Genomic DNA, 57671 nt, shown 5'->3' on the forward strand with positions numbered 1-57671 from the left:
AGTCGAACAACAGTCGAACAGCTCTGCACGCAGGTACGGCACAATACCGAAGCCCTAGCGAAGGATTTAGCGACAGAATCCGAAGCGCTGTACAGTAGCGATGAAGCCTTTTTTAAGTATTTTGTCAGTACTTCATGGCTTCGGCGCAACTGTTGCGTATAAAGCACTTCATCCTTGCCTGATCTGCATTTTGCAGGTGCCCTGTCCATACCTTGTTCGGAACTGCTTCGCAACCGCTTCGGAACCGCTCTACCTTCTGTCCTATGTTTGTCTACTGTTTCTCTACAGAATACATAGAGAAACAGTAGACAATCTGTAGAGAATAGGTAGACATTTGCCGAACAAGGGGCGAACAAGGGGCGAACAAAGTCACTACCTCTCTCCTGTCGAACACCTCGTTGCCGCCTGCAAAAGCATTACCTATCTGCGGCTCTTTCTCTGGGCTTTGTTGGCGCTTGGCCTGTTCTTCGGTTGTTCCTTGGTTATTTCTTGCTTGTGAACCATCTGCTACGCCACCAGTAGGCGACAGATAAGCAGCGCTAGCCCCTACTGGGTACCTGCCAGAACCTGGGCAAATACCACTTTTCCCCGATGAACTTCCGATCGTTCTCCGATCGCGCCCCGATGGTGACCGGGGATTCATCGGGGATCCATCGGGGATCGACCGTGTTTTGAAAGAATCAAGGCCGGACAAAGGCAGGCCTTGGGCAGAACGAAGACTTCCCCTGTCTTCGTCAACGCCCTGAAATCCTGCAACGACACAAAAGAACTGCCAAAGATCAACAAGGTATAAGGGTGATAATGCGAGGTTTGTGTATGTTATACAGAAAACATAGCTAATCTCCTGTTCCGAAAATGACGTCTTTAATAGATGCTAGCGAGACAACACAAATAATTAATATTTAAATCCCTAAATCAATATTTTCAAAAACAATCAAAATGAATCATAACAAGACACGTTGTGTTTTATTCATCCGACATGACGCCGACTGACCATCAAGGACGAGTATTTAATACAGAATTGAAAATAGCTCTGGGTATTCCTCGGGAAGTAAATAATATGCATGAGCATACATTGCTTTTAGGCGCGGACTACTCACGATTAAAAATGTTAACTATTGTTTCTGCTTGGAACAGCAGCAACTATTGGAACTCATGGAAATCTTTGAGGGTAGGCATGATAGAAAAGCTACCATCATAGCAAGCCAGCTGCCTGTCGCAAACTGGTATGATATCATCGGTTAGCACACGATCGCTGATGTAATCCTCGATAGGATCGTGCATGTATCACACCGTATTGAACTTAAAGGAGAAAGTCTAAGAAAAAAAGTAATATTGTCAGGTTATTGGCAATGACGACCCTTGAACCAAAATTAGGGTGTCAGTATCCCCGGAATGGGGTCAACATCCCCAGCATATGCACTTTATCACTCACAAGCACTATTCAAACTATAAGCCTTCTGCCATGAGTTGAAAACCAAAAAACTCCATGAAGCGAGCTTCATGGAGTCCTACATTTTAAGTTACGACTAGTAATAAATTATGGGACAATTATTTACTTTGCCAGTTCCTTTTCTAGCATTTTCTTTAACGCCGGATCAGAAGGTCTCGGTGCATCCACACTCACTATCTTTCCCTCTTTGTCAAAAACCATAAAACGAGGGATACGGTCAAACTTATAGTTATTCATAATCGAATGATCCCCCCATAACTGGACGCCAGTCAGCTTTTTTTCATTGACATAAGTTTCCCATTTTTGCCTCTTGGCATCGACGGATACACTCATAAACACCACATCTTTTCTCTCAAAATCTTTCTCTAACTTTTGGAGGGCGGGAACTTCCGCAATACATGGCCCACACCAGGTAGCCCAAACATCTAAAACCACCACTTTCCCTTTAAAATCACTCAACGAAACTGCGTTACCATTAATATCGGGATAAATAAAATTAATAGCTGGACTCCCTTTTTCTAGTGACATTAAAGGGGCACCTATATTTTGAGCCGTATTCTTCTGTTCCACAGTCTGAAAGTAGCTATTATATTTTGCAAAAAAGGCATTGTAACTATCGGCGTTTTTTTGTTTCTCCAATTCTTTTAACAAATACTGGCTTTTTAATTCAGTATCGGAAATTTGTTCTAGTACATAATTAACAAAATTTACCTGGTTATTCTTAAGGATATGACTTCTCTTCACTGAAGAATAAGAATTAAGATATCTCCAGGCATAAGGCAATTTCAATATAGAAGAGTCTAACAACTTTTCTTGTAGAATCTCTTTATGAAAGGGCGTAACATTTCCAACCTCTGGGTGCTTGAATCTACCACTGCTTAAGAATTGGAGTGACAGATACTTTATATCATTATGAGCTAAATAGGTCATTTCCTGATTGAATTTAGCGTTTTTGGTCGTTATCTGACGCAAATAGGCTCTATATTCAGGTACCCGTCTTTCTAATTCAGGATAAAAGTCGGTGAATATCGTACGATAACCCTTGTTTTTAGTAGCCATGATATCCATTTCTTTCACCAAGTTAAACCATTGATTGATCAGCATATTTTCCCGATTATTCTTACCCACCAACTTTATATCATATTCTTCAGCATCAATAGCTACCGAAAGAGTTTGATTAGGAAGCAGATAAATTCTAAAATAAGCTTTTAGGTCACCTATATAATAAAAACCATACTCGTCCGGAATAAGGGCAAATGCAAAAGAACCGTTTTCACCCAGCTTTGTTGTCGCGTATTCGACCAGCTCGCCATTAACTACGGTATATAAGTTTATTTTTTCTGCTGTATCGTGTTTATAGGAACCTTTAACTGTTGCATAAGGTGACTTTCCATATGCGAACAATGATAAAAAGATTGACGCAACTAGTGATAGTATATATTTCATATGTAAATAATTTGATTTTTAATGGTTATATGGAATATCCAAAGTCTTCTCATTGGTGTCTGTACAGGTCTGCTACATGGATATTTCATATGTATTTCTTTTTAAATTAATTGGACAATATATCCTGTATCAAAATGCTTAACGCAGGATCAGAAGGATATGGCGTATCGGCATTGATAATTTTGCCTTCTTTATCGATAAGTATAAACCTTGGAATGCTCTTTATTTTATAGAATTGACTGATCTCGTAACCGTTCTTCGCAAAAAGCTGAACCCCTTCTAAGTTTTCATGTTTGATCAGCTGACGCCATTTATCTTTATTCTTCGGTTCATCAACTGAGATGCCTACCATCACGAGATCTTGTCCATTGAATTCTTCTTTTAATCTTTTAAGATGGGGAAATTGTGCCCGACACGGTCCACACCAAGTAGCCCAGACATCTATTAAGACAACTTTTCCCTTTAAATCCGACATAGAAACGATATTCCCTGTATGATCCTCATAAGAAAAGTTATATGCAATCCTTCCTGGTTTTAAACCGTCCAATTCTTCGGCTATTCTGGCGTTGAAGTTCTGCTGACTTTCTGTTATGATGAATTTTCCATACTGATTCATTAAACTTTTGTATTCCTCGTAATCTTTTAGTCGGTTAACATATGCCAATACGCGATCGCCTTTTAAGGTATTATTGAAAATGTAAGAAAGATCTTGACTTAAACCTTTTTCTCCCGATTCACGCTGAACTCCATCCTTCAGCCGATCTAAATCTAATTGATCAAGAAAGGCTCTCTCGCCAAATGGATTCAAGTATACATCATCAGTGGATTTATACAACGTTTTTACACTTGACGCAAAATAATAGGGACTCATATTCTTAGTTCCCGAATCAGCGTAATTTCCTGTTTTTTGATAGGAAAGATATTGCTGATAGGTGTGAAGGCTTTTTATAAATGTATTTGCAATAAGATTTAAGTTTACAGTAACGATACTCTTCAATCTGCTATCAAATCTCTTATTACCGGATCTATTCTCTTTTAGCCAAGACTTGGTGTTGTTTGATATTTCCTCTAAAGGACGGCAAAAAAGCCAATAGTTATTTTCAAATACCGCTTCATTTAGGGTCTTAGTTCCGATGGGTTTTAGAAGATGATACCATTTGGTCAAAATGACATTTTCTTTAGAATTGGTTTTCCCTGTAAGCTCATATCCAGAGTCTGTGATGGATAGGGTCAATTCGTCGCCCTCTTTAAACCAAAAACTCCACTGATCAATTGGCGAACTTTTTTCAGTAGCTAACACATATAAACCTTCGTATTCGGGGTGAAACGAAAAACTAAAACTGCCCAAGGAATCGGGAGTAGAGACTCCTATTTCCACTGTCTTCCCCTTTTCAATTTTATACAATTTTAGGTTTGGGGTCTTTTCATACTTTAGTACTCCCTTAATAAGCGATTCTCGTTGTGCCATTGCAGAAAAAGAAATACCGCAGATAAGGAGTAAGATACAAAGCTTTTTCATTATTTTATGTGTTAATTCAATTGACTCTTGTAACAAGAAGAGCCAATTGAATAATTAGTTAGATAAACCTAGTAGGTATTATTGTAGGTAGTAGAGGTTACAGATGGTGAAATATAGATCACATCACCCACTGCTCCTTTTCCTTCAAGAACTACTTTGGGTTCCGAAGATAAATTCCCTAGAGTTTTCGTAAACATACGTACCTTGTAATTTCCCCCAACTTTCGTACCTACCATTATAAAATTGAAGTTATAAGGTGCTTCTCGCGTATACTTTCTATGTCTCATGAAAGTCACCTCTTCTCCTGCTGGAATGCGATATTGTAATTGCTCGAAGCCGTTTGAAAGATTTCTTGACCAAATCTCATTACCCGTACAGAAATAGATCATATTCTCATCGCCATCTAACAAAGCATATTGCGTAGCATTGAAAATTTTATCTGTGGTCTTTAGTGTATCATTTTCCAATCGTATCGTGCTTGCTCTTCCCCCTACCGCGGTCTCGGTAATTTTAGACACGATCTTAAGATTAGGATTTGTCTTATCCTGCAAAACAGCAAAGCCCGAAAAAGGTGAATAAAATGTCTTTAAACCCATAAACAACAATTTCTTATTGTTATTATTTGCGGGCATACTTGTACCAGCAGCATCTTGAATGGTGGTCAGATAACTTCCACTGCCGTCAGCTGACACAAATGAACTGCTTATCTCATCATAAAGTATAGGATTTCCTCCAACCCAAGAAGTCAAAAAGTAATTGGATAATCTATAGGGGGTATTTAAATTGTCCCTTATTTTCTTAACTCCGAATTCTCCATTGCTATAAACACTATGTAAACCGCCATCATTCAGAAAATAATAAGCAGACATCCCTAGACCAACAAAGCCGGGAAGCTTTTTAGTAGGAGCACTATGAAACAATTGGTTAAAGTTCCTTACTTCTTTAAGGGTATTAATATCTACTACCGTAGCATCTTTATCCGAAACAACAAATAATCCTCGAATGAGAACTCGCTTTCCATCAAGTGGAACGCTATAGTTATTATAAAAATTCATGATTAGTGGATTTCCATCTAGACTTCTGCCATTAACAGTGTTAAATACATTTTCCATTTTTGATTCCGGAACTATAGTACTTGGCGTAAAAAACAAATCCACATCGGTTTTACCTGCATCTCCTTTCGCAACATACCACCCTCGGGTAAATTGAGTGATTACACTTAATTCAGATGTCACATATTTAGTGTATCCAGTATTTTTGTTGGCTACCCTAAACAACAATTTCCATGAATTTGCGGGCTTCCGGACTAGGTAATCTAGGTTTTTAGACTTCGATAAAGTATCTAATCCAGCAATGTTTGAATTATAAATTCCCCACATAAATTCAAATTCAGCATTGGGGTCTGTAGAAGTGACTTGTGGATCTAGTATTATACGATCTATTTCAGAAACTTTTGTATAACTACTTTCGATTCCTTCTACGGTAATCACCTCATGAGGTAGAAAATCAGTATTGGTTTTATCTTTCAGACAGGAGGAAAACAGTAAAACCAAAACACTCAACATATATATTCTTATCATTTTTTTCGATTTAAAAATTAAGGAAATACGATTAACTCCCGATTCTCATCCCTCAATGGTTCGCCAGGATGTTCAATATTATAATTAACCACAGCTATACTGATAACTGACTTCCAGTAACTTAAAAGACCATTATCTGTACGTATAGATTTTATGAACTCGTCATCCCATTTTTGACCAGTCACATCTATTATAAACTGATGTTTTTTAATACTGTAGTTTCCTAAATGATATTGAGTAATCGATGCGTCCCACTGAGTTGGTTGACTTAGTCTATCTGTCCATTCCACTTTTCGCCATAAATTATTAGTTTCCCCTAGTCCAAAATTATCATTAGCAACTAATTTAAGTTTCAAGGATACAGTGCTCTCCTTTAATGAAGGTTCTCTCAATAAGACTATTGGGACAGAGGCACGAACCTTTCCTGCATTAATCACATATTCTGTAACTACAGTTGGATCCGAAAAAGCTTTATAATGTTTTCCAGGAATAGCGTTCATTACACCTGGAATGTCCTCCTGTACCAATTGAAATGATCGATCATGTGCACTAACTCCTCCACTTGCATACAAATCAAAAAACACAGTATCTTGCTGTATCTCCTTACCTTCATAATAGAATGTATAGCGTTTCAATGAATCTGACAACCTGTAATTATTATCGTAAATTCTCGAAACATCCGGTCCGAATTGTAACCTTGCAATATCCTGAAAATACATGTATGGATTTTTCTTACATGAATAGATCATCGTAGATATACATGCAATTAAAAAATATGAATAAGCTTTCATCTTCTAATAAATTAATTAAGATTAACAGTTTCAGTTTTGGGCAATGGTACGAGGTAATTTACGGTTACACCTGCTGGAAGAAATAGAAAGTTAGAATTGCTTGCATTTAAACGTTTGTACGCATAAAAGCTTTGCCCCTCGGCATAAAACTCTTTTCTATACTCCTTCATAATCTGCATTTGACGTTGAATCGGGTCATCCGCTAATGCCGTCACCGGAACATTTCTTGCAAAATAAAATTGGCTCCACAAAGCATTAGCTTCTATATTCGGCGCAGTTTCTGCTGCAATTAAAAACAATTCACTAAGCCGAAGCATAGGGATTTGTTTTGTATCTATATCCGTATTACCGAGTTTCTCAAGAACTTTATACTTTTTCATTACATAACGTCTGGCTTGATTAGCCAAAGTTATTTGTTCCCAAAGATAAGCCTCTCTAATATCCATTCCTGTATTTCCATAGAGCTCGTTCTGTATGGTAGTAGACGAGGCTCCTTTATAGAAATTACCGGAGGCGAAATCAGCTGAATATTTTGAAAAAAGTTTGAAATCATATAGTCCAAAAATATGCTCACCTGTTAATAAATAATTTTGAGTAGTCATATCGGTAGAAGTACCTAATTTAAATAGAGCCACGCCATCTTTATTTTTTGCTTCAATAACAATTTTCGCGTTTTCATAAGCTTTTTCTTTATTACCGAACCATAAATAGGTTCGCGCAGATAGAGCTTTTACGGCATAATAATTCATTCTTATTGTACGCTTAGACAAATATGAATCTTTTGCCCCTTGTACATTTTTTTCCAAAATGGGATCTCCTATGTGTAATAATTTTTCGGCTTCTTCTAAATCTTTCAATAAAAGATTTTTGTACTCATCGAAAGAAGTTAAGCTATTCAACTTGTTGGATAATGTAGTAACATAGGCCAATTTATTTCCATTTGTTGGATCACTAGGTATCGGGCCGAACAGCCGCAATATATCCAAGTGACAATATGCGCGAATAGCTAGACTTTCCCCTTTAATTACCTCATACAAACCTGAAGTTTTGAAAACGTCTTTTCTTTTATCAATTTCGCCCAGAATAGCGTTTACACTCGAAATTACTTTATACAATTGTCCGTAACTGCTCGCTAATGCATTTTCAACACCTTCATCGCTATAGTTAAATTGACCTAATCGCTGATCTGTCGTATTGGCTGCGACATCCCAACTTGATACTAGCCGTTCAATCCTATCATAGCTTAATGCCTTCCCATAAGCATTATTATCCTTCATCTGAATATATACACCAGCGAGAGCATCTTTAAAGCCTACTTCTGTAGCAAATAATTTATCTTGGGGTGTTTCAGTTCTTGGCGTAACATCCAAAAACTTATTGCATGAAGTAAATAGCATCACTCCGATCAATAAACACCCTATCCATTTCATATTTTTCATGTCTATTTTTTAAAAAGTTGCATTTATACTCATTGAGATTTGTCTAGAAAAAGGATAAGAAGTTCCTCGTTCTCTCTGTATACTTGATAGCTGAAATGCATCAGCCATATTCGCGGATATATTAAATGCATTGAGATTCAATGATTGCAAAAGCTTTTTTGCGGATACCTCGTATCGTAAGCTAATATTTTGACAAGTCAATACATTTTCGTCCTGCACAAATCGAGAACTTTTGTTAGTAGCTGTAGTATTTAAAAGGCCTTTAAAAGCAGCATGATCTCCAGGCTTTTGCCACCTATCATCATAAACCCGTTGATCGACATTAAGTCTATAATCACTTGATTCTACCTTGTTCACTAAGGTTGAATTATATTGCTGCCCGCCATAACGGTATCCGAAAGAAGCATTTAAGGTAAGTCCCTTATACCTCAACATGGAGCTAAAATTACCGAAGTATCGTGGTTCAGTAGTGCCCATTGCCTTCACATCGTTTCCGCTCCATGTATAAGTGGGCCTACCCGAGGCATCCATAAATAGTTCTTTTCCATTACTAGGATCAATTCCAAGGGAAGGAACAACCCAGATGACATTGCTTGAATAGCCCTCAACATACATCATGCCTGGACTACCAGCTCCATCCTGAATCACCTTCTGAGCATCTTTTAGCGCTTGCGAAGTTTCAATAACTTTGTTCCTATTTTGAACCACTGCTCCTGTAACACTCCATGTAAAACCCTCATTACCTTGGTTCAATATAAAAGCAGTTACTTTTAATTCGAAACCTTTATTCCGCATTTTACCTATATTGGCAATGTAATTAGGAAATCCGTTCGAAGCAGGCAAATTAACCGAAGAAACTAGGTCTCGTGTAGTCTCGATATAATAATCACCTGTCACCCGAAGGCGTCTTTGCAGAAATTCCGCATCGATACCTATATTATTTTTTAGCGCTTGTTGCCATCTTAATTCTTCGTTCCCCAAACCCAATAAATAGGCACCATTCCAATTATAATAACGATCGTCCGTATAGTAACGATAGGTAGCTAGAGCCTGATAGGCACTGAAATTTTGTGAACCTGTAATTCCTGTAGATCCTCTTAGCTTTAAGCGATCGATGAAACTATTATCCACTAAAAAGGACTCTTCATGAACATTCCATCCAAAACCCATGGACCAGAATGGTGCAAAACGCTTCTTTGATCCAAATTGTGATGACCCATCAAAACGAAAAGACCCATCTATAAAGTAGCGGTTATTATAAATATAATTTAGATTTCCAGTAAGCCCTATGGAACGCGTTAAACTTTCTGAACCACTGGGCTTTCCTCCTGCAGGAAATTGTAAAGCCATCGATATAAAATCAAAATTGGGATTATTAAAACCTTCGGCCAAAAAACTATAGCTTGAACTGTTAGATTCTCGAATACTATAATCAAGACCCGCAAAAACAGTATGCTTATCAAAGTTTACAGTATAGGAGGCATTTAATGAGCCGGCATAGCGCAAACCATTACTGATACCATACGTATAATCTCCCTTCCTGAAAACATCATTCTCTACATAATTGGCGAATGCGGTATGATCTGCGGGTCTAAACTGGTCAGTCTGACCTACTGTCTTCGTTATCCCCACTTGACTCCTTAATAGTAAACCTTTAAGTATACTCCATTCCACACTGGTATTGTTTGTAATATCCGAAGTCCCAGATTTATCAAAAGTATTCAACGTAGCATTATATAAAGGATTACCCCGCAGAAAGTTAAAGCTTCCACGATATTCAGTAAAAATTTTCACAACATTACCATCATCATCGAATGGCTTCCGATAAGGATTCATTACAGCATAATCAGCAAAGGAACCATAAGGTGAATTACTAGCATTAGCTTGCGATATCTGTAGATTATTATTGAATTTAACGTCTTTATATAAATAGGATAGAGAGATACTCCCATTAAAAATCTTCCGAGCGGACTCCTTCATTACCCCTTGAATATCATTAACCTGAACAGAAGCAGAATATCTTAACGCTTGGTCTCCGCCCTCCAATCGCAAATTATGCCGTTGGCCTACACCATTTCGCAATGGTATAGCAAGCCAATCGGTATTAACTCCACTGTTAACCTCATTAACCCAATAATTATAATAGTCTTTCAATTGTACATCAGTCTGCACATTAACAGCATCAAAATAACCTGCCTTCCATTCCAAATCCAATTTTTCCCGTGCATTCAGCAGATTGTAATCGGAAAGATCAGGTGCTTCAAAATTGACATCTCCTCGATAGGACACGCGAAGCTTTCCAGCCTTTGGCAACTTAGTCGTAATAACTACTACTCCATTGGAACCTCTTGAACCATATATAGCGGTTGCAGATGCATCTTTCAAAATAGTAATACTTGCTACCTCATTTTCATTGATGTCTAACAGCTTTTGCAACGTAGTTTCAAAGCCATCTAGAATAATCAAAGGTGTATTGAGAGCAGCTCTTGCTTGATCTTTTAAATCTCCTGGCCCAATATCTCCAACATTGGGAATACTGGAATTTCCGCGAATCTGTATTTCAGGCAAACGATTTGGATTAGAACCAAACGCATTGCTTTCAATAATGTTAAAAGACGGATCGATATTTCGAATAGACGTTACGAGATTGCGGGTTCCAAAACGCTGCAACTCTTCGGCAGTAATCGTCGTAGAAGCTCCTGTAAAACTTTCTTTCGCTTTGTTAAATATACCTGTCGTAATGACAACTTCTTCTAGATCGTCGCTCGATGGACTCATCTTTATAGTACCCACATGAGCCTTAACAGGAATTTCCTGCGCTTTATACCCCAAATAAGAAATGATTAACTTTGATTTCTCATCGACTTTCTCAAAGTAGAAGTCTCCTTCCGCGTTTGTTATTGCCGTCCGGCTACTTCCCATTAACCGGACCGTCACACCTGACATTGGCTTCCCCCGCTCATCGACCACTTTACCCCTTACATCGATCGCAGCCAAAAAATCTTTTGACGATAACGCAATCATCTCTTTGCGTTCAATATCCTTTATCGTAATCGTTTTTCCATCGATAGAATAGGTCAATGGTTGATTGAAGAAGCAACGCTTTAGAGCCGCATCTAAACTAACTCCGCTGACTTGAATATTAACAGGTTTAGCTTTTTCAATGAGCTCAAGATCATAAATAATATCATAATGGCTTTGCTTGCGGATTTCCCGAAGTACGTATTCCAAAGATGCATTCCGCTGTTTGAGTGTAATATACTGTCCAAAAGTAGCCGCACTCACCTGCATGAGACATACAAGTAGAAAAATACTGACTGATTGCATAATTAATAGGAATTTATAGAGGTGCCGCTTGGACATTGCTCCCTTATTGGTACATATTTTATACATTTTGTCGTTATTATATAACAAACCTATTGATCGACAAGAAATCGTTCAAATTGTATATTTTCAAGATTTTTATATAGGTTTGTTATGTTTGGTTTTTGTTACAGGCCAATTGGTTTTATAGATATAGGCTTGTATCGGTTAGTAAATCTAATTTTATTAATCTTTGCTAAACTGAAGCCGGAGGTGTTCGTAGCACTTCTGGCTTTATTTTAGACATATGTAAGGTATTTATTTACTCACGACAACCCTCCTTTCTGTACTTCCTTTTAGAGGCTTTTCAATTTTAAAATGAACCTTCCCAGTAGATTCTATCAGTTTTAATACGGCAGCAATATCATTGTCCCTAGATACCCAGCCGCCAAACTTTAGATCTTTTGGAGCAGACGGTTCGTACACTATTTCGACATTGTACCAGCGTGCAACACGTCGCAAAGCCGATTGCAGATCTTCTCTAAAAATAAAATCGCCATTCTTCCAATCGACAGCGTTCTCTGGATCGACCTTAACAGTTTTTATATTGCCCCCCCTTGTAATGGATTGTTGCCCTGGTTGAAGAATGGTGGAATTATTAACCCTTTCACTCTGCACACGAATAGATCCTTCGAGCAAGGTTGTCTTTATACTTTCTTCATCGCGGTATGCATTGATATTAAAATGTGTACCTAACACACGCACCTCTTGATTGTGGCTCGTCACTACAAATACTTGCTCTGTGTTCTTGGCCACTTCAAAATAGGCCTCACCATCTAGCTCTACGCGTCGTTCGTTGTGAATAAAACGAGATGGATATTTTAAGGTGGTACCCGCATTGAGCCATACCTTTGTACCATCAGGTAATGTGATTTGATATTGACCACCATTGGGTGTTGATAAGATTAACATAGCCATGGGTTTCTCCTTATCGCTCAAAAAGTCTTTTGGATAAACAGGACTACCATCACTATAGTTAATCTGATCAGTGCCGACCACAATACCTTCTTTTTGATTACTCAAATTAATTGTACGACCATCATCCAAAGTCAAGATAGCTCGATTGCCCCCAGGTTGAATGCTATTTTTAACCAACAAATAATCAGTGCTTTCAACGGGTTGATGGATGAAATAAAAATATAATCCGACACTAACCGATAACAAAACCACAGCAGCTGCGGCGATCCTGCGCCATATGGACCGACCTGACTTATTCGACCTATGGAAAGACGAGGATTGTTCAGGCCCTGAAGTCTCTCTTTGCACAGCAAGCCACATAAACGACTGGGCTGCCTCGAGCTGCTGCGTTGTCAACCGTATTTTATCTGCTTCATTCCACTTCAGATAAGCATTCTCCAACCATGCTATTTCATCTTCGGTGCAATTGCCCGCAATATATTTCTCTAAAAGTATTCTAAATTTTTCTTCCTGCATTTTTAGGTTTATATATGCTGTATATAGAGTAATACAACTCAAGAAAGGTAATTGGGGATGCGGATCTAAAAAAATACTTATGTAGATCAATTATTAAAAAGAAAACAGATAATTAATAAAAATCTGACTTTAGGTTTTAAGATTCTTAAGGCCTTTTTCATTTGATCGGCTACGGTAGATTCGGCGATCTGCATCTTCTCAGCGATTTCCTTATTAGACAAATGCTCTTTATGTCTCAGCTCAAACACTTCACGCATACGCGGTGGTAATGCTGCTATTTCTGCCTCAATAAGTGCTGCAAATTGTTTTTCACGAATGAGGTGATCTGTGGAAGCAGTATATTGAAGATTTATCTGGCTAAAGAGATCAGCATAATTGGTGACAACTTTCTTATGCTTTATCAAATTCAAAACACCATTCCGAACCGCGGTATATAGGTATCCACTAAGATTATTCTGCGGATCCAAACTAGCCCTTTTGATCCATAAATTGATAAACATTTCTTGCACCACATCCCTGGCTTCTTCCTCGTTGCGCAACTTATTGTAAGCATGGCTATATATCAAGGCACTATAGCGATTAAAAATTTCTGTAAACGCTGCATGATCATCGGCCTGCATGAGCTCCGTTAACTGTTGATCATTATAGTGTGTATGCAGTTTCATGAAATTGGTTAAATAAAATCACTTTTCTTTTCGAAATACGAATGTATTGAATAATTTTAAAACCTCCTAATCAAGCACGACCGAAGTAAATCTACAATAGATCATAAATTTACAAAAAATAGGAATAAGCACAACTCTGTATAGCGTCACAAATTAAATCTCCGTTTAGGTAGAAACCAAGTCTACATTATTATGATGAATAGATTTTTTTATACGCGCTTTTAACCTTTGCTGTTTCATGCCGCAAGGATAGTACGGATGAATATGCTTTCAGAAACAGTCAAACAGGTATTGTGGGTAAATGGAAATTAGTTGAAAGAAGAACCGACAATGGCGGAGGAAACATTCATGTTGCAGATAAAACAAGTGAAAACCGAATAATTTCTTTTGATTCAAAAGGCAAAACTACTGATACTCGCTTTTCATGCGGAGGCGAATATACTTTTACACCAAAAAAGGAAGGGAATGACGCAAGCCGTAACCTGATCATTTCGTCTGCATGCACAGCTGCAACCGAACCCGGCAAGTATTCTGCTACAATAGTAGACAACAACTATCTAACTATCGGTGACGGGAGTTGTATTGAACTCTGTGTAGATGTCTATAGGAGGCTAAAGGATTAGGTTTGAAATTTATTTTGCGTGTAAAGGTGAATTTTGGTAGGTTTGGAAATGGATTCTGTAGTTAGAATTATCACAAATCAATTAAAAGAAAAAACAAACATACTCTTTTTAATCGATAGCATAGGTGCTCTGCTAACCACGGTTTTATTGTTTTTGGTATCAAAAAATTTCAACGAATATATTGGGATACCGAAAACGGCTTTGGCGTACCTTGCGTTAATAGCCTTTTGTTTTTGCATTTATTCAACAGCTTGTTTTTTTCTCTTAAAACAAAATTGGACACCTTTTTTAAGAGGTATTGGCATTGCCAATTTGTTTTACTGTATTCTAACGACTGGTGTATTAATACATAACTCCCCCTTGATAACAACTATTGGATTAGCTTATTTCTCGGTAGAAATAGTGCTTATTTGCTTCTTAGTTTACATTGAACTGAAAGTCGCATCAGAAATTTCCCGCCGTCGCCCCGATCTTTTCTAAGAGCCATAAACCTATACTGTAATCTTGGCAAGTTACTCGCAGCAACAAATTAAATCAAAAATTCTGATCGTTGAAAACACAGGAAAGCGTACAGAAGCAAAGCCTACCAACTATACTAAAAAAACACAAAATAAAGTGGCTATATTTATAAAAGCAAATAATTGATCATGACAGAAAATAATTCGCAGAACCTAAAACACGAGCAGATACAATACATCGAATTTCTATCAAAAGATATTGTCCAAGCAAAACATTTCTATACCCAATGTTTTGGTTGGAAGTTCACAGATTACGGTAAGGAATACACAGCGTTCGAAGGTGACTATGTAGATGGTGGTTTTGCTCAGGGAGAACCGATAAATGGGACCGTACTAGTCGTACTCTATTCGGACGATCTTGAAGCGACTAGAAGTAAAGTCATAAATGCCGGCGGAACTATCGTAAAGGATATTTTCAGTTTTCCAGGGGGTAGACGTTTTCAATTTACGGATATGGATGGTTATGAACTAGCCGTCTGGTCCTTGTAAATAAGAGCTTAAATCACACCTATGTTCAATCTATTTAAAAAGAATAATCCTTTTCCGCGAGAAACTACGCCTGGGAATATATATATTTCGGATAATCGGCTTTTTTATGAAGATCATACCTATGAAGAAAGTGTTGATCTGTCCATATTAAAATATGCGTATGTTGAAATTTTGGCTGAAGCCCCTTACCTATTTCTATTCGACTATAGGCAACACTATATTCCTGCCCTGCAACAGGGGTTTTCTAAAGCCTATCTCCAATTGTCTAAACGATTTGGCTTTGACGATGCATTATTCTTTAAAACTATAAATAGCAAAAAGGAACAGAAAAACCGCATTTGGATCGGCAATAAGACTGCGAACTATCAAATATTACCAGAGCAGCATACGGATTATGAAGATGGATTTGAGATACAATCTACTCCGCTCCTATTTGTTTCTTGGGATACCACTTATGAGGAGTTTTTGAAGCTTAATATCGGCCAGCTGTACCAATCTGAATTTGACACGACTTATTTTAAAATCAATTACCCTGTTCGGATAGGTTCTTTACTAATAGATCTACTGGAGTTTTACTACGATGCCGATGAACGCCAGAATATCGCTATCCAATCGTATTTCACCACTTTATATACGGGTTCAAACAGTGATGAGAGCTACTACCAATTGCGTGAACTCTGGATGGAGGAAATCCCTACAGTTATTGACAATGCAGGCTATGAACGCGATGATCAAAAATACCTGACGTTTGATCTGGACGGAATAGGCTTGTCGATCTGTTATACCTATGATGTGAACGGTCAATATGACGATGGTGGCACATCACTGACGATTAACAATTATAGGGATTATTCGGAGAGTGTCTTAACGGATAACTTAGCATTAAGTATTGAAACGACACAAATTCTATCCTTTGATACCCTGTTAAATTTTCAGCCGGATTACAAAAGTAATGCTAATGTCATCGCGATACCTCTAATAGTAGTTGAAAAAACCGAAACACGCAATGCTGTATGGCTCGCGGATGATAATACATTTGGCTTTACAGGAGATCAGTATGCCATCCAATTTAACCGTAAAGATGTGCACCAACTTATTATACAAAATGTGCTCCCAGCCAAAGGCGGCGGTTATGTAGAGTTGTCTGTTAAACTAAAGTCTAATGGTTATATAACGATTTATTATGGCGAACAGCATGCTTTGGATACCTACGTACAACAATTGCAAGAATTCTTAGGTATTGAAGTGGAGGTACCCGAACCTTATTACAATTGTTAGACAATCCGTACCATGTTAAAGTTACAAAGTCAGATTGAAAAGAAGGATAACTGGATGATATTCCATAAATTTTGTATCTTTAGATTATAAAATCTTTTTATGGAAGCCAGTAAACCAATTGTCAGAATATCAAATCTTCAAAAGTCATACGGATCAAAACAGATACTCAAGGGAATAAACCTTGATATCTACCCAGGGCAGGTAATAGGTTATATCGGTCCCAATGGGGCTGGGAAATCTACTACAGTAAAAATTTTGGCAGTTCTGATCAATGATTTTGATGGTGAGGTTATAATCAATGATATCGATATTAGGGAAAACCCGCTTGCTGTAAAAAGTCAAATAGGCTACGTACCGGAAAATGCAGAACTGTATGACGTATTAACCCCTATGGAATATCTTGATTTCGTAGGTAAGCTATACGGCATGGAAGATGTACTAATTGAGCAACGGGCGCAGCAATTGCTGAAAGCATTCGGGCTAGAAGGACAGGCTGACAACCGAATGGATACATTCTCTAAAGGTATGCGTCAAAAGATACTATTGATATCAGGTATCATCCATAATCCGCAGATCATTATACTGGACGAACCTCTATCCGGATTGGATGCGAACGCGGTAATTATTGTCAAGGAGCTCATATCGCTATTGGCTAAAGAAGGCAAAACCATATTTTACTGTTCGCATATGATGGATGTCGTTGAGAAAGTGTCGGATCGTATCCTGCTAATCTCAGCGGGCAATATTATCGCTGATGGTACTTTTGAGCAATTGAAGACAGATCAATCGGATTCATTGGAGCAAATATTCTCCAAACTGACTGGTAAAGAGAATGGAAATCTAGAGGCATCAAATATTATCTCAGCAATTCGTTAATACTAGGATGCAAAAACTAACATTAAAATTTATTTTGCTTTTCAGCAAACTATGGGCAGGTATGGGTATCAATGTCGCTCAACTAAAGCTAATAATTGAGACAAAACTGACCATAGATGACCGCAGTCCTATAGCTTCTTTCGGAAATAATAAGAATAAAAAGAACTCCAAGTATACCACTTGGTTTCAGTTTTTTATCTTTATGGTGATGGGCTTTATGTTCTTGTCATTTGTCTATACTATCCCTGACAAATTCTTAGCAACATCGTTGTTTTTGACATTGATATTATCGATGTTGTCACTATCGCTGATTACGGACTTTTCTACAATTCTACTGGACAATAGAGACCAGTATATTGTTCTACCAAGACCCGTGAATGACAAAACAGTAGCATTTTCAAGAGTGTTGTATATGTTGATTAAGATATCGACACAATTATTAGCCATTTCATTACCCGGTCTTGTTTATATCTTTATCAATTGGAATATGTTACCTGCTGTCGTTTTCTTGATTCAACTGGTAGTAAGTAGTTTGATTGCGGTGTTTTTTGTTAATATATTTTATTCTTTGTGCCTACGGTTTCTGTCCATTCAAAAGTTCAAAGATCTCATCAGTTACATTCAGATATTCTTTTCGATATTTATCTTCATCGGCTATCAAATTGGCCCTAAAGTGATGAGCAGTATCTCTGAGGGAGAAAATAGTGTGCACAGTATCAAACTGCTTTGGTTTTCTCCAGGCACGTGGGTCGCTTCATTTCAAGGTTTATTGCTACAGGATTTTAGCGTATTGACGATATGCTTTGCAGCTTTAAGTATACTCCTTATTCTAGTAGCTATTTCAGGTTCGTCGAAATTATTCTCTAAAGATTTCAACAGCAAACTAGCGCTATTGGCTGGTGGCGATACTCCAATAGCAACACGTAGCAAAGACAGTACAGAAAAAATTCCTTTGTATAAGAAAATCGAAAAAACATGTACAGACACGCCTTTAGAAAAAGCAGGCTTTTCGATTGTATGGTTGATAACCGATCGCTCAAGAGAATTTAAGATGCAACTGTACCCCACAATGGCTTACCTACCAGTATATTTTATATTTCTATTTTTACAAGGGAAAAAGGATTCATTGGCCGAAAAAATAGATAACATTAATGAATCGGCCTATTACATAATGATGTTCTACTTCTCGCTCTTAACGGTATTAACAGTATTCCAATTGGTGACCAAAAGTGAAAAATATAAAGCTGCATGGATATATTATGCAGCCCCCATCCAACAAACTGGTGAATTGATGTCTGGTGTATTAAAGGCTTCATTTTTGAAGTTTTTTATACCTTTCAATCTTCTTTTTTTGATTATATGTGTGCCCCTCTTTGGTGTACATGTAGTCAATGACATTCTATTAGCTACGGCCATCGGAGGGGTAGAATGTGTTCTAATCATGTTATTTTTGATCAAATCTTTTCCTTTCTCTCAGGCAAGCCAGAATGGCAAAAGCAGAGTATTAGTTAATATGTTTATTCTAGGACTTTTAGGATCTGTGGGCTATCTACATGTCTTGATTAATAAACATGAACTTGTGATTTGGGGTGCTGCCATTGTCGTTTGGATTGTGTTTTTAATCATGATCAAAGTTCTAAAGAAGGAAAACTGGAAAAGCCTGGCCTTTGATGTAGGATAAACACCATCCAACAGCTAGACAGCACAAACAACCCCGTGGCTAATAGGTAGAAAGGGATAACATGCCTTATCTGCCTTTACTTTATTACATTCTCAGCTTGTGCAATATGCCTGATATTGTGATAAACAACAACCCGGAACGTATCCCCTAACCTTAGTTTTATCCATTTTGATATAGAAATAGCTGTCTTTACTCTTGTCAAATCCGTGTGCTGCGCTTGATGCAGTAACCTCAACAGCTGTTGCTGTTGATCAATAAACCTATCCAAAACAGTTATTTCCAACGAACTATTCAGAGGATTCATATTCTGGAAGGTCTTCATCTTATTTAGCTTCTGACGTGGCAACATCGCATTTGAAAAATAGTTACCCAACAGCCCTGGCCTGAACACACCTGATTTCACATATTTTGACTTCGCTATCTGCCTACCTATTTCCGGAATATAAAAATCGCCGTAACGATTTAAATGTTCAATACACTCTAAGACACTCCAACTTTGCGCTGCTTTTTTACATTGTAAAGCCTCCATTGGTACGTCCTTGAACGCCTGAACACGAACTATATTATCCCGGGTTATATCCGTCAGTTCCTTGATCAATTCTTCTGCATTCATCATACTTGTTTTTCATCAAAGATCTATATTAAGAAGTCTTAAAACATTGACCGAAATCAAGACTTTTTTAATCTCGACAGCGTCTCTGGTGCCATTCTTAAATAGGAAGCTATATATTTATTAGGAACCTCTTGAAATAATTGTGGGCTCCTTTGTAGAACCCTATTATATCTTTGTATTGGAGAAGAAATCAAGATGTCTTTTTCTCGTTCCAGCTGTTGTACAATGAGTTGCTGCTGAACAATACTCCAAAGCTCTTTCAAGTGGCTATTTGAATTCATGAGATTAACATAGTTGTGCTTTGAGATGACCTTTAGTTCTGTTCTTTTGAGGGCCTGAATGTAAAAATCCGTAGGTTTTCCCGTGATAAAACTATCTAATGCCGTGATAAAGTTGTTTTTATATCCAAAACGGACGATATGCTCTTCACTTTCATCTAGAATAAATACCTTCATACTGCCTGCAACTATATAATAAAGATTGGTATCTATAGTGCCTGCCGTATTTAAATATTCATTCCGTCTTACTGTAATCGATCTGTCCCAAAGATTTTCTCTTTCTACCTGTTGGTAAATCTCATTGATAATATCCATTTTTAATAAAAAGTAAGCTAATCAACCTTATTGTAAAATTAATAAATAGGTATTATAGGATCTTGATATTTTGCAAAACGACCCGGATAACTGGTTCTGTATTCATCGCATTACAAAGAAGCACGCATAAAGCGAAGCCAGTTGCCATGCGCTATTTTAGCTTGGTCATCTGCATCATATCCTCTCTTTTCAAGAATAGGAAATATCTTCTGGATATCCGCTATTGTTTCTAAATCATAAGGGCATTGTTCTCGTCCAAATGCGCCATCTAGATCACTGCCTACTGCTACATAATCTGTACTGCCTGCAATCTGACATATATGGTCTATGTTATTGGCCATGATTTCCATGTTACAGCCTGTACCTATTGGCGTCGACAGCCCTCGTACCCAGTTAGGCACCATCATCCAGGCATCTAGTGCTACGCCGATTACAGACTTCCGATCGATCAATGCTCGGATCATATCATCACTGAACTGCCTATTATGATCCACGAATACTCTACAATTATTATGACTGGCCCACACCGGCCCCTTATAGCGATTCAGTGCATCCCAAAATGCGTCATCATTAAGATGCGTAGTATCTAGAACCATACCAAGACGATCCATTTCCTGCAGTAAAGCAATTCCCTCGCTATTCAACTTTCCGCTTGCATCTGTACCGTTTGCGTACCTCCCCGGGCCATAATGAGCAGGACCGATAGCTCTAAGACCGTAAGCATAGGCTTTCTCTACATAGCTTATATCGACCAAAGAGTCAGCTCCCTCTAGACTAAGGATATACCCTATAGGTTTATCTGTGTTGGGCGTTCCATCCGTCCACAGATTTATGTGTTGAACCAGCTGCTCTTCGGAACAGATCATCCGCATAAGACCTTCGTCTTCCATAGCCCTATACCAAGCCAATTGTCCTTGGGTCTGTGCCCAAGCCTGTGCTGCGGAATACCAACCAGGAAGTGTACTACCTGGCTGGACAAACCTTGCGATCTGGGTAGCAACAACGAGACCGATATTGCCGCGATGCAATTCTTCAAATGTTACTGTGGCTTTACTGCGGTCGGGCTTATCCTGCAGATGTGCTTCTCGCGCATTAAGCTCCGTAATAGATAGACGCAAGTCGCGATTCCATTCCATAGCATTCATACTCAGGTCTAGATGTCCGTCTATTAAAAAATGTTGTTTCTTGTTCATTATACAGTTAAATATTAAGCTTTCTATTCCGACCGACCACCTGCCATGTTGTCTTGTTACGGTGTTTTTGTATAACCGACACACTGCTGTAGAGGTTGACAGTGGGACAAATGTGTGTCGGTACAGCGTACAATTCAGTACCTATCGGATATTGACTGCTATCGTCTACGGATAATACGAGATGTTCTTCACTCTGAAATAACACCTCAAGACCATCCGCATTTAAAAATTGGACTCTTGGAAGCGGTGGATCTGAAGCTACGGCTTTATAGCCTAAATCGACACAGATACGACCTGGACTAATAATGGAGATAACTCTAGTCAACAAAACTGCGGCATAGACAAATGGCTGCTCAGGGATACGCTCCCGGTATCCCCAATCCCAAAAAACGAAAGTACCAGGACTACAAACCACATCCGAACGCTTAGCATGGCTAGAAAATGAAGGACTCCCTCCTATGACCATTTCTAAGGAATGTGCATTTCTTTGTTGCAAATAGTCAAAGGCTTGTTTTAACACATTATAACTAAGTTCACTCTCCTGCAGACGAATGTCCTGGTCAGGATTGCAGATATGTCCATCATAACCGTGTACACCTTTCAATAGCAAGCTGTCATACTGACAAATGCTATCCCACAACCGAAAAACATCAGAAATAGCTGCTCCTGTACGTCCCATACCAACATCGATATCCAAATAAACGGATAACGATAGCCCTTCATAGCCAGCCTTCTGCCCTAAGGCTTCTATGCTTGTCACATTGTCCAGAATACAAGAAAAATGTGTATTGGGATAAGCTTTTATAAGTTGAATCCATCGGTCTAATTTAGGCCCTACTGGTTGATAGGCCATCAAGACGTCCCTGGCATTGCTCAATGCCAACATCTCAGCTTCGGCTATTGTAGAACATTTGAACTGTTGTATGTCTTCTTCAATCATCATCTTACAAACCTCAACCATCTTGTTGGTCTTTACATGCGGCCGTAGACGACTACAGGCCCCATTAACAAAACTCTTGATGAACTGTATATTCGCCCTGATGCGTTCGGGATAAACCAAAAGTGCAGGTGAATCAATGCTCTCTACGTCTATTACTTCATACCAATGTTGCATTTTCTAGTCCTGATGTAGTTCAAAAAGAGCCTCTATCTCTACGGGAATATTATCGGGTAGGGATCCGAACCCTACCGCACTACGGGTTCCAATGCCATTCTCCTGCCCCCACACTGCTGCAAATAGTTCACTACAGCCATTGATAATATACGGGTGTTGCTCAAATTCGGAAGTGCAGTTGACCATACCCAAAACTTTGATCACTCTTTTAACCTTATTCAGCGATCCTAGGTTGGTCTTTATTGTAGAGAGCATCGTCAGTCCGACTTGCCTGGCAGAATGCTTTCCTGCCTCTGCATCCATGTCTCGACCAATACGACCGATAATTAAACTTGCATCGTCCTGTACTGGACCATGCCCCGATAGATAGAGATACTTACCATCAATCACATAGGGCTTATAAACTCCTTTAGGCGCTGGCGCAGGAGGTAACGACAACCCTAACTTTTCAAATTGTTCGTCTGCATTATACATCATCTTTATATTTTTTCTTTGAATTATTACTTATATAATAAGGGACATTAACAGGACTGCCATAAGTCCAACAACCGCCACGATAGCTTCCATCACCGACCAGGAGCGTAATGTATCCTTCACGGTGAGCCCAAAATATTCTTTAAACATCCAGAAACCAGCGTCATTGACGTGCGAAAACATAAGGCTCCCTGCTCCTATGGCAAGTACCATTAAATTAGGATCTATAGGTGATGAATGTGTCAACGGTAATAATACTGTCGCGGCAGTCAATGCTGCAACAGTAGCTGAACCTACACAACCTCGAATAATTGCGGTAATGAGCCATGCCAAAATCAGGGGATGTATAGCTAGTGACTGTAAGCTTTGTGCTAACTGTACGCTAACACCACTTTCTTCCATTACTTGCTTAAACACACCTGAACCAGCTATGATCAGTAGAATCATTGCAATATCTTTGACAGCCTCAGCATAAACCGACATTACATCGCGAATAGACCGTCCTTGGTTAATTCCTAAAGTAAATGTCGCAAAAATGATAGACAGCAACATAACAACAGATGGTGAACCAAAAAAACGAGTAAGCTCGTGGGCAAGACTATTTGATTCGGAGATAACATATGGAAGCACTGTAAAGAGTATCAACAGAAATACGGGCAACAGGGCTGTAATAAAACTAATGCCTGTACCTGGCAGTCTGTATCTAATCTCAACCGTACTTTGCTGAACGGGTTGAAAAAAATTAGCATCGGTACTTCTGATCTTTCCTAAAGTACGACCAAATAACGGGCCACCGATAATAATAGCTGGTACAGCTACTAATAGACCGTAAATTAAAGTTAGTCCCATATCAGCCTCAAACAGCACGACAAGCGCCACAGGGGAAGGATGTGGAGGGATGAATCCATGCGTAACAGATAATGCGGCAAGCATTGGCAATCCGATATAAACCGCCGATAGCTTATACTTATAGACTATCGAAAATATTAAAGGGACAAGCAGTACAAAACCAACCCCATAAAAGAGTGGTATACCTACTATAAAACCTGTAAATGCCATTCCCCACTGTAAATGCTTCACCCCAAAAAGCCGAACCATTACGGCGGCTATATTTTCAGCAGCGCCACTTTCTGCAATTATTTTGCCGAGCATAGCACCCAGTACGATAATAAGTGTCAGTCCTCCCATGATGGCAGATATCCCCTTTTCAAGTGTTTGGGGAATCTGGGACAGCGGAAGACCAAGAGCAATAGCTGTTAATATAGATACCACCAAAAAGGACAAAAAGGCATTGATCTTAAAATAGCTTATACTAACGATCAACAGTAACAAGCTGAGAAGTACGATTATAAATATCATCTAGTCTATAACAGTTATTGTGGTTTACAAGCAGTCTATCAGAAAGCTTTTGGTCGATTATCCCTCTAATATAGTAATTTTCAAGACAATCCATCAAAAGACAATAAATTAAAAACAGTTAAAACTTGTCAGATGGTAAGTTGGCTTTGTTTCTGTGTATTTAAATTTGCTTACATTAAAGAATTATATCAACTAGTGCGCCGACTGAGCGTTATTTTTACACAAAAAACTAAATAATGGTGAGTATTGAACTTGTAAATTATATAAAGGCTCCTGCTTCCTTGATCTATCAGGTATTAACTACGGAAGAAGGTCTTGCTAAGATCTGGACAAAAAAACTCATTGTCAAACCTGAAGTGGGTTTTATCAACGAATTCGACTTTAATGAAGCCGAAATAACAAAAATGAAAATTATTGAGCTACAAGAGAATAGTCGAATTTACTGGGAATGTGTCGATTCCGACAAAGAATGGATCGGCACTCGAGTTTCGTTTGACCTTTCGGAACGGAATAACCAAACAGCAGTAATACTGAAACACTCAGATTGGCGTGCCGTGACGGAGTACTATCAATGGTGTAACTACAATTGGTCGATGTTTCTCCAGCGATTAAAAACACAATGTGAGAGCTTGGTCCAATTTGGTAGTTAGTCTATTTTCCTAAATATATCCAAAGGCATCTTAATAGTTTTAATAGTCGAGATCAATTAATAGATCGTATTTTATGCTTTCATAATTTAATATCCGACGCATTAAAGCCATCTGTCCGCACAGATAATCTTCTCTCCCAATACACATACCGATAAAGTTCAATTTATCTTCTTCGATAAAGGGAATTCCCATACCCATAGGAAATGAATCTGCTAGCTCCTGATCTGTAACAGATAGTAGCTTGGCATATACCTTAGGAGAGACAGAATGAAAATTCGTCATCAGCTCTTTCAAAGTTGGGTATCGGTTGTTCTCGTCTAATGCTTTGCCCATGAAGAATAGATCGTGATTTGGATCTGTATCTGCCAGCCCTAGAACATGAGCCATGCCGTAACGCATATTGACAAAATTTCCCGTCATCCAAATAAGGTGATTGGTACGTCCATCTATCCGCTTAAGCGCATCTTCTTCTGATATGCCATTCAATACCTGTAAAAAACTTTGGGTGTGCATACGATAGGCAGGGATAATAACCGACAACTTTTGAGATATTGCTGTGTCCATGATCATTTATTTTAGTTTTATACTAAACCAAAGTTAGGTAAGCTTTGTTTGTGAAAACTTATCCCAGGACAATTTCTTCAGGAGCTCACTTACTTCTAAACAAACCATTTTGACATGTATCTTAAACAATATTGCTCCAAGGACGCTCTTGCGACACTTCCCATAATTCCCTGAAGAAAGTACTATGCATTCAATCCTTAATTAGCGCCTTAATCTACGGGTTTTATCTTGACTTTCTATTTATAAGTTTGTAGACTTCAAACCACAACACGGAAATGGAAGCTATCCCTATCGAAAGAGCGAGCTCATCAATAGATAGACTCGTCACAGAAAAGAAATCCGATACGGAGCCAACATACAAGATCACAAGAAGCATCGACAATGTAAAGAGGGTAATGGCTACCAACAATATATTCTTATTTTTAAAACTCTCTAAAACACTATAATAGAAAGACCTGTTAACGAAACTCAATAATATATTCGCAAAAATCAATGTGGTAAATACCATTGACCGCGTCTTTTCTTCATTCCCCCCTAGTGATACAGTATACTGGTAAGCAAAAAGTACACCTATCGCAATAATCAACCCCTGAACAACGCTCATACTAAGTTCTTTCCAATTTAAAAAAGTATCTGTCATGTCGCGGGGCGGAGTCTGCATCGTATTTTTTTCCATGGGTTCGTTTTCATACACGATAGAACAGGTGGGGCCCATCACAAGTTCCAAAAAGATAACATGTACTGGTGTAAATATCTGCGGAAATACCCAACCTAGGAAAAGCGGTAGCGATACCGTAAGGATAATGGGAATATGAATCGAGATAATATACTGTATGGCTTTCTTGATGTTAGTGTATATTCTTCTGCCTGCCGCTATTCCTACGATCAACTTGCCAAGATCATCATTAGTAATAACCAAAGACGCCGCAGCCTTCGCAATCTCTGTCCCCTTATTCCCCATGGCTACACCAATATGAGCAGCCTTTAATGCGGGACCATCGTTTACACCATCCCCCAACATTGCTACGATTTCCCCCTGTCTCTTCAAGGCATTGACTACAGCGAGCTTGGCCTCTGGAAACATGCGGGTAAACAACACATTTTCTCTGGCTGCCTCTTCGACCTCTCTATCTGAATAATCCACGAGATCTTTTCCTTCTAGCACATTGGATGCATTAAGAATTCCAGCCTGAGTGGCGATGCTACGCGTGGTATCGGCATTATCCCCCGTGATTACCTTTACCTTAATTCCAGCGTCGTAAATCTGTTGAAAAACTTGGTTAATTCCCTTTTTGGGTGGATCATAAAATACGACTAAGCCTAAGAACTCAAAATCAAAATCCTGTTGTTTGTCTGGAAAACCATCTCCTTGAAAAGTCGATTTTGCAACCCCTAGGATACGGTATCCCTGCAACCCTAATGTTGTTATTACCGACCTTGTTTTTGCTTTCTCAAGATCATTTAAATCACAGACCTGAAGAATGGCTTCGGGGGCGCCCTTAGCAGCTACAATACGCTGTTTGACATCGTTTTCGAAAAGATGCGTCATCATTGGAGGCTTTCCTTCCAAAGGGTACTCGTGAAATAATCTATAACTCATCCTAAGGTCTTCAGGTCTGGTCTCCTGATATACTCGGTGCAGGGTCTTTTCCATAGGGTCAAATGGTATGGGTTCGCTGCTCCACATTGCATAATCAATCAATGTCCCTAATCTAGCATCATTGAACTCATGAACATCAAAAATCTTGTCCGACTGGAAATCATAAAGATGCTTCAATTGCATTGTGTTTTCGGTAATGGTACCCGTTTTGTCTGTACAAATGACAGTGGTACTACCTAATGTTTCGACAATCGAGCTTCTTTTTATGATGACCCCCTGCTGCATAAGTTTCCATGACCCGAGTGCCATAAATGTCGTAAATGCTACAGGAATCTCTTCTGGAAGTATAGACATCGCTAAAGTAAGTCCGTTTAATAGGCTTACCAATACATCTCCGGTACGATAATAATTTACCATACAAACAAGAAGGAAAACGACTATACCTGCAACAGCCATAGTTTTCACAAATTTGCCAATCTGTACTTGTAGAGGAGAGGCCTCCCCCTTGATGTCAACAATTGAAGCTCCTATTTTACCGATACGTGTTTCTTTGCCTATCTTCTCTACTTCGAATACCGCCAATCCCGATACGGCGATCGTGCCGCTATACACTTTATTATCCTCACTTTCCGCATTTTTAAACACAGAAAGACTCTCCCCCGTGAGGGACGATTCGTTGACGGAAAAGTCATTGCTGTGAACTATTCTACCGTCAGCATTGATAATCTTCCCCTCTTCAGTGATGCACAGATCACCCACGGCAATTTCATGTGTGGGAATCGATAGGACCTTCCGATCACGGATTACCCTACTTAGAGGTTCATTTAATTTTTCCAACGCTTCAAGCGCCTTCTTACTCCTATTGTCCTGGTAGAACGAAATTGCCGATACAACCACTATAGCTACCAGCATAAATGCTGCTTCACCGTAATCTCCTATCGTCAGATATATAACAGAAATTGCAATTAATAGGATCAACATAGGTTCCTTGAAAATATCTAATAGCATCTCAAACCAACCACTCCTACGCATACTGCTCATCTGATTATAACCGAACGCCTCTCGGGAGCGTTTTATCTCTTTCTCTGATAGACCTTGAAATTGTTCTGGAATATTGTAAGCCATAATTTATTAATAAATTATTTATAGATTAGATGGTTGGTAACTTTAAAATCTCCTTGTATAAACTTAATCAAAAAGCACTATAAATCCCAAAATAGAACTACATTTTGATTTAGGAGATAGAATGTAAGATGAAAACACAAGGAGACTAAACCTAAAAGGAAGGCTAAAATATTTAAATCTCAAAAAAATATATACCTTGATTTAATTAATTTTTTAACATTCATTTAACTTAGAAACTCACGCATTACCATTTATTTAATGTATTTTTACAGAAAAGCTAATTTAATTTGAAACTGTAATTTAGCAATCAATATGAACACCCCATTTAATATTTAATGAATCAATCCATCAAATTCAGCAATGTAAATACATTGTTTTCAAAATCTCTCAAACAAAAAATAAACCATTATTTCAAAGACACTTTACAGAAAAAAACCGGGAATAGAAGGATTTTTATCAAAGCCGCAATTCTCTTAATTACTTTTGTTACGTTATATAGTATTTTGGTATTTGTACAGCCACATTGGTCTATCAGTATTTTGCTGTGCATTCTTTTTGGCTTCAACCTAGCGGCAATTGGCTTTAACATCATGCACGATGCTGGGCACAATTCTTTCTCTTCTAATAAAAATCTGAATACTACGCTCTCTTATACCCTCAACCTTTTGGGGGCTAATATCTATTTCTGGAAGCTAAAACATAATATTGCGCACCATACATATACAAATATAGACGGTGAAGATCATGATATTGAAATCAAATTCATGCGTATACACCATGATCAAGAATTAAAAAAGCATCATCGTTACCAGCGCTTCTATTTCCCGTTGTTATACGGAGTATCTTACTTGGCTTGGGTATTTTACCAGGACTACGAAAAGTACTTTAGACAAAAAATGGGTATTACTTCAGAAAAATTCCACTTTCCACTCAAGGAGAAGCTTATTTTTTGGGCGAGCAAATTTCTTCATTTGGGATTGTTCATTGTCGTTCCTATTGTATTAGTAGGATGGCTACCTACCCTCATTGGCTTATTGGTGGCGGGTGCGGTATGCGGAGTAAGCCTAGCAACAGTATTTCAGTTGGCACATGTGGTGGCTCATACAGAGTTTAAAACTATTCATGAATCTAAAGTTGAAGAAGAGTGGATGATACATCAGATCCAATCTACGGCAAATTTTGCTACTAAAAGTAAGGTTTTAACCTGGATCCTCGGCGGGCTAAATTATCAGGTAGAACATCATCTGTTCCCAAAAATCAGCCATGTACATTACCCTGCCATTAATCGCATCGTACAACAGACCTGTCGAGAATATAATATCCAATACCATGAATTCAATTCATTTTGGACTGCGTTCAAGTCGCATGTTGGAGTTATTCAATCGATGTCTAGATAGAAATAGTCCCCTCAAAAAGCCTTCATTACAAAATGAAGGCTTTTTTGATGCCCTCTTGGTTCGAATATATCCCACGAACCTCAAACACTAGCCTAAAACTTCTTTGGATTGCCCCCCCTATGGGTTCTCATCCCTGCGTTCTTGAAGTAAGAAAATTTGGTGCTCTAGAATATAGAGGAGCTGCAAACAAGAAAAGTCCAACGAAAGTTGGACTTTTCTTTAGTCTCAGCGGAGAGAGAGGGATTCGAACCCTCGATACAGTCATCCCGTATACAGACTTTCCAGGTCTGCTCATTCAACCACTCTGACACCTCTCCTTAGCGGAGCACGAAGATACAATTTAAAGTCAGTTTTAAAAAGAAAAATCAACTTATTTTAAATCTTTTTCTCTAACTAGCTCTGCAATAAAAAAATAACCTTTTTTATTGCAAAACAATACAAAATAAAAAAGACCAACTTATTCAGTTGGTCTCTTTTATACTGTAAACAATAACTACGCTTGTTCCTGCTGTAATCCTTGTTTGTAGATCGCCTTTTTAACTTGGATGCGACGTGATACAGATTTCTTTTCGAATGCCTGACGAGCACGAAGCTCACGTACTACACCCGTCTTCTCAAATTTCTTCTTGAAGCGTTTCAATGCTCTATCTAAAGATTCTCCCTCTTTAACATTAATAATAATCATAGTTCCTGTATACCTCCTTCCGTTTGCAAAATTCTTTGTGGATGCAAAGATATGCTTTTTATCTTAACATATGAAATGTTTTTAAAGCAATTTCCAGTCTTCTACAATTTTATCTAAAGGATTCGCTACAGAACATAAAGCGGTGTGAATACCCAATGTAGCGGCCGCTTCGAGATGTTGTGGACTATCATCAACAAATAACGTACGATCTGGTACGAGGCCCATCTCGTTCAGTACTAATCTGAATATTTCCGCATCTGGTTTACGCATACCTACTAAATGGGAATAGTAAGTCTTTTCAAAGAATGCCGAATTATCTGCAACCCCATACTTGTCTTGAATATGTTCCATACAATATGCGTAATGAATCGCATTATTATTACTCAGTAAAAAAGTTCTATAATTTTCTTTCAACGCCAGTAATAGCTCATGCTTACCATCGGGAACTCCAATCAATAATGCATTCCAAGCTTCGTCAATATCGCCGTCGGTCAACTTAAAATTATTCGTTAATTTTCGAATGCCATCTCTAAATTCAGACGAGCTGACATTTCCCTTGTCAAATTCGTCGAATAATGCGATCTGTCCATGATGAGCGAATACTTCGCCTGCATTCGCTATACCTAATTGAGTAAAAGCCTCTTGTGACTTCACGAAGTCAATCATGAAAATTACGTTACCGTAATCCAAAATAATATTTTCAATTTTTTGCATAGAAAATTTTGTTTTCTCGTTACAAATATCGATAATTGCATCGTCAAAAGGGAACAACGTTGCACTTTTGATAAACAAAAAAACCGCGCCTATAGCTCAGTCGGTTAGAGTAGAAGACTCATAATCTTTTGGTCCCTGGTTCGAGCCCAGGTGGGCGCACAGAAATCCTCATAGAAATATGGGGATTTTTTGTTTTATTTCGGGACAAGTCAAATTTATGTAGATTTGAAAAAACAATTCTAAATCAATGAAATTAGGACATATACTATCTATATCCTTCCTGATGCTGCTTTATGGCGCTCATGCCCAAAATTCAGAGATAAACCGGGTTACTACCCATGATCGAACTACAATCATATGCGATCCTGTCACTGCAGCAAATCCCTATCCGTCTTGGGGAATCTTTCCGGATAAAAATGCTTCCATTCGTAAGATGACAATGCACGTAACTCTGGGGAGTCCCGACAGCATAAATACGGCACACTGGGATTACCTAGACCACATTATCCTGCGTCGTAAAGGTGGTACTAATGGACCAGAACTCAACTACGAACTTGGCAGAATGTTAACACCTTATGGTAGTATATTTAACAAAGGATGGAGTTGGAAGTGGCAGGTAGATGTTACGGATTTTGCTCCCTTATTACGAGATAGTGTCGAAATAGTATATATACATACCGGCTATGAAGATAAAACGGTAGGCTGGGCGCTTAATATTGACTTTGACATTTTGTATGGCCCGCCAATAGTAGAACCATTCGGTATAGAGCCTTTATGGAATAAAGCTTATAAATATGGTGATCCTAATGAAAGAATTGAAGAACACCTCTTACCTATAAATTATGAATCGAAAAAGGGTGCTGTACTAAGCCGTATCCGTATACAACACACTGGGCACGGCATGGATAGACCTCGGGGATGCAGCGAATTTTGTAGCAGATGGCGTGAAATCTCCTTGGATGGCACAGTGGTAGATAAAAGAGATATGTGGAAAAGGTGTGGTGATAACCCGCTCTACCCACAAGGGGGTACCTGGATCTATGACCGAGCATACTGGTGTCCGGGGGACCTTCAAAAACCGGACATTATCGATATCTTCACCAAACCGGGCAAGCATCAAGTTTCCCTAATGATGGAGCCTTATGTGGCAACAGGAAATATTCAAGCTACAGAAAACATCTCTTCCTTTTTATTCCATTACTCAGCGCCTAAACAAAAAACAGATGTTGCCGTTGAAGCTATTATGGTGCCCAGCGATGAGCAACGCTTTTCGAGATTGAATCCAGCGAGTTCAGGTCCAAGAATCTCTTTCAGAAACCTAGGGGCTGATCCGGTGCATTCCTTGACTATCGTCTATGGTACGAAAGGTTTTCCAGACAAAATATTCCATTGGAAAGGTAACCTGCCATTCAATCAGGTAGCCGATGTCCAGTTACCAGGTGTAATCCAGGAAAATGATGGCCAAAACGTATTCCATGTAACACTTAACAAACCAAACGGTAAGAAAGATGCTTGGACAGGCGATAATTATGAACAAACCACTTTTACGGCACCACCAAGACTCCCTTCTACATTTGTGCTTCAATTGCTCACGAATAAGAATCCAGAAGATAACAGTATATATCTTATCAACGCTCAAAAAGACACTATTTATCAAAAAATGGCAACGCAGTTAGCTGCAGAAACACTGTATACAGACACCATACGTCTATCAAGGGGGAACCATTCGCTTACGCTAATCGATACTGCTGGTAACGGTTTGCAATTTTGGGCCCAACCTCAAAAAGGAGACGGTCATCTTCGATTGTTTGATATGGAGGGCAACCTGATCCATGCGTTTGAGAGCGATTGCGGTAGTGGTGAGATGTTCAGTTTTAAAGCCACGGATGGATTTGCTATGGATACCACAACCGCAAGGCATGCATTCTCCTTATATCCAAGGTCGGTAACTGACCAAACACAGCTTACGGTAGTATCGAACAACCTGAGCGATCTGACCGTACAAGTCACAGTCGATGGTGTACTATGGCAAAAACACGACTATAAAGCGGTCAAAAATGCTACTTTCAACTACGACTTAACGCACCTTCCGAAAGGAAGAATCGTAGTCGAAGCCTTTACAAACGGCATCAGCCGATTCAAAGGACGATTAAATAAGCGATAGTTATCCATTTTAAAAAGTGGTTTGATTACTTTATCTTCTTAAATAATATTAGATGTCAAATCCATAAATATGATGAAGCAGGAAGACTCCTGCTTCATTAGCTCTATATCTTCCATAGAATTTTTATCTATCAGCAATAAATCGAAGTCCTATCTCCCCGATAAATCCTTCTCTGCATCATGTTTAATTCTATTTCTATTGTCTGCAACAACAGATTAACTATTCCTTAAATTCAAATTAAACTAATCTTAACATCAGATTTCCACCTTTGCAGCAACTTCTTTAATCGCTATTAATTAAATCCCCTAATGAAGAAACATCCACTTCTTACCACCACTTTCTTGTCTGTCTACCTTGTAATTTCAAACTTCTTACAGGCGCAGGACATCCGTTTTGTTAACGGCAGATTTAAGATCGTCCAGTTCACAGACTTACATTACGTAGCCAATGCGGAACCTTCTATCAAATCCATACGTACAATCGAAGCTACGTTAGATGCTGAACACCCTGATCTCGTAGTCTTTACGGGAGATATAGTCGTCAAGTCTCCTAGCAAACAAGGTTGGGACGAAGTATTACAAACTGTCATCAGTCGTAAAATCCCCTACATCGTGACGCTGGGTAACCACGACGATGAAAGTGAAATGACACGTCTGGAAGTTGCATCCTATATTTCAAGGAAACCATATTTACTCAATAACACAGCAAGTATTCCAGGTGTGGACGGTGTACTTAACGCTAGTCTGAATATCATCGGAAAAGATAATAAAGCACAGTTTACCCTTTATGCCTTAGACTCCAAGGCGTATTCCCAATATAAAGAAATCAAAGGCTACGACTGGTTTGGCGCCAATCAAGTAAATTGGTATCGCGCCGAAAGTGAACGTATAAAGAAAGAAAATAACACCACGCTTCCTGCCTTGGCCTTTTTCCATATCCCATTCCCTGAATACGAAATAGCATTCAACAACCTAAACCACTCGCGTATCGGTGTACGCTATGAAAAAGAAGGAAGCCCGATTATAAACTCCGGTATGTTTGAAGCTATGCTTCACCAAGGGGATGTTGTCGGTACGTTTGTAGGACATGAGCACGTCAACGATTACTTGGTGGATTACTACGGTATTGCACTTGCTTATGGCTGTTTCACTGGGAGTGAAAACACCTATCTACGGCATAAAAATGGTGCTCGTATCATTGAGATTAAAGAAGGTGTCAAGGGATTCCACACTTATATTAGAGAGTCAGATGGAATGATTGTGTACCCTACCGACTATCCATTCCCAAAGAAAAAGTAATCTTTATGGACATGTCCACTTCTCTAACATCCTGCGATGATCGACAGTTGCTACATTTAACAGCTCAGAAAGACCTAAAAGCTTTTGATGAGCTGTTAAAAAGATATGAGTACAAGGTATTTTCCTTCTGCCACAAATTACTCAAAGACAAGTGTCTTGCTGAAGAAATCACACAAGATATCTTTGTACAATTGTGGCAAGAGGCCGACACCTCCTTCCTTATCCAATCCCTACCCGCCTGGTTATACAGGCTATCAAAAAATAAAAGTATCAACCTTATCAAACAACAACTTGCCCGACTGAAAAGAGAACAGCTCTTTTCAGGAGAGCAGGATCTTATTGTTGAAGGGGCTCCTTTGGAAGAGTCCAATAGGCGTGAAGAACTCATATCCTATTTTTTACCTCTTTTGCCTGAAAAGACACGTCTCGTACTAGAACTCAAACTGTATGAGCAATTAAGCAATGAAGAAATAGCGAACCGTTTGGGCATCTCTGCTCACACCGTAAAAAACCATCTCAGCAACAGCTATCAACAACTTCGCTTACATATTTCACGGCATCTTATCGCTGCACTATTGACCTTTGGTCAATTTAATTATTTCTTAACCCAAGCTTAACGCAACTATGTAGGATGAAAAGGCCATTGGCTTTGTCATCCTTATAGATGAATAACAAAAAAAGACAAGATATTAAGAAATCCGTTTTACGAATAGTATGGCGGCACACACCTACCTTACCACGTACAGCAGCACAGGTTCGCGCACACGAGCTACGACGAAGTCGCATACTCGAACGCATTGCACAATCGCAACAGATCCGTACACTACCATTCTGGAAACAAGCAAGATTTCAGGCTGCCGCATCAATAGCCGTTCTGTTTTCTGCCTTAGTCTATTTTATCGGCTATCAGTCTACTCCAAAAATAGACCAATATCATATAGTCACTTCTGCGATCTCACGTAGTATTACACTTCCTGACAGCAGTATCGTCACATTGGAACCTTACTCCTCTTTGTCTTGGCAACAAACCGGAGATCAATTTGATCGCCTAGTATCGCTAGTAGGTGAAGCCAGATTTGAGGTGACCCGCAAAATGAAACAAACATTCACCGTCAAAGGTACTCATCTAAGTGTACAGGTATTGGGCACCGTCTTTACCGTACGCGATATCAGGGGTAGCAAAGATCAAAAAGTACATGTAGACGAAGGCAAAGTAGCTGTAAGCTTAAATAATACCACAGGCAATAAGCCCTATACCCTTGTAGCCGGTCAGGAATTGGTACATACAGAGAACAAAACGCAAATTTCAGCTATTAGACAGGTTAATACAAACAACAAGCAAAAAAAACATATAAAACTCCTAGCATCCAACCTAGAGCAGCTGGGCATACAGTTGGCAGAAGCGTATCGTATCGAAGTACATGTGACTCCCGGAATCCGACAAAATGGTGCCCTTACAGCTGAATTTAAAGATATGGATCTGGATCAGATACTAGCTCTAGTAAGCAAAACCATCAAAATCAACTATAGAATCGAAACCAATAAAGTGTATATAACTCCGAAATAATAAGTAAAATGTAAACTCTATCAAACAAAAAAAGGCGTTGGCATAGTGCCAAGCCTTTAAGATACCATAAGCTGCAATCCTATGGTGTCGCCTCCCATAGCATTAAATACTTAAGACCGTATTAATTCAAAATTAGTGAATTTATCCGAAGCAAACAATCCCTAAAAAGGACCGCTACTTCGGATCGCTTCAAAAAGAATCAACTATTACAATGAAAGTTAATAAGCATTTCTTATACCGAACAATATTAGCGACTTGGGTACTCCAAGCGGTACCATACTGCATCCAAGCAAGCTCCCCTTCAATGATACGGAGCGCCGTGGACACGATCGATCAGACTAAAATATCATTAAATATTTCCAATAAATCTCTACAGGAGGCAATACGGCAAATTGAAGCACAAACAGGATATAACTTTGTCTTCAACGCCGAACAAATAAACACAAGAAAAGACATCTCCATTCAAAAAAGTGGTTCGCTGAATGAAGTATTGCGATCCTTGATCCAAGCAACAAATTATGATTTCCAAGTTTCGGGGCAACATATTGTCATCAGTCCCAAGGTCGTCAAACAGCAGGTGGTAATCCAAGGCTATGTTAAAGACAAAAACGGTCCACTAGCACAAGTATCGATTACTGCTTTAGGTCATGGCTCAAATTACAGCACGGATGCCAATGGTTACTTCAAGTTTAATCTACCTAATGGAACCGATAAACTGAGTTTTAAATACATGGGCTACGAACCGATCACCATACACAACTTGACGCCTTACCTCAATGGCAACTCTAACCTACATGTGACCATGCAGGCACATAACGAAAATCTGGAAGAGGTAGTGGTCACTGCATTAGGGATCAAAAAAGATAGTAAAAAATTGGGTTATGCCGTACAGGAAATAAAAAGCAAGGACCTAACGAGCATTCCGAGCAACAACTTTGCTTCACAACTCAGCGGTAAAGTTGCCGGTTTAACGGTATTCAACTCGCCTAACCTTATGCAAGAGACTAAAATCAGTCTTAGAGGTAGTCAACCATTGATCGTAATCGATGGAATTCCGGTAAACTCCAACACGTATGATATCGATCCAGATGACATTGCCAATATTACAGTCTTAAAAGGAGCTACAGGTTCTTCGTTGTACGGATCTAAGGGGCAAAATGGCGTCATCCAGATCACGACCAAAAAAGGAGAAAATGAAACGGCTGTAGAATTCAGTCAAAAATCTATATTCCGAGCTGGGTGGATCGTCTTTCCAGAAACACAAAATAGCTATGGTAACGGTGAGCAGGGTAAATACGCTTATTTCGATGGTATGGGCAATGGTACTTTTGACAACGACTTTGTATGGGGACCAAAACTCGACCAAAAAGACCCGAACACGGCAAGTGGCTACTGGGAAACACCCCAATGGGATAGCCCACTCGATGCGCAGGGTAATCGTATCCCGACCCCATTTGTATCCAGAGGTCGTAAAAACCTAGAAAATTTCTTGGAAAACGGCTATACCCTGAGCAACAATGTGAACATATCCAAATCTACTGATCGTAGCAATATACGTTTAGGATTAGGGTATGATTACACCAATGGCGAAGTACCAAGTACGGAACTCAAAAACTACAACGCGTCATTACATGCTTCATCACAGATTACGGATAAGTTCAAGGTTAACTCTTCCTTCCAATACAATAATCAAAATTCGCCCAACTTCCCTAGAACAACATACGGCAATACGCATATCCTATATGGCATGTTGATATGGGCTGGTAAGGATGTCGACATGCGTGATTTCAAAGACTACTGGCTACCTGGCCGAGAAGGTTACGAGCAGAAATACTTCAACTACTCGTGGATCAACAATCCTTACTACATGGCTTATGAACAAACCCAATCGCTGCGCCGTAACAAGTTCTTCGGTGTAGTCAGTGGCGAGTACAAGCTGAATGACAACTGGGAAATCAATCTGCGTCAAAGTGCAGAAATTATCGGTTCGACTGCGGCCATGAAATATCCTTTTGATTTTATCGGTGCTAATGCCATAAAAGGAAATTACGAATTAAAAAACGACAATCTCTATGAATACAATTCCGACCTATTCGTCAAGTATAACAGGACATTTGGCAAGTTTGCTATAGACGGGTTTATAGGAGCTTCTATCAATTTTAGGGAGTCAAACTGGCAAGAATCAAAAACCCAAGGACTACAGGTGCCGAATATCTATAACCTGGCAAACTCGGCAGGCCCCGTATTGGCAAAAAACAACCTTACAGAATACGCTCGTAATTCCGCATTTGTCTCTGTGGATTTGAGTTACGATGACAATTATTTCTTGACATTATCTGAGCGAATCGATCAATCCTCCGCCTTACCGATTGATAACAATACCTATACTTACCCTTCTGTATCAGGATCAGTCATCCTTTCCAATCTACTTAAGATGCCGAGTAGTCATTTCCTGAAAGCTAGAGGTTCTTGGGCTCAGGTACGTGCTGATTTAGCACCTTATCAATACCAGACATTCTATAACCCAGCTATAACCTACAATGGTTTAAATTCGGTAAGTTACTCCAATATTTTAGGTAATGTGCTTCTGACACCACAGATGACCAATGGTGTCGAAGTCGGATTGAGTGGATCCTTCTTCCGTAATAAGTTGACTTTTGACGCTACCGCTTATCAATACATCGATTCAGAATCTATTTTCGATCAGGAAGCCTCGCTAGCTTCGGGATTTGCGAAGTATAAGATCAATGGCAACCGTTTTAAAAGACACGGCCTGGAATTGACCGCGGGATTGAACCTAGACCTATCCTCCCGTTTGAAATGGAATACCATATTCAATTGGAGTACTAATCGGACCATACTGGATGCCGTACACGGTGGCATGGACAATCTATCGGGTATAAAAGTTGGCGAACGTATGGACTCTTACCTCACCAACAATAGCATGCAGAAGACAGCGGATGGACAACTTATAATTGGCGCAAACGGCTTGCCTGTAAAAGATAATACCCTTAAAAATCTAGGACACACTGGGGCCGACTGGACCTTAGGATGGACCAATAATTTCACCTTTGATAAAAGTTGGAATCTCTCCTTCTTATGGGAAGCCCGTATTGGAGGGATTGATCAAGCCAACCTAAACCGTCAGATGTGGTACTCTGGTGCTCACCCAGAATCGGTCGGATCAGAGCGTGAAGCCTATAATAGAGGCGAAAAATATATTGCAGAAGGAGTCAATGCTACTCCTGAAGGATACGTAACCAACTCTTATGGTACTACCTACAAAGACTTTGTAGAGCAATATTGGTATAGACTAAATGGCGAATCTAACGTCCATGACCTATCCTTCCTAAAACTGAGAGAGGTGGCACTAGGATATACATTGACACCGCAACAAGTTCAAAAGTTGGGCAGATTCTTCAAAGGAGGTTCTTTTAGCCTAATCGGCTCTAACCTATTTTTGATAAGTGACTTTCCTTTTGCAGATCCTGATATTGGCAATGGCGGAATAGTCGGGAATCAATTACAGTTTCCTTCTACCCGTAACATCGGATTTAATGTCAATTTAAAATTCTAATCGTAACAACCGTGAAATATCCATGTAGCAGTAACTGCACAAACACAAATGACCGCGAAGCAGCATGCACGCTAATTACAACAATTCTTGCATACTGTAATTTGGATATTCCATATGGACGTTAAAAAATAAACCGAGTGAAACGAGCTCATTTATACCGATGAAAACAAACACGCATAAATAATTATACACATATGAAAGCAACATTTAAATATATACTTACTGGCCTGTTCGTAGGGAGTACCTTTTTATCCTGTGATGTCGAAAAATACAACTTAGACCCAAACAGGCCTACCGTAGTAGAACCGCAGGCGATCTTGCCCAATGTCATATTCCAAAGCTTTAAGAACAGATATCCTTGGCAACCAGGATTGACGATGCGCCATAATACAGCCATATCCGATAGACAGGCATTCCAGACCTACGAATGGAGCAATGGTAACTGGGATGAATTTAATATCCTTCGCGATGTACAGAAGATCCTAACTACACCTACAGCGACTGAAGCAGATAAAGCCATCGCACATATCCTTCGCGCCTATAACTTCCTTTACCTGACACGTATGTACGGAGATATCCCCTATTCGCAAGCCCTAGCTGGCGAACAAACAGGCAATCCTGTATTCTCGCCTGCCTACGACACGCAAAAAAATGTGCTCCTGGGCATACTCACTGAGTTACAAACGGCGAATAGCATCTTGTCTCAAACCCAGAGCCGTGTCAATGGAGATATACTCTATCAGGGGGATCTAAAGAGATGGCAGAAACTTGCCAACTCACTTGCTTTGAAAGTCTTATTAGCAAGCTCTAACAGAGAGTCCGATACAGATTTGAACATTAGAGAACGCTTCAAAACAATCATCAGTAATCCAGGACAGTACCCCGTATTTAGCAGTACTCAAGATGAGGTAAAAATGGCCTACAGCGATTATGAATTTATCCGTTACCCTATGTATAATGATTACAATGTGCAAAACAAGCGATTTATGGGAAAACAGCTTACTGAGTTAATGAAATCCCTGAAGGATCCACGCCTATTTTTCTATGCGCAACCTGCACAGAATTCATTGGATAAAGGATTGACGGCCCAAGATTTCGAGGCTTACCAAGGTATCGATGGCAGCTTATCAATGCCAAAAGCTACAGAACTCGCATCAACGGGAAACTACAGCCGTATTCATGTTCAAAACTACACCATATCTGAAGTTGGTAAGCCATCTCTAGCTTTTAGCTACACCGAATTGATGTTATTACTGGAAGAAGCTCGATTAAGAGGATGGTTCAGCAGTACGGAAAACTACTACGCAAACGCCATAAAAGCATCTTTTGAACATTATGGAATTGCCACAGAGTCCGCCTCCTATTTACAAAACAACCCTTTAGCACAGGATGTTCAAAAAGCACTACAACAAGTCTATGCACAGCGCTATATCCTATTCTACCACCAAGGAGATTTTGAACCCCTATTTGAGTACCACCGCACAGGCTATCCACAGCTAACCTTTGGTGAGGGACAGGCTACATCGAGCATGCCCTACCGCATGATGTATCCGCTATCGGAGCAGAACACCAATACGGTCAATTTCGAACAGGCTCTAGCGCGCCAGGGTATGAAGACAGACAATATCATGCACAAATTATGGATCTACAATTAAATAGAAAATGATAAAGCGACTTACACTATTATTTAGCATACTACTATCCAGACAAATAGCTGCTGTTGCGCAGTCGGATCTTCCGCAATGGCAAGATGGTAATCTGGATATTCTCATATTCAAAACCGGCCATGGGGATGCTATATTTACAATCATGCCTGACGGCACGACAATGCTTACTGATCCAGGAGAACTTGATCTATCAGATGCCAGAACATGGTCTCCGCGTAACTCGGCAGCTTATCCCAATGCTTCAAAATTTGCCGATCAATGGATCGCAGATTACATTGAACAGATTAACCCTAATACAAATAAAAAACAGGTCGACTACGCTTTCATTACCCATTTTCACGACGACCACTACGGTATGATCTATCCTGGAGCACGTAAATCGATCCTGGGTGACTATCTGCTGTCAGGAATCACTGGTGTAGGTGAACAAATCCAATTTAAGAAACTTATTGACAGAGGGTATCCTCACTACAATGTACCTTTTAATTTAGCCCAATTTTTAGAAAAGAACAACAAGAAAGAATATCAAACGCTAATGAACTACTTCACTTATCTAAAGAGCGGCCAAGCGAAGGGAATGGTCGTTGAGGGGTTTAAAGTAGGTGATGATAAACAATTCCGCATGCAACATGCGGCTCAAAAATACCCCGGCTTTAAGATTCAAAATATCTCAGCAAACGGTTATTATTGGGAGAGGACCTCAGGAAAGGTACACAACGCCTATGCGGAGAACAGCTCTTATATCCCTTCAGAGAATGGGGTGAGTTGCGGCATTCTAATCGAATATAATGGATTTAAGTTCTTTCATGGTGGCGACACCCCCGGTGTACCGTCTATAGGTGCTCCAAGTTACTACGATATGGAATCCAAAATAGCACCTTCAATCGGTGAAGTCGATGTAGCAATAGCTAATCATCACGCCGGAAGGGACGTACTCAACGAGACCTTTATCCGTACACTTAAACCCCGTATATGGTTTCAGGTGGTCTGGTCTGCGGATCAGCCCGGTCCTGAAACACTTCAGCGAATGCTCTCTACACATCTTTATCAAGGGCCTAGAGACCTATTCGCTACCGATATATTGCCATCCAATCGTGTCGTACTTGGTGACATTGTAGACCGCGCCTATAAATCTACCGACAAACACCTCTGGCTCCAGGTAAAGGGAGATGGCAGCTATCTCGTACATACCTTGTCCACTAAAGCTGATAAGCTTAAATTGGAACAGACATTTGGTCCTTATCAGACTAAAAAATAAAACATTAGACACCTATATATTACATATTACTCTTAGTCCTAAGACGCACTGCGCTTAGGACTTTTTCTCTTAAAGTAATCTCTTTTTTGTAATATCTCCTTAATATCAAATTGAACCTCAGCTTCACTCAAAGAAATGTTTCTACATTTCCTCTATAAAACATTCTATTGGCTGAGGAGAGCTACAAAATTTAATATTCGAACGCAATTAAATTGCGTATAGAGGCAAATTTACGTAGGTTTGAAAACAGTAGGATTCGCGAATTCAAGATGATGAACTTATTACGGTCTAGATTTTTTTTACTTTCATTATTCTGTCTGTACTTGCTAGAGGCCTATTCTCAAGAACTTACCGGCGTAATCCTACAAAATAAATTCCGATCAGATCTCGTGACCTACAAACAATTCGAGGTCAAACACCGTCGGTATGTCGATACTAAAAACGTTAAATTATCATATCTCCAATGGGGGGATACTTCGGCGACAGAACGGGTATTTGTATGGCTACATGGTAGTTTGAGCAATGCCTATGAATTTATGCCTTTTGCTCAAGATATGACCAACCAGGGGTATCGGGTCCTATCTATCGATCAGTATAATGCCGGCAAAACAGAAGCACCCTTTTTTGACGCTTCGTTTGATGACCTTTGTTCAGACATTAAATCTCTATTCGATCACCTAGAGATTAAACGAGTAGTAATTGGTGGTTTTTCTCGGGGAGGATTCCTTGCGACCAACTTCTACAAATTATACCCAGATTATGTGGACGCCCTAATCCTAGAAGATGGTGGTTCGGTAGACTTCGATCATAGTTATCTCCATTTAGATAGTTTGGGCCTAAAAGAAAAATTACAACAAGTCAATGTACCTGAGGACATCAAAGAGAAATATTTTGGTTATCACCGAAGCAAATTTGAAGCCTACAAAAGCCTATATAATCCCGAAGAAACCAGTAATCAGTTTCAGATTCTCAGCTATATCAAACCGCAGGGCTCTTCATGGGTTACCTATCGTGGACAGCCTGAATACTACCATATGCAAGACAGCCTCCATATGTCTGAGGTCTTATTCAGCAGTCCTAAAGTCAGTAAATACGCCGCTTCTATCATAAACTTACGTCCTGCAGAAATATTTCAAAATCTCAGCGTCCCGGTGTTAATAATGGATGCCCGTTCGTCCAAGGATCCGATCCCAATTTATGAAGCAAATAGGGCATTAGTTGCTCAGCATCCCAATTTGATCAACCATCAAGTATTTGAAAATATAGAGCACAATATACATTATGCCAATCCAAACGGTTTTATAAAGGCGATAATTAGCTTTCTACAGTCCCAACCTCGATAACTGTAGTCCCTATGTCATTTATTTACAAAGAGGCTTATCGATCACAAATAGTTTTTTTCGCTCTTCAAAATAATGTAATTTTATATATATGAGTCTACTATTTACCCCTTTGGCATTAAAAAACCAAACACTATCCAACAGGATCGTCGTGTCCCCTATGTGTCAATACTCCGCTGTTGACGGATTTGCTAACAGATGGCATCTTGTTCACTTAGGCCAATTTGCGATAGGAAAGGCAGCTTTAATCATTCAAGAAGCGACTTCTGTTACTGAGGATGGTCGCATCTCTTACGGAGATCTAGGATTATGGAAAGACGAGCAATTAGTACCATTGAAAGATATTGTTGACTTTGTCCATCAGCAAGGCAGTTTGATAGGTATCCAACTCGCACACGCAGGACGAAAGGCCTCTACAGAAAAACCCTGGATCAGCAGGAAGCAAATCAGACCAGATCAAGAAAATGGATGGCAGACCGTAGCACCGTCGGCAATCCCCTATCATATAACAGAAAATGCCCCTGTAGCTCTTAGCATTACACAAATACAGCAACTCATAACAGCTTTTAAGGATTCGGCCTCACGGGCGGTACAGGCAGGATATGATATTATCGAGCTTCACGGTGCACACGGTTATTTAATCCATCAGTTTCTATCTCCTTTGACCAATCTTCGCACCGATGATTATGGTGGTTCATTTGAAAACAGAATCCGTTTTCTAGTCCAGATCATTGAAGCAGTACAAAGCGTATTACAGCAACAATCCCTGTGGTTACGTATTTCCGCTACCGATTGGGCCGATGGAGGTTGGAATCTACAAGAGTCGATTAAGCTGGTCGAAATCGTCAAGACCATGGGTGTTGAAGTGGTAGATGTATCATCAGGTGGTGCGGTCCGACATCAGGAGATTATGGTAAAAGAGAGTTATCAGGTTCCTTTTGCGCATCGCATAAAAGAAGATACCTCGATCCTAACCGGGACAGTAGGCTTAATAAGACGAGCAGAACAGGCTGAGCAGATACTTGAACGAAAACAAGCAGACCTGATTTTGATTGGTCGTGGATTTTTACAAAACCCGCACTTGGTGCTTCAATTTGCGAACGAACTTGGTGTGAAAATTCCTTGGTCACCCGCCTACGCCCGCGGCCTTGAAACAATGTAATAGGACATAAACATATAAATAAAACAGACCTATAATCTTTCGGGCACATCACTTTGCAAGGCGGCTGGCGTTAATTATCGGCATACACCTTAACTTATAAACTGCTTCCAAGACTGTATTTCAAATTCGATCTTGGGAGCAGATATAGTTTTCCACACCCTGATACGAAGTATATTTTAGCTCCGACAAACTTGTATCTTCGCAACATTACGCTAAGTTCATGTTTACATTTGCCAGCATACTGATCATAATCTGTCTTGCCCTCATAGGGCTCGTGCTACGATACCATTACTTAAGAAATAAAAGGCAAGATGAAGATAAAAAACTAACGTTAGAAGCTGATGTTAATGCGTTCAGCAAACTCTTGAGCAGCCATTCATCTGATATACAAAACATCTACCAACAGATTCTCCCCTTTGAAGATCGCTATTGTTCAAATACGGATTTGGCTCGAAAAATAGCCTATATTGAGCGCAAGCTTCCACTCCTTGCCTTTAAAAAGAATGTTCAGATAGATAATCCTTTGTCTATATCCTATCAAGCGATATACACTTATGTAGCCGATAGCCAAAAGCTCAGAATAAACCACAACACCTCCTTTCTGGAACGGGAGAAAAATAGGTCTAAAAAATATTTTCAAACCTTACTTTCCCATCCTTTGGACAAACAGCAGATCGATGCTATTCTTCATGACGATGACAATACCTTAATCATTGCTGGAGCTGGATGCGGAAAAACAACTACAGTACAAGGGAAAATAGAATACCTACTCTACAGTGGATTGGCTAAACCAACGGATATACTCGTACTGTCTTTTGCTAAAAAGAATGCAGATGATCTGAAAAAAAAGCTAGCTCATTTAGGTGTCACTTGCCGTACTTTTCATGCCCTTGCCTATCAGATTATTAAAGAAGATGAATCTGACCCCGACATTCTACCTCCAAATGAAGTTGATCGAGTCATCGTAGATATACATCAGCGTATGTGCATGGATACAACGTACTTATCTTCATTCAACGATTTTGTGCTCAACGGGATCCGTCCGGTCCTAAATAGTGGTGATTTTAAAAGCTATGCTGCTTATATTGACTATCTAAAAGACAGCGAGTTTGAATCCATACAAGGACTACTCGCCAAGCGCCAATTTTTCTTGCATGGACGTGATAGGCGCATGACTGGTGAATTTGTAAAAAATGGAGAACACTGTTATATCGCAAATTTTCTATTTCTACACGGTATTTCCTACAGTTACGAGACTCCGTTTACAGCCTCATTGGATTCAGGCCAAGGAGATTCTGTAAATAAACAACTAAAGAGATATAAGCCTACATTCACCATCTATCTCCATGGTTATGACGCACAGCAGATCAAAACCTGTCCATCTCCTCAAGATCACCTGATCTTCATAGATCATTTCGATGTGGACGAAACGGAAGATACCTTAATCTGGCGTAACAACATACACCAATCCTGTGGTAGCAAATATGTTAAGTCCTATGCCCAAGAGTTTAAGGACAAAACTATTGAAGAGAATTTAATCAATCATCTCTCAAAATACGGCATTGCACTAAGACGAAAACCCAATGAAGAGGTCTACAAAATCTTAGAAGAGACCTACGGCAAGGAAATAGATGCAGTCCTCAAGTTAATGCAGACCTTCATAACGCTGTTCAAATCCAGTGATCAGACCTTCGACAAGTTAATGAAAAGTAACCGACAGCAATTCAAACAGGATATAGCGTTACAAAATCGCAATGAACAGTTTTTCTATATTATCAATCGCATATACCTCGCTTATCGAGATAAACTAAGACAGCTCAAAAAGGTAGATTTTGACGATCTAATTCACAGTGCGACACTAAAGGTCAAAAGCAATCGGTACCTACACGCTTACAAGTATATCGTTGTCGATGAATTTCAGGACATCTCGATCAATCGCTGTAAACTCCTATTAGCATTGAAGAAACAACGCTTTTGTAAATTATTTGCTGTAGGAGACGACTGGCAATCCATTTACCGCTTTTCTGGTAGCGACCTGACTCTATTTAATCGATTTGAAGAGTTCTTTGGTCATACAATCGTTAAGAAGATTGAAACGACCTATCGATTTGCAGAACCCATGATCCATATTTCTTCACGTTTCATATTAAAGAATCCCAATCAAATAGAAAAGACATTGCGAAATCCAGACAATCGCAAGACAGAGGCTTTCTTCGAATTCACGCAGGATGGTGTAGCTCACCTTAACCAAGATTTGCTCCATGTATTACAAAAGCTTTACAAGCAATATGGAGAACAGCTGCAATACAAGTCTATACTGCTGTTGGGAAGGTATCAACATGATATCAATCGTATTATTGAATCGCAAAATATACATGTCGTAAAAAAACAATCCTATATCCATATTCATACACTTCTTCGCGATATTCAGATCGATAAACAAGGAAATACCATCCGTAACAATCAACTACAGCTAGACAAGAAGGTTGATTTTCAAACCGTACACAGTGCAAAGGGACTTGAAGCTGATATCGTCATCTTAATAAATTGCGAAGGCGGAAAATATGGCTTTCCTGCAGAACTAACTGACGATAAGGTATTAAATCTTCTATTATCGGGTGACGACCAATACCCAAACAGCGAAGAAAGACGGGCCTTCTACGTCGCTATGACCAGAGCCAAGGAAAAGTTTTATTTTCTATTGGATAAAAACAAGCAATCCAAGTTCATCCGTGAGCTTCACCTCGATTATGTCGGCCCACTAACCCCATACACTCAACAATGTAAACAATGCGGCGGCGAACTTCGATTTATCAAGAACATATCAAACAAAATAGGCGAATCTCAAATGTATGGCTGTACGAATTTTAGGTACGGATGCGATTACACAACGTTTCGTAAATCGACAAAAGAGAATACAGCTCTTTCTAAAGATAGTCATTAAGACACTGATGATCCCGAAATCCTTGGGTAGCAAAAACGATCGACCCACAATCGGATATAGCACGGCTGGGTTTCGCTCCTACTCTATTGCCTATCAGGCCATTTTTTTGTAAGTTTGTGAGGTATATGGACATTATGAAATATTTAATAGGCGTACTTTCCCTACTGGCACTGGCATCTTGTAGTAGTCAAGAAAAGGAACAAAAGTTGGAGCAACTGGATAAAAAATCGGCACGAGAAGTCACTTTAAAAACAGTTGTAAAAGGAGATTCTGTACTGCACATTACGACGCAGCATATCTGGTACAACGGAGAACAGATCGCTGCAAAAAGCGATACTATCATTACTGCCGCTGCACCCAACACCTGGGATGGTGTAGATTCTACGAAAACACTGAGCAAAGTTCCTATTTATGTAACTGTACAATAATGAGAAAATCATCAGCAAAAAATATCCAGCTGGTACTGATCACCTCAGTATTGGCATCATGTGGACAACCGCAGCAACAGCAGGCGGATGGAAAGCAACGCGTATATATGCGGGCAGACTCTACCGCAGCCTATACGGAAGTCACGGACAACTACCGTCCTGGACATGGTACTGGAGGTGGTATGGGATCTTCTCTACTCTGGTTTATGGCATTCAGGCATATGGGAGGCGTATTAGGCTATGCCAATAACAGCTTGCATCCACAGTCAGTATCCGGCACCAATGCAGCAAAGGCTGCAGCTTTTAATGCACAACGAGGTGGTTTTGGTAAGAGTGCGACTACTACCCCTAAAGCATCGGCTGGATCATAATGCAAGTAAAGAAGCTACGTATAGATCCCAACTGGGAATCTCGATTGGAGTCTATTGGATACGGATACCACAGCATGGATGGGGTCCCCTATTGGGTCGATGATTATTACTATGAGATAAGCAGCAAAGAGGCTGATCTTATCTATAAAGCGACCAGCGAATTATGGTCGATGTGTCTAGAAGCTGTCGAGTATGTGATCAAACACAAACGTTATGATCACTTTCATATTCCTCCATTTATGATTCATCACATTGAACGGACCTGGGAAAATGATGAACCCTCCATTTACGGAAGATTTGACTTCGCTTACGATACGACGAGTGGCGCATTGAAAATGTTAGAGTTCAATGCCGATACACCAACTTCATTGTTTGAAACCGGCATAGTGCAATGGTATTGGAAACAACATTACTTTCCGGAGCTCACTGATCAATTCAACAGCATTCACGAACAATTGATAAACAGCTGGGGCGAACTAAAACCTTATCTTAAAGGGGATATTTTGCATTTTTCCTGTGCAAAAGAAACCCTAGAAGATCTAACAAATATAGAATACCTTCGGGATACAGCAATCCAGGCAGGATTACAGACCAAGCTAATCTATATAGATGATATCGGCTGGACAGGACGCGATTTTGTAGATTTAGAAGGCGAATCTATTCAATCTATATTCAAATTGTATCCTTGGGAATGGATGGTTCGTGAAGATTTTGGCGTACATGTAATTAATGATCTCAATCAGACACAGTGGATCGAACCTTCTTGGAAGATGTTGTTATCCAATAAGGCGATACTGCCCATCCTGTGGGAGTTATTTCCCAATCACCCCAACCTGCTTGCCGCCTACTTTAAGGAGCCGGACTATTTAAAGCATTTTGTAAAGAAGCCTATTCTCTCTAGAGAGGGGGCTAATATCGAGATGTACTACGATAAACAGATGATCTATTCTACGGAAGGTGAATACGGCGAAGAAGGATATATTTACCAAGAACTAGCCTCCTTACATCGGGAGGATACTGGATTCGCCATAATAGGTAGCTGGGTAATCGGACAAGAATCCTGTGGTATATCCTTTAGAGAATCAGATATGCCGATCACAACAGATCAAAGTAGATTTGTACCGCATATCATAAGACATTAATAGTAAAGAGCACAGATAGAAAAACCAGTTCTATTATTCCTTTTAAATTCGACTAAAAATGTAAATTCGATTCTAATTTAGAAGGTATGCTTAAAAATATGCTCTTGCTCGTCGTATCAGGTTTTTTCCTACTGTCTTGTGACACACGCCAAGAAAAAAAAGATCTTGTATGGTATAATGATCAAGTAATCGAACAACTTGAACCTCAAGGGGACTCCGTCTATAGGATACAGATCGGTATTATGGCTTCTTCCTTTTGGTTAGAAGAGCAGCACAAAGAACTTGAAAATTATCTTTTTTTACTACGTAATAGTTTAACACAACGCGATAGCCTAAACATTGGGGTCGAAAAAGGCAGCAATAAAATCCTAATTGTTGAAAAAGCGAAATAGTTTCCTTTAATAAAAAGGGATTATGAGATATAAAATAGATTTAACGAGAGATTGATGCTAATTTCAAATTAGAAGACATGGATAAAAAGACATATTTAATCTTTGGTGTGAGTAAAGGACTCGGAAAAGCAATAACGCAACAGCTACCCGATACAGCCGATACCATATTCGGTGTTTCAAGAAGTGAACCCGATTATTTAGACACCCAGAAGAACATGAAGTGGATCTCGATGGACCTATCCAATCCTTCTATATCCGCACAAATCCTAAAAGAGCAGCTGGAGGATCAGAAACTAGACTACTTCATATATAATGTTGGTATCTGGGAAGAACAGGCTTTTTCAACAGATTACGATTTCGAGCATGTGTCCGAATCCGAAATAGTCTCTATTATAAACACAAATATTACATCCTGCCTATTGACGATACAATCGGTCATTGCTAACCTGAAACAAGCTAACAATGCTAAAGTGATTTTGATCGGTTCTACATGGGGACTGGACAACCATAACGGTAAGGAAGTAGCGTTTTCTGCTACTAAATTCGCCTTAAGAGGAATGATACATGCATTAAGAGAGAATCTACGCCCTTATAAAATCGGGGTATCCATTTTGAATCTAGGATATTTAGCTACAGTTGAAGATGAACAAAACAATGAAGAACTTATTCCCCTTGCGGATGTCATCAATGCCCTTCGATTTATAACACATACCTCTAATGCAAGCTGTGTCAAAGAGATCAATATGCCCGCAATGCAAGATCTAAATATCTAGACAATCGAACGCTTTCGTCTTGGCTTAACTCCTTTTTCTATAATCTACTGCCTGTAGCGTGCCATCTTCGCGTTTGATATGTGTTTCCGCTCCAATTACGATATCTGTATTTTGTGCCGAGACACATAACCAGCCCTTTGCCTGTTTTCGAGCGACAAAAAGAAATATATTATTCCGAGCACCTGCCTTACCGTGCAAATCGGTCTGTCCTGAGAGTTGCATCCGAGCATGTACCACGGCGATATCTTCAGAAAGATACTTTACTTTTACTTTTCCCAATTTCAATAAAGAATCCTTAAAAATCACTGTCAATCCGTAGTCATGGGCTTTACGAATAGCCTCCCGATTGTCCCACCAAATACCGACCACATTAATAAAATCAGCATTTTCTTCAAATAAATCGGCGATATAATCAGCTCGACGTAAGTTCCAGGCTTCAACGAATAAAACAGGGATATCTTCCGGATTTTTAACTTCAGGCGCGATCATCTTCTTTCTATGGGGCTAATGTCATTGACACTGAATATACGCTATTTTCGGCAAGATATAAAACGGGCTGTCTCGAAAAAGACAGCCCGTCGTAATGTTACCAAGTAACGATTAAATCCGCTAAGATTGGGAGATGATCCAAATCATTCAAGTGCGTGAATGGAGCAGATACATTCATTATTTTAATGTTGCTACTCGTTACGATATTATCGATACTCCTGTTAGGTACAGCTCCAACCCGACCTTCAGCAGCATTTGTACCTACCGCAGTACCGAACCAGCCTTGTACGCCCCCATTCGCCATATTAAAGCCAGCTTCTGTAAACTTCAACTGCACCTTATCAGCAGCATTCATGTCCCCCATACAGATAAAGTATTCATACTTCTTTAACTCAGTCAATAGCGCATCAATCGAACTGTTATGCCATTCCTTTTGCCAAGGAATATGTGAAGATATAACTGTAATAGTCTTATTTCCCACTTTCAGATCACCTAACACAGCATAATAATCGCCATCCCACTTCTCTTGGCGTATATTTTCCAAGGTATAGTTCGTTGCGATACCGTTATAAATCCACTTATTCTCCTTCCCAAAATAGACGTTTTTATAGAACGGTTTCAACAAAGCCTCCTCGGCTACTACGGTACTATCTTTATCGAAATAGCGATTCCATTCATTTACAGCAAATACATCAAGCCCCTGTTCGCCAATCCAGCTTTTCCAGCGGAACAATTCTGCTTGCATCATCTTCCCATCCCCCTGAAATCCGCCTAATCGACCTTGATTAAAGTGTCCTAAGTTATACACCCCTACTTTTATACGTAGGGGTAAGTTATGCTGTAATTGCCCTAAAGCTGTAGTACAAGTTAATGCACAAAGTCCAAACAATCCTGTAATCTTTCTTATCATATCTTTATTTATTATAGCGAATAGCTAAATAACCTATCCCTGTTGTTGTTGCCACAGACAACGGTTCACTTGCATAACTGCTTCCATCAGAAGCGAGGTTCTTTTCGACAACCAATCGAAGATATACCTTTGATTTCCCTAACATTGCCAATGGAAGCTTGACATTAATATTTTTGTACGCTGCTAGCTGGTGTATATTGGTATTTGCAAATAAAGGAGCATCCGGAACCGTATAACTCTTTATTTTGGTCCAAGTACCGTCCATATTACCATGTTCAGACCATTCTACTTTCCAATAGCGCGGAGCCCCTTTTCCAGTCCCCCCCACAAGATTATTTACGGTAAATTGTAGTGAAAGCTGACTTGTATTAATTCCCAGCGTAGAAAAATCTATCACAAATCCTTCTCCTCTATTCTTTTCATAATTCCACCATGTATTGTTAGCCGTAATTGCAGCATTGGTCACAGCTCCTTTACCATCAGAGTTAGTGTTAGCTTCCGTATTCTGTTTACTGCCTGAGCCTGTCAACACACCATTTCCATATTGATTTGTATTTCCTAAATTCTCTTTCCCGACAGGTCCCAGATAACTAAAATCTAAATTTCTACCTAGGCTCACCGTATTCGTAGAAAAGGTTATGCTACCATTGTTACCTAGCGTAGGTAAGGCGATACCATTCGTAATATTCGGATATTGATACTCGGTAAGCAATTCAGAAAAACCACTATTCAATGCAGCATTGATTTTAATATCCTCTTTAGTCAAATGACGGATCTGATATCTTCCGATATTTCCATAATCTTGCTCCAAATTCGCATCTTGATACTCAAATCGTGTGAACTTTTCATGCACAATGATACCAGAAATTGTCCCTGATCCAGAAGGTAACATACTGCCATCTCTACGATAGCTGGTACGCGTATTCGTTAACGTAAAGAAGTCATCTCCATTTTTATCACGCATCAGCAAAGGGTATTTACCGATTCGATGTGCCGCGAATAAAGTAGAATAACCTTCATTGATCGGTGTAAAGGAACCCTTTCGGATCGGAAACTCCACATCTTTCAAGGTAACAAAGGTATAAAGATCGTCATCTGTAAGGTCTTTCATATACTTCTGCTTAACTGCAAGCTGACTGAAAGTGCCTTCCTCCTGTTTCATCACCATCGTCGATGTTACACCTGTTAGCGTGTAACGGTTTGGATTAGCCTCGCGTTCTACTCCAACACCTTTTAACAGAATCTGCACCTTACCATATCTCTTGAAGATATTGTCCGCAGGCGTACTTGTTATGATACGAAAGCCGTAGCGTCCATCCAAACTCTGCACATATACTGTACGGTCATTTTGCGTATAGTTAATGGCTGTTGGCGTCGTTTGAGGAGCATCCCCCACGTTTGGATTACCAGCATCACTGACCACATGCCCTTCGATAAACAAATCAGAAGTTATCTTCTCTCCAGCCCATACCCGTACCTCTGGAAAATCTGCTTGGGTCCCGAACTTGTTCTGTGCATTTGCCTGCAACAGATATAGCGTAGACACATGTTCGATATCCCAACCGTCTTTGTAAGAAAGGCGAACCTGTACATTGCGCAGCTCTGTCTGCGAAGTATTCGGTTTGACTGTAAAGCTAAAATTTTCAGTATTAGGATCGTATGCGAAATCCTCATTTAACCAAGCTTCGGCGTCCGGTGTAGGATAAATAACCTTTATGGTCATATCCTCCAGCGGAATATTGGTTTTTAGCTTGCCGACTACCGCTCCTCCGTCACCTAATACTGTTGTATTCAAGGTTGGAAAATTCAATACAGGCTGTATGGTACCGTTTTGTTTAACCATGACGGTATCATAACGCTCGCTTTCTGCTGCATACAGCGCAACTACAGACTTACGCGGAAATCCAACGTTAGCTTCATGATCCAATAGGAAGCTGGTGTCTCCCTTCATTTTAGTATTACTTAGCTTTAACCAAGACTGTTCCTGTGGTAATACCACTTCAAAGTTCCCATTGGACAACACTTTAATCTCCAGCTGACCAGCAGTAGCCGGAATTGTATACTCTTTTTTTGCAGCCCCAAGTTCTGAAAACTTGAGATATTCTGCATCATCTTTTTTGCATGCTAAAGCTAACAACAATGAGCAAAAAGCAGCAATATATTGTAATCTGACCATCTTTCTATCTTAATATTAAGGTATATATTTAACAGCGACTGCTCCCAAGCGTACAGTTACTATCGGTGATGACGCTGTAATTTTTCCACTCTCTGCACCATTTGGCGAATCCACTCCACAGACATCCTTCTGAGCTTGTAACTTAACATAAACGTTTGCTTTGCCCAATAACTCATTCGGCAATTTGAAGGTAAACGTATTCAGACCATTCGCCGTATACATATGGTTTAGCCCCCAACCCGCCAGCGGACGGATGCCATAAGTAGAATTCGGAAGTACGCTGTAATTGACACCATCTAAAGAGTAAGCAATCTCCCAGTAAGTTGGCACATTCAAAGTTGCAGCTGTTCCCGATCCTCCACCTTGGCTGAAATTGAAAAGCAACTGTCTTGCACTTATACCAGCTGTCGAGAATTTGAAGACAAAGCCTTCACCCTTATTTGTCGTAGCGTTCCACCACTTCGTATTAAATTGGGCTGCAGAGCTTGGCACAGCTTTAGAAGTCGGATCAGTATGGAAGATTGGGTGCGCACCCACCGAAGAAGCCGCCCCCGCTACTGTACATCCCATCTCACCACTACCAACTGCAGGCAGGATCTTATCTCCACTTTTCTGAATAGTTCCGTTGGCAGAGAGATTGCTTGGATTCATCCATTTCCATTCGACTATAGTATTAGCCTTTTCTGTTCCATTGAGCTTAATATCGGATTGCGTTACGGGTCGGATCGAATAACGACCAATTTCACCGTCTCCATAACCATACTTAATCAATTTGTGATGCACGATAATACCAGAAAATGTTCCTGATCCTGTAGGCAATGTACTGCGGCTCCACGAAGCAGCAACATTTACTACCGCCTTCAGGCTACTGCCTTGGTCATCATAAATGGCTGTCGGCACGGCATCGACATAAGGCGTAGTCGTCCCAGCCTGATTCCAGTTAAAGATAGCTGCATACCCCATATTTACATTGACATAACTACCATAAGGCACCGAAATGCTGGTATTCTTTAACGTGACATAAGTATACATATCACTGTCGTTTAATTCACCTATCGCTTTAGATTTTGTCGGTAGGCTAGTTGCAGTACCGGCTTCCGATTTAACAACACTACCCGCGACGAGCCCTTTGATGGTATAGCGTGTTGGATTAGATTCTTTCAGCAATACTAAACCATCTACAGAAAGAGTCACTTTACTATAACGTTTCAAGGTATTCGCCCCTTTAGTGGCAAATTTCAATCTTATACCAGAGCTTCCTTGTCCGTTTTGCACATAGGCAGTTTTAAGCGATTCATCGTAATCAATAGCATTGAATGACTGATTGGGGTTCAACTCCATATTTGCATTCGCTGCATCGGAGATTACAAAAGCCTCTAAAACCTGGAGTGGCGTATTAAGCCTGACTTCCCCTTTCTCTGTTGGAATCAATGCTTTCAGGTCCTCCATTGTTAAGTATTCAAAGTCATCTGCTGACTGTTCGATCTGGTGAAGGAAATTGATATAGTTGGTGCCATTGTTCGTGTAGGTCAACTGCACTCGAGCGGTGCGTCTTTCACCAGAATTATTCTGCCGAACAGCAATCATCAATAAACTATCATTTGCTAATTCTACCTTTTCAATCCAATCTGCTCCCTGTTCATACGTGATTTCATGTGCAAAGTCGGGAAACAATGCACCGACATTCCCTTTAACGATAACCGTATCGATCTTCGCATTCCTTGTCAACACAGACACCTGCTTGCGGGATACCAATACAGGATCCTGCAAAGATTGGTCTACATCTGTGAATACGGTATACTCCTTATCAAATCCGTCTATAACCGTTAGGTATACCCTTACTGTACGGTTTCTTCCTGCGTTGTTTTCCAAGGCTTTAAATTGGAATCCATTATCTGTAAATGAAGCTTCAGTAATCCATTTCTCTGATGTCTCATCATCATAGAGATAATCTATCTTTATATTTTTGACATTAGACTTCAAGTCATTTACAATTGGTAGATTAATCTGAAAGGGATTCCTGGTGATCGTATATTTTGACTTCGAAAAGCGGAACGCAGCATTTAACCCAGCTTGGATTATCTTTACTTCCTGTTTCTCCTTACCTTTTGATATCACTAATGTAACAGAACGGGATACACCAAAATTCTGGGAATAGGAAAATAGGATATCCGAATTCCCCGTCCCCGACATACGGTCCAATGCCAGCCAATCCGCATCTTCTTTGATCGAAACATTCCAGTCACCATCCGCATATACCATAATCTTTGTCTTTCCCTCCGTGGCTTCGAGGTGCATTTCGTTGGTATTGACAGACAATGAAAGTCCCAAATCAAACATTCTCTCACACCCCATCAAAAGGGTCAAAAGAATAAGTACGAGACTTCTATGGATAAACATGTTATATATTGTTATCTTATTCATTTTTGTATTATTCGAGCGTTAAAATACTAGAGTAGTAAATGAAACATCATAGGGGGGTGATCTGAATACACCTTAGTAAACTCATCATAGATAGGCATAGCTTTAGTCACTTTCTTCAATATCGGCTCCGTTCCGAATATAAAATCGATTCGTCTCCCCGGGTATTGAAAATCATACTTGGCACTGCCATCTTCTTTATTGCCATGTAAGTAATGGATAGCATCAATATATCCCGCACCCATGATTTCATCTATTGCCCAATAATTGTTAGTCGTTACAGAAGGAGCATAATCTCGACGCGATACAGAGTTAAAATCACCCATAAACAGCCAATCCTTCTCTGCTGCGAACTT

The 57671-nt window shown here is 39.6% G+C and carries 46 protein-coding genes, 2 tRNA genes and 1 pseudogene (1 of these 49 running past the window's edge); 24 read left to right on the forward strand and 25 right to left on the reverse strand.

Annotation, left to right across the window (positions count from 1 at the left end; translation table 11 throughout):
- Window positions 1-271: 271 nt before the first annotated feature.
- Window positions 272-643 carry a hypothetical protein gene (locus tag G7B18_RS15200; RefSeq protein WP_164123341.1) on the reverse strand — a complete coding sequence of 124 codons (372 nt, stop codon included), beginning with the start codon at window positions 641-643 and terminating at the stop codon, window positions 272-274.
- 548 nt (window positions 644-1191) lie between these two features.
- Between G7B18_RS15200 and G7B18_RS19440 the strand changes: the two are divergent.
- Window positions 1192-1356, forward strand: a pseudogene (locus G7B18_RS19440) (ATP-binding protein); the annotation flags it as partial.
- Between the two features lie 199 nt (window positions 1357-1555).
- On the opposite strand, the gene G7B18_RS15210 reads toward G7B18_RS19440, so the two are convergent.
- The 8 genes from G7B18_RS15210 to G7B18_RS15245 all read right to left on the reverse strand — a co-directional run bounded on the left by G7B18_RS15210 (window position 1556) and on the right by G7B18_RS15245 (window position 13690).
- The gene (locus G7B18_RS15210; protein ID WP_164123342.1) at window positions 1556-2899 is read right to left on the reverse strand and encodes a TlpA family protein disulfide reductase; all 1344 of its coding nucleotides are present in this window, start codon (window positions 2897-2899) and stop codon (window positions 1556-1558) included.
- A gap of 106 nt (window positions 2900-3005) precedes the next feature.
- The gene (locus tag G7B18_RS15215) at window positions 3006-4418 is read right to left on the reverse strand and encodes a TlpA family protein disulfide reductase (RefSeq protein WP_164123344.1); all 1413 of its coding nucleotides are present in this window, start codon (window positions 4416-4418) and stop codon (window positions 3006-3008) included.
- Between the two features lie 68 nt (window positions 4419-4486).
- Window positions 4487-5998: a PKD-like family lipoprotein gene (locus G7B18_RS15220; protein ID WP_164108534.1), complete on the reverse strand. Its 1512-nt coding sequence runs from the start codon at window positions 5996-5998 to the stop codon at window positions 4487-4489.
- 17 nt (window positions 5999-6015) lie between these two features.
- The gene (locus tag G7B18_RS15225) at window positions 6016-6789 is read right to left on the reverse strand and encodes a DUF4843 domain-containing protein (RefSeq protein ID WP_164123346.1); all 774 of its coding nucleotides are present in this window, start codon (window positions 6787-6789) and stop codon (window positions 6016-6018) included.
- An 11-nt stretch (window positions 6790-6800) separates the two neighbouring features.
- Window positions 6801-8228 (reverse strand): RagB/SusD family nutrient uptake outer membrane protein, encoded by a 1428-nt coding sequence (locus G7B18_RS15230; RefSeq protein WP_164123348.1) that lies wholly within the window; start codon window positions 8226-8228, stop codon window positions 6801-6803.
- Between the two features lie 9 nt (window positions 8229-8237).
- On the reverse strand, window positions 8238-11621 hold the full coding sequence (locus tag G7B18_RS15235; protein WP_164123350.1) for a SusC/RagA family TonB-linked outer membrane protein: 3384 nt from the start codon (window positions 11619-11621) through the stop codon (window positions 8238-8240).
- Window positions 11622-11849: 228 nt separating this feature from the next.
- Window positions 11850-13025 (reverse strand): FecR family protein, encoded by a 1176-nt coding sequence (locus tag G7B18_RS15240; RefSeq protein ID WP_164108530.1) that lies wholly within the window; start codon window positions 13023-13025, stop codon window positions 11850-11852.
- 86 nt (window positions 13026-13111) lie between these two features.
- Window positions 13112-13690: an RNA polymerase sigma factor gene (locus G7B18_RS15245; RefSeq protein ID WP_164108529.1), complete on the reverse strand. Its 579-nt coding sequence runs from the start codon at window positions 13688-13690 to the stop codon at window positions 13112-13114.
- A 293-nt stretch (window positions 13691-13983) separates the two neighbouring features.
- Between G7B18_RS15245 and G7B18_RS15250 the strand changes: the two genes are divergently transcribed.
- The 5 genes from G7B18_RS15250 to G7B18_RS15275 all read left to right on the forward strand — a co-directional run bounded on the left by G7B18_RS15250 (window position 13984) and on the right by G7B18_RS15275 (window position 19155).
- Entirely contained in the window at window positions 13984-14313 is a 330-nt protein-coding gene (locus G7B18_RS15250; protein ID WP_164108528.1) for a hypothetical protein, read from the forward strand.
- Window positions 14314-14960: 647 nt separating this feature from the next.
- Window positions 14961-15320: a VOC family protein gene (locus G7B18_RS15260; RefSeq protein ID WP_164108527.1), complete on the forward strand. Its 360-nt coding sequence runs from the start codon at window positions 14961-14963 to the stop codon at window positions 15318-15320.
- Between the two features lie 21 nt (window positions 15321-15341).
- Entirely contained in the window at window positions 15342-16598 is a 1257-nt protein-coding gene (locus G7B18_RS15265) for a hypothetical protein (protein WP_164123354.1), read from the forward strand.
- 99 nt (window positions 16599-16697) lie between these two features.
- Complete coding sequence (locus G7B18_RS15270) at window positions 16698-17474, forward strand: ABC transporter ATP-binding protein (protein WP_164123355.1); 777 nt, start codon at window positions 16698-16700, stop codon at window positions 17472-17474.
- A 7-nt stretch (window positions 17475-17481) separates the two neighbouring features.
- The gene (locus tag G7B18_RS15275; RefSeq protein WP_164123357.1) at window positions 17482-19155 is read left to right on the forward strand and encodes a hypothetical protein; all 1674 of its coding nucleotides are present in this window, start codon (window positions 17482-17484) and stop codon (window positions 19153-19155) included.
- 76 nt (window positions 19156-19231) lie between these two features.
- Here G7B18_RS15275 and G7B18_RS15280 read toward each other — a convergent pair whose 3' ends face one another.
- From G7B18_RS15280 to G7B18_RS15305, 6 genes are all read right to left on the reverse strand, one after another.
- Window positions 19232-19771 carry a DinB family protein gene (locus G7B18_RS15280; protein WP_205600154.1) on the reverse strand — a complete coding sequence of 180 codons (540 nt, stop codon included), beginning with the start codon at window positions 19769-19771 and terminating at the stop codon, window positions 19232-19234.
- A 53-nt stretch (window positions 19772-19824) separates the two neighbouring features.
- Window positions 19825-20361: a Crp/Fnr family transcriptional regulator gene (locus G7B18_RS15285; protein WP_164123359.1), complete on the reverse strand. Its 537-nt coding sequence runs from the start codon at window positions 20359-20361 to the stop codon at window positions 19825-19827.
- Between the two features lie 110 nt (window positions 20362-20471).
- Window positions 20472-21554: a dipeptidase gene (locus G7B18_RS15290; RefSeq protein WP_164108522.1), complete on the reverse strand. Its 1083-nt coding sequence runs from the start codon at window positions 21552-21554 to the stop codon at window positions 20472-20474.
- A gap of 7 nt (window positions 21555-21561) precedes the next feature.
- Window positions 21562-22668, reverse strand: coding sequence for a D-TA family PLP-dependent enzyme (locus G7B18_RS15295; protein WP_164108521.1), 1107 nt, complete (start codon window positions 22666-22668; stop codon window positions 21562-21564).
- Between the two features lie 3 nt (window positions 22669-22671).
- The gene (locus G7B18_RS15300) at window positions 22672-23145 is read right to left on the reverse strand and encodes a RidA family protein (RefSeq protein ID WP_240452876.1); all 474 of its coding nucleotides are present in this window, start codon (window positions 23143-23145) and stop codon (window positions 22672-22674) included.
- 27 nt (window positions 23146-23172) lie between these two features.
- The gene (locus G7B18_RS15305) at window positions 23173-24501 is read right to left on the reverse strand and encodes a gluconate:H+ symporter (protein ID WP_164108520.1); all 1329 of its coding nucleotides are present in this window, start codon (window positions 24499-24501) and stop codon (window positions 23173-23175) included.
- A 236-nt stretch (window positions 24502-24737) separates the two neighbouring features.
- On the opposite strand from G7B18_RS15305, the gene G7B18_RS15310 reads away from it, so the two are divergent.
- Complete coding sequence (locus G7B18_RS15310) at window positions 24738-25151, forward strand: SRPBCC family protein (protein ID WP_164123361.1); 414 nt, start codon at window positions 24738-24740, stop codon at window positions 25149-25151.
- 39 nt (window positions 25152-25190) lie between these two features.
- Here the strand turns inward: G7B18_RS15310 and G7B18_RS15315 are convergent, their stop codons facing one another.
- Together G7B18_RS15315 and G7B18_RS15320 are read right to left on the reverse strand one after the other, a co-directional pair.
- Window positions 25191-25715 carry a DinB family protein gene (locus G7B18_RS15315; protein WP_164108518.1) on the reverse strand — a complete coding sequence of 175 codons (525 nt, stop codon included), beginning with the start codon at window positions 25713-25715 and terminating at the stop codon, window positions 25191-25193.
- A 223-nt stretch (window positions 25716-25938) separates the two neighbouring features.
- Window positions 25939-28440 (reverse strand): cation-translocating P-type ATPase, encoded by a 2502-nt coding sequence (locus G7B18_RS15320; RefSeq protein ID WP_164123363.1) that lies wholly within the window; start codon window positions 28438-28440, stop codon window positions 25939-25941.
- A gap of 335 nt (window positions 28441-28775) precedes the next feature.
- Between G7B18_RS15320 and G7B18_RS15325 the strand changes: the two genes are divergently transcribed.
- Window positions 28776-29837, forward strand: coding sequence for a fatty acid desaturase family protein (locus G7B18_RS15325; RefSeq protein ID WP_164108516.1), 1062 nt, complete (start codon window positions 28776-28778; stop codon window positions 29835-29837).
- A gap of 229 nt (window positions 29838-30066) precedes the next feature.
- Here G7B18_RS15325 and G7B18_RS15330 read toward each other — a convergent pair.
- The 3 genes from G7B18_RS15330 to G7B18_RS15340 all read right to left on the reverse strand — a co-directional run bounded on the left by G7B18_RS15330 (window position 30067) and on the right by G7B18_RS15340 (window position 31236).
- Window positions 30067-30154 (reverse strand) — tRNA-Ser (locus G7B18_RS15330).
- A 176-nt stretch (window positions 30155-30330) separates the two neighbouring features.
- On the reverse strand, window positions 30331-30522 hold the full coding sequence (gene rpsU, locus G7B18_RS15335) for a 30S ribosomal protein S21 (protein WP_021069236.1): 192 nt from the start codon (window positions 30520-30522) through the stop codon (window positions 30331-30333).
- 81 nt (window positions 30523-30603) lie between these two features.
- Window positions 30604-31236, reverse strand: coding sequence for an HAD family hydrolase (locus tag G7B18_RS15340; protein WP_164123364.1), 633 nt, complete (start codon window positions 31234-31236; stop codon window positions 30604-30606).
- Between the two features lie 85 nt (window positions 31237-31321).
- Between G7B18_RS15340 and G7B18_RS15345 the strand changes: the two genes are divergently transcribed.
- From G7B18_RS15345 to G7B18_RS15420, 16 genes are all read left to right on the forward strand, one after another.
- Window positions 31322-31395: transfer RNA gene (locus tag G7B18_RS15345), tRNA-Ile, on the forward strand.
- Window positions 31396-31483: 88 nt separating this feature from the next.
- Complete coding sequence (locus G7B18_RS15350) at window positions 31484-33400, forward strand: peptide-N-glycosidase F-related protein (RefSeq protein ID WP_164123366.1); 1917 nt, start codon at window positions 31484-31486, stop codon at window positions 33398-33400.
- Between the two features lie 308 nt (window positions 33401-33708).
- A complete protein-coding gene (locus tag G7B18_RS15355) occupies window positions 33709-34698 on the forward strand; it encodes a metallophosphoesterase family protein (RefSeq protein ID WP_164108513.1) in 990 nt (329 codons plus the stop codon).
- 5 nt (window positions 34699-34703) lie between these two features.
- Window positions 34704-35315, forward strand: coding sequence for an RNA polymerase sigma factor (locus G7B18_RS15360; RefSeq protein WP_164108512.1), 612 nt, complete (start codon window positions 34704-34706; stop codon window positions 35313-35315).
- A gap of 47 nt (window positions 35316-35362) precedes the next feature.
- Complete coding sequence (locus G7B18_RS15365; protein WP_164123369.1) at window positions 35363-36265, forward strand: FecR family protein; 903 nt, start codon at window positions 35363-35365, stop codon at window positions 36263-36265.
- A 211-nt stretch (window positions 36266-36476) separates the two neighbouring features.
- Window positions 36477-39842, forward strand: coding sequence for a SusC/RagA family TonB-linked outer membrane protein (locus G7B18_RS15370; protein WP_164108510.1), 3366 nt, complete (start codon window positions 36477-36479; stop codon window positions 39840-39842).
- A gap of 194 nt (window positions 39843-40036) precedes the next feature.
- Window positions 40037-41497: a SusD/RagB family nutrient-binding outer membrane lipoprotein gene (locus tag G7B18_RS15375; protein ID WP_164108509.1), complete on the forward strand. Its 1461-nt coding sequence runs from the start codon at window positions 40037-40039 to the stop codon at window positions 41495-41497.
- Between the two features lie 7 nt (window positions 41498-41504).
- Window positions 41505-42767, forward strand: coding sequence for a hypothetical protein (locus tag G7B18_RS15380; RefSeq protein ID WP_164108508.1), 1263 nt, complete (start codon window positions 41505-41507; stop codon window positions 42765-42767).
- 269 nt (window positions 42768-43036) lie between these two features.
- Window positions 43037-44110 carry an alpha/beta fold hydrolase gene (locus G7B18_RS15385; protein WP_164123370.1) on the forward strand — a complete coding sequence of 358 codons (1074 nt, stop codon included), beginning with the start codon at window positions 43037-43039 and terminating at the stop codon, window positions 44108-44110.
- 88 nt (window positions 44111-44198) lie between these two features.
- The gene (locus G7B18_RS15390; RefSeq protein WP_164108506.1) at window positions 44199-45269 is read left to right on the forward strand and encodes an NADH:flavin oxidoreductase/NADH oxidase; all 1071 of its coding nucleotides are present in this window, start codon (window positions 44199-44201) and stop codon (window positions 45267-45269) included.
- 220 nt (window positions 45270-45489) lie between these two features.
- Window positions 45490-48213: a UvrD-helicase domain-containing protein gene (locus G7B18_RS15395; RefSeq protein WP_164123372.1), complete on the forward strand. Its 2724-nt coding sequence runs from the start codon at window positions 45490-45492 to the stop codon at window positions 48211-48213.
- A 134-nt stretch (window positions 48214-48347) separates the two neighbouring features.
- The gene (locus G7B18_RS15400) at window positions 48348-48641 is read left to right on the forward strand and encodes a hypothetical protein (RefSeq protein WP_164123374.1); all 294 of its coding nucleotides are present in this window, start codon (window positions 48348-48350) and stop codon (window positions 48639-48641) included.
- Entirely contained in the window at window positions 48641-49012 is a 372-nt protein-coding gene (locus G7B18_RS15405; protein ID WP_164108503.1) for a hypothetical protein, read from the forward strand. Before G7B18_RS15400 ends, G7B18_RS15405 begins: the two co-directional genes overlap by 1 nt.
- Entirely contained in the window at window positions 49012-50154 is a 1143-nt protein-coding gene (locus tag G7B18_RS15410) for a glutathionylspermidine synthase family protein (protein WP_164108502.1), read from the forward strand. The genes G7B18_RS15405 and G7B18_RS15410 overlap by 1 nt, the downstream gene beginning before the upstream one ends.
- An 86-nt stretch (window positions 50155-50240) precedes the next feature.
- Entirely contained in the window at window positions 50241-50546 is a 306-nt protein-coding gene (locus G7B18_RS15415; RefSeq protein ID WP_164108501.1) for a hypothetical protein, read from the forward strand.
- Window positions 50547-50623: 77 nt separating this feature from the next.
- The gene (locus G7B18_RS15420) at window positions 50624-51319 is read left to right on the forward strand and encodes an SDR family NAD(P)-dependent oxidoreductase (RefSeq protein WP_164123376.1); all 696 of its coding nucleotides are present in this window, start codon (window positions 50624-50626) and stop codon (window positions 51317-51319) included.
- Between the two features lie 24 nt (window positions 51320-51343).
- On the opposite strand, the gene G7B18_RS15425 is transcribed toward G7B18_RS15420, so the two are convergent.
- The 5 genes from G7B18_RS15425 to G7B18_RS15445 all read right to left on the reverse strand — a co-directional run.
- Window positions 51344-51808, reverse strand: a complete 465-nt coding sequence (locus G7B18_RS15425; RefSeq protein WP_164123377.1) for an SgcJ/EcaC family oxidoreductase — start codon at window positions 51806-51808, stop codon at window positions 51344-51346.
- Window positions 51809-51905: 97 nt separating this feature from the next.
- The gene (locus tag G7B18_RS15430) at window positions 51906-52718 is read right to left on the reverse strand and encodes an endonuclease/exonuclease/phosphatase family protein (protein WP_164108498.1); all 813 of its coding nucleotides are present in this window, start codon (window positions 52716-52718) and stop codon (window positions 51906-51908) included.
- Between the two features lie 4 nt (window positions 52719-52722).
- The gene (locus G7B18_RS15435; protein ID WP_164123379.1) at window positions 52723-54894 is read right to left on the reverse strand and encodes a BACON domain-containing protein; all 2172 of its coding nucleotides are present in this window, start codon (window positions 54892-54894) and stop codon (window positions 52723-52725) included.
- A 15-nt stretch (window positions 54895-54909) separates the two neighbouring features.
- Window positions 54910-57318 carry a BACON domain-containing protein gene (locus tag G7B18_RS15440; protein WP_164123380.1) on the reverse strand — a complete coding sequence of 803 codons (2409 nt, stop codon included), beginning with the start codon at window positions 57316-57318 and terminating at the stop codon, window positions 54910-54912.
- Between the two features lie 26 nt (window positions 57319-57344).
- A protein-coding gene (locus tag G7B18_RS15445; RefSeq protein ID WP_164108495.1) for an endonuclease/exonuclease/phosphatase family protein crosses the window boundary here: on the reverse strand, window positions 57345-57671 show its end. It continues 570 nt past the right edge of the window; 327 of the gene's 897 nt are visible here — the last part of the coding sequence; the start codon falls outside the window, past its right edge; the stop codon is at window positions 57345-57347.

Source organism: Sphingobacterium sp. xlx-130 (assembly GCF_011007405.1).
GTDB lineage: Bacteria > Bacteroidota > Bacteroidia > Sphingobacteriales > Sphingobacteriaceae > Sphingobacterium > Sphingobacterium luzhongxinii.

Excerpts from the sequence above, each read along its gene's own strand:
- G7B18_RS15215 (WP_164123344.1), bottom strand. The coding sequence starts at position 4,418 with ATGAAAAAGCTTTGTATCTTACTCCTTATCTGCGGTATTTCTTTTTCT.
- G7B18_RS15400 (WP_164123374.1), top strand. The coding sequence starts at position 48,348 with ATGAAATATTTAATAGGCGTACTTTCCCTACTGGCACTGGCATCTTGT.
- G7B18_RS15375 (WP_164108509.1), top strand. The coding sequence starts at position 40,037 with ATGAAAGCAACATTTAAATATATACTTACTGGCCTGTTCGTAGGGAGT.
- G7B18_RS15225 (WP_164123346.1), bottom strand. The coding sequence starts at position 6,789 with ATGAAAGCTTATTCATATTTTTTAATTGCATGTATATCTACGATGATC.
- G7B18_RS15365 (WP_164123369.1), top strand. The coding sequence starts at position 35,363 with ATGAATAACAAAAAAAGACAAGATATTAAGAAATCCGTTTTACGAATA.
- G7B18_RS15440 (WP_164123380.1), bottom strand. The coding sequence starts at position 57,318 with ATGAATAAGATAACAATATATAACATGTTTATCCATAGAAGTCTCGTA.
- G7B18_RS15235 (WP_164123350.1), bottom strand. The coding sequence starts at position 11,621 with ATGTATAAAATATGTACCAATAAGGGAGCAATGTCCAAGCGGCACCTC.
- G7B18_RS15245 (WP_164108529.1), bottom strand. The coding sequence starts at position 13,690 with ATGAAACTGCATACACACTATAATGATCAACAGTTAACGGAGCTCATG.
- G7B18_RS15300 (WP_240452876.1), bottom strand. The coding sequence starts at position 23,145 with ATGATGTATAATGCAGACGAACAATTTGAAAAGTTAGGGTTGTCGTTA.
- G7B18_RS15240 (WP_164108530.1), bottom strand. The coding sequence starts at position 13,025 with ATGCAGGAAGAAAAATTTAGAATACTTTTAGAGAAATATATTGCGGGC.
- G7B18_RS15430 (WP_164108498.1), bottom strand. The coding sequence starts at position 52,718 with ATGATAAGAAAGATTACAGGATTGTTTGGACTTTGTGCATTAACTTGT.
- G7B18_RS15350 (WP_164123366.1), top strand. The coding sequence starts at position 31,484 with ATGAAATTAGGACATATACTATCTATATCCTTCCTGATGCTGCTTTAT.
- G7B18_RS15395 (WP_164123372.1), top strand. The coding sequence starts at position 45,490 with ATGTTTACATTTGCCAGCATACTGATCATAATCTGTCTTGCCCTCATA.
- G7B18_RS15280 (WP_205600154.1), bottom strand. The coding sequence starts at position 19,771 with ATGATGAATGCAGAAGAATTGATCAAGGAACTGACGGATATAACCCGG.
- G7B18_RS15265 (WP_164123354.1), top strand. The coding sequence starts at position 15,342 with ATGTTCAATCTATTTAAAAAGAATAATCCTTTTCCGCGAGAAACTACG.
- G7B18_RS15200 (WP_164123341.1), bottom strand. The coding sequence starts at position 643 with ATGAATCCCCGGTCACCATCGGGGCGCGATCGGAGAACGATCGGAAGT.
- G7B18_RS15220 (WP_164108534.1), bottom strand. The coding sequence starts at position 5,998 with ATGATAAGAATATATATGTTGAGTGTTTTGGTTTTACTGTTTTCCTCC.
- G7B18_RS15420 (WP_164123376.1), top strand. The coding sequence starts at position 50,624 with ATGGATAAAAAGACATATTTAATCTTTGGTGTGAGTAAAGGACTCGGA.
- G7B18_RS15260 (WP_164108527.1), top strand. The coding sequence starts at position 14,961 with ATGACAGAAAATAATTCGCAGAACCTAAAACACGAGCAGATACAATAC.
- G7B18_RS15435 (WP_164123379.1), bottom strand. The coding sequence starts at position 54,894 with ATGGTCAGATTACAATATATTGCTGCTTTTTGCTCATTGTTGTTAGCT.
- G7B18_RS15410 (WP_164108502.1), top strand. The coding sequence starts at position 49,012 with ATGCAAGTAAAGAAGCTACGTATAGATCCCAACTGGGAATCTCGATTG.
- G7B18_RS15290 (WP_164108522.1), bottom strand. The coding sequence starts at position 21,554 with ATGAACAAGAAACAACATTTTTTAATAGACGGACATCTAGACCTGAGT.
- G7B18_RS15275 (WP_164123357.1), top strand. The coding sequence starts at position 17,482 with ATGCAAAAACTAACATTAAAATTTATTTTGCTTTTCAGCAAACTATGG.
- G7B18_RS15380 (WP_164108508.1), top strand. The coding sequence starts at position 41,505 with ATGATAAAGCGACTTACACTATTATTTAGCATACTACTATCCAGACAA.
- G7B18_RS15390 (WP_164108506.1), top strand. The coding sequence starts at position 44,199 with ATGAGTCTACTATTTACCCCTTTGGCATTAAAAAACCAAACACTATCC.
- G7B18_RS15295 (WP_164108521.1), bottom strand. The coding sequence starts at position 22,668 with ATGCAACATTGGTATGAAGTAATAGACGTAGAGAGCATTGATTCACCT.
- G7B18_RS15270 (WP_164123355.1), top strand. The coding sequence starts at position 16,698 with ATGGAAGCCAGTAAACCAATTGTCAGAATATCAAATCTTCAAAAGTCA.
- G7B18_RS15285 (WP_164123359.1), bottom strand. The coding sequence starts at position 20,361 with ATGGATATTATCAATGAGATTTACCAACAGGTAGAAAGAGAAAATCTT.
- G7B18_RS15230 (WP_164123348.1), bottom strand. The coding sequence starts at position 8,228 with ATGAAAAATATGAAATGGATAGGGTGTTTATTGATCGGAGTGATGCTA.
- G7B18_RS15415 (WP_164108501.1), top strand. The coding sequence starts at position 50,241 with ATGCTTAAAAATATGCTCTTGCTCGTCGTATCAGGTTTTTTCCTACTG.
- G7B18_RS15210 (WP_164123342.1), bottom strand. The coding sequence starts at position 2,899 with ATGAAATATATACTATCACTAGTTGCGTCAATCTTTTTATCATTGTTC.
- G7B18_RS15385 (WP_164123370.1), top strand. The coding sequence starts at position 43,037 with ATGATGAACTTATTACGGTCTAGATTTTTTTTACTTTCATTATTCTGT.
- G7B18_RS15405 (WP_164108503.1), top strand. The coding sequence starts at position 48,641 with ATGAGAAAATCATCAGCAAAAAATATCCAGCTGGTACTGATCACCTCA.
- G7B18_RS15355 (WP_164108513.1), top strand. The coding sequence starts at position 33,709 with ATGAAGAAACATCCACTTCTTACCACCACTTTCTTGTCTGTCTACCTT.
- G7B18_RS15315 (WP_164108518.1), bottom strand. The coding sequence starts at position 25,715 with ATGGACACAGCAATATCTCAAAAGTTGTCGGTTATTATCCCTGCCTAT.
- G7B18_RS15320 (WP_164123363.1), bottom strand. The coding sequence starts at position 28,440 with ATGGCTTACAATATTCCAGAACAATTTCAAGGTCTATCAGAGAAAGAG.
- G7B18_RS15370 (WP_164108510.1), top strand. The coding sequence starts at position 36,477 with ATGAAAGTTAATAAGCATTTCTTATACCGAACAATATTAGCGACTTGG.
- G7B18_RS15360 (WP_164108512.1), top strand. The coding sequence starts at position 34,704 with ATGGACATGTCCACTTCTCTAACATCCTGCGATGATCGACAGTTGCTA.
- rpsU (WP_021069236.1), bottom strand. The coding sequence starts at position 30,522 with ATGATTATTATTAATGTTAAAGAGGGAGAATCTTTAGATAGAGCATTG.
- G7B18_RS15305 (WP_164108520.1), bottom strand. The coding sequence starts at position 24,501 with ATGATATTTATAATCGTACTTCTCAGCTTGTTACTGTTGATCGTTAGT.
- G7B18_RS15340 (WP_164123364.1), bottom strand. The coding sequence starts at position 31,236 with ATGCAAAAAATTGAAAATATTATTTTGGATTACGGTAACGTAATTTTC.
- G7B18_RS15310 (WP_164123361.1), top strand. The coding sequence starts at position 24,738 with ATGGTGAGTATTGAACTTGTAAATTATATAAAGGCTCCTGCTTCCTTG.
- G7B18_RS15325 (WP_164108516.1), top strand. The coding sequence starts at position 28,776 with ATGAATCAATCCATCAAATTCAGCAATGTAAATACATTGTTTTCAAAA.
- G7B18_RS15425 (WP_164123377.1), bottom strand. The coding sequence starts at position 51,808 with ATGATCGCGCCTGAAGTTAAAAATCCGGAAGATATCCCTGTTTTATTC.